This is a genomic window from Desulforhopalus singaporensis, from assembly GCF_900104445.1.
GTDB classification, from domain to species: Bacteria; Desulfobacterota; Desulfobulbia; order Desulfobulbales; family Desulfocapsaceae; genus Desulforhopalus_A; species Desulforhopalus_A singaporensis.
On record NZ_FNJI01000028.1, the window covers coordinates 1 to 57,671 of the forward strand.

40 protein-coding genes (1 of these 40 running past the window's edge) are annotated in these 57,671 nt (G+C 53.6%); 25 read left to right on the forward strand and 15 right to left on the reverse strand.

The features are described from left to right. The 6 genes from BLQ17_RS16555 to nadC form a co-directional block, all read right to left on the reverse strand. Window positions 1-1,040, reverse strand: a 1,040-nt coding sequence (locus BLQ17_RS16555) for a sodium ion-translocating decarboxylase subunit beta (RefSeq protein ID WP_281180528.1), incomplete at its 3' end; no start/stop codon positions are given. 11 nt (window positions 1,041-1,051) lie between these two features. Continuing rightward, complete coding sequence (locus BLQ17_RS16560) at window positions 1,052-1,240, reverse strand: hypothetical protein (protein ID WP_092223109.1); 189 nt, start codon at window positions 1,238-1,240, stop codon at window positions 1,052-1,054. Window positions 1,241-1,297: 57 nt separating this feature from the next. Continuing rightward, window positions 1,298-2,455, reverse strand: coding sequence for an acyl-CoA dehydrogenase family protein (locus tag BLQ17_RS16565; RefSeq protein WP_092224864.1), 1,158 nt, complete (start codon window positions 2,453-2,455; stop codon window positions 1,298-1,300). Between the two features lie 561 nt (window positions 2,456-3,016). After that, window positions 3,017-4,585 carry an L-aspartate oxidase gene (nadB, locus tag BLQ17_RS16570; RefSeq protein ID WP_092224866.1) on the reverse strand — a complete coding sequence of 523 codons (1,569 nt, stop codon included), beginning with the start codon at window positions 4,583-4,585 and terminating at the stop codon, window positions 3,017-3,019. Between the two features lie 64 nt (window positions 4,586-4,649). Continuing rightward, the gene (gene nadA / locus BLQ17_RS16575; RefSeq protein ID WP_092224868.1) at window positions 4,650-5,702 is read right to left on the reverse strand and encodes a quinolinate synthase NadA; all 1,053 of its coding nucleotides are present in this window, start codon (window positions 5,700-5,702) and stop codon (window positions 4,650-4,652) included. Between the two features lie 45 nt (window positions 5,703-5,747). After that, window positions 5,748-6,566 (reverse strand): carboxylating nicotinate-nucleotide diphosphorylase, encoded by an 819-nt coding sequence (gene nadC / locus BLQ17_RS16580; protein ID WP_218121824.1) that lies wholly within the window; start codon window positions 6,564-6,566, stop codon window positions 5,748-5,750. A 365-nt stretch (window positions 6,567-6,931) separates the two neighbouring features. On the opposite strand from nadC, the gene BLQ17_RS16585 reads away from it, so the two are divergent. The 5 genes from BLQ17_RS16585 (at window position 6,932) to BLQ17_RS16605 (ending at window position 14,797) form a co-directional block, all read left to right on the forward strand. Next, window positions 6,932-8,122 carry an anaerobic nitric oxide reductase flavorubredoxin gene (locus BLQ17_RS16585; RefSeq protein ID WP_092224872.1) on the forward strand — a complete coding sequence of 397 codons (1,191 nt, stop codon included), beginning with the start codon at window positions 6,932-6,934 and terminating at the stop codon, window positions 8,120-8,122. 80 nt (window positions 8,123-8,202) lie between these two features. Then, on the forward strand, window positions 8,203-9,714 hold the full coding sequence (locus tag BLQ17_RS16590) for a dihydrolipoyl dehydrogenase family protein (RefSeq protein ID WP_218121825.1): 1,512 nt from the start codon (window positions 8,203-8,205) through the stop codon (window positions 9,712-9,714). Between the two features lie 293 nt (window positions 9,715-10,007). Continuing rightward, window positions 10,008-11,144 carry a TMAO reductase system periplasmic protein TorT gene (torT, locus tag BLQ17_RS16595; protein WP_176761277.1) on the forward strand — a complete coding sequence of 379 codons (1,137 nt, stop codon included), beginning with the start codon at window positions 10,008-10,010 and terminating at the stop codon, window positions 11,142-11,144. A gap of 9 nt (window positions 11,145-11,153) precedes the next feature. Then, complete coding sequence (locus tag BLQ17_RS16600) at window positions 11,154-13,439, forward strand: two-component system sensor histidine kinase NtrB (protein WP_092224876.1); 2,286 nt, start codon at window positions 11,154-11,156, stop codon at window positions 13,437-13,439. After that, on the forward strand, window positions 13,436-14,797 hold the full coding sequence (locus tag BLQ17_RS16605) for a sigma-54-dependent transcriptional regulator (protein WP_092224878.1): 1,362 nt from the start codon (window positions 13,436-13,438) through the stop codon (window positions 14,795-14,797). The genes BLQ17_RS16600 and BLQ17_RS16605 overlap by 4 nt, the downstream gene beginning before the upstream one ends. Window positions 14,798-14,866: 69 nt before the next feature. On the opposite strand, the gene BLQ17_RS16610 is transcribed toward BLQ17_RS16605, so the two are convergent. The 4 genes from BLQ17_RS16610 to ade all read right to left on the reverse strand — a co-directional run bounded on the left by BLQ17_RS16610 (window position 14,867) and on the right by ade (window position 21,840). Continuing rightward, window positions 14,867-15,499, reverse strand: coding sequence for an acetate uptake transporter family protein (locus BLQ17_RS16610; RefSeq protein ID WP_092224880.1), 633 nt, complete (start codon window positions 15,497-15,499; stop codon window positions 14,867-14,869). Between the two features lie 68 nt (window positions 15,500-15,567). Next, window positions 15,568-17,526: a hydantoinase B/oxoprolinase family protein gene (locus tag BLQ17_RS16615; protein ID WP_092224882.1), complete on the reverse strand. Its 1,959-nt coding sequence runs from the start codon at window positions 17,524-17,526 to the stop codon at window positions 15,568-15,570. Between the two features lie 13 nt (window positions 17,527-17,539). After that, window positions 17,540-19,573, reverse strand: coding sequence for a hydantoinase/oxoprolinase family protein (locus BLQ17_RS16620; protein ID WP_092224884.1), 2,034 nt, complete (start codon window positions 19,571-19,573; stop codon window positions 17,540-17,542). 530 nt (window positions 19,574-20,103) lie between these two features. Next, window positions 20,104-21,840, reverse strand: coding sequence for an adenine deaminase (ade, locus tag BLQ17_RS16625; protein WP_092224885.1), 1,737 nt, complete (start codon window positions 21,838-21,840; stop codon window positions 20,104-20,106). Between the two features lie 276 nt (window positions 21,841-22,116). Between ade and BLQ17_RS16630 the strand changes: the two genes are divergently transcribed. Further along, window positions 22,117-23,415: a radical SAM/SPASM family putative metalloenzyme maturase gene (locus tag BLQ17_RS16630; protein WP_092224887.1), complete on the forward strand. Its 1,299-nt coding sequence runs from the start codon at window positions 22,117-22,119 to the stop codon at window positions 23,413-23,415. Between the two features lie 39 nt (window positions 23,416-23,454). Here the strand turns inward: BLQ17_RS16630 and BLQ17_RS16635 are convergent, their stop codons facing one another. The 3 genes from BLQ17_RS16635 to BLQ17_RS16645 form a co-directional block, all read right to left on the reverse strand. Further along, complete coding sequence (locus tag BLQ17_RS16635) at window positions 23,455-25,119, reverse strand: BCCT family transporter (protein WP_092224889.1); 1,665 nt, start codon at window positions 25,117-25,119, stop codon at window positions 23,455-23,457. A gap of 405 nt (window positions 25,120-25,524) precedes the next feature. Next, window positions 25,525-27,045: a sigma-54 interaction domain-containing protein gene (locus BLQ17_RS16640; protein ID WP_092224891.1), complete on the reverse strand. Its 1,521-nt coding sequence runs from the start codon at window positions 27,043-27,045 to the stop codon at window positions 25,525-25,527. A gap of 99 nt (window positions 27,046-27,144) precedes the next feature. Continuing rightward, on the reverse strand, window positions 27,145-27,795 hold the full coding sequence (locus tag BLQ17_RS16645; protein ID WP_092224893.1) for a GntR family transcriptional regulator: 651 nt from the start codon (window positions 27,793-27,795) through the stop codon (window positions 27,145-27,147). Between the two features lie 149 nt (window positions 27,796-27,944). Between BLQ17_RS16645 and BLQ17_RS16650 the strand changes: the two genes are divergently transcribed. Continuing rightward, window positions 27,945-29,501: a sigma-54 interaction domain-containing protein gene (locus BLQ17_RS16650; protein ID WP_092224895.1), complete on the forward strand. Its 1,557-nt coding sequence runs from the start codon at window positions 27,945-27,947 to the stop codon at window positions 29,499-29,501. 44 nt (window positions 29,502-29,545) lie between these two features. Here the strand turns inward: BLQ17_RS16650 and proB are convergent, their stop codons facing one another. Then, window positions 29,546-30,676 carry a glutamate 5-kinase gene (gene proB / locus BLQ17_RS16655; RefSeq protein WP_092224939.1) on the reverse strand — a complete coding sequence of 377 codons (1,131 nt, stop codon included), beginning with the start codon at window positions 30,674-30,676 and terminating at the stop codon, window positions 29,546-29,548. 446 nt (window positions 30,677-31,122) lie between these two features. Between proB and BLQ17_RS16660 the strand changes: the two genes are divergently transcribed. The 18 genes from BLQ17_RS16660 to BLQ17_RS16745 all read left to right on the forward strand — a co-directional run bounded on the left by BLQ17_RS16660 (window position 31,123) and on the right by BLQ17_RS16745 (window position 57,496). Further along, complete coding sequence (locus tag BLQ17_RS16660; protein WP_176761278.1) at window positions 31,123-31,743, forward strand: GntR family transcriptional regulator; 621 nt, start codon at window positions 31,123-31,125, stop codon at window positions 31,741-31,743. Between the two features lie 40 nt (window positions 31,744-31,783). Next, window positions 31,784-34,300, forward strand: a complete 2,517-nt coding sequence (locus BLQ17_RS16665; RefSeq protein WP_092224899.1) for a GcvT family protein — start codon at window positions 31,784-31,786, stop codon at window positions 34,298-34,300. 146 nt (window positions 34,301-34,446) lie between these two features. Continuing rightward, entirely contained in the window at window positions 34,447-35,208 is a 762-nt protein-coding gene (locus BLQ17_RS16670; protein WP_092224901.1) for an electron transfer flavoprotein subunit beta/FixA family protein, read from the forward strand. A gap of 2 nt (window positions 35,209-35,210) precedes the next feature. Next, window positions 35,211-36,185, forward strand: coding sequence for an electron transfer flavoprotein subunit alpha/FixB family protein (locus tag BLQ17_RS16675; protein WP_092224903.1), 975 nt, complete (start codon window positions 35,211-35,213; stop codon window positions 36,183-36,185). Between the two features lie 259 nt (window positions 36,186-36,444). Then, the gene (locus BLQ17_RS16680; RefSeq protein WP_143005533.1) at window positions 36,445-38,508 is read left to right on the forward strand and encodes a (Fe-S)-binding protein; all 2,064 of its coding nucleotides are present in this window, start codon (window positions 36,445-36,447) and stop codon (window positions 38,506-38,508) included. Window positions 38,509-38,883: 375 nt separating this feature from the next. Next, window positions 38,884-40,407, forward strand: coding sequence for a sigma-54 interaction domain-containing protein (locus BLQ17_RS16685; protein WP_092224907.1), 1,524 nt, complete (start codon window positions 38,884-38,886; stop codon window positions 40,405-40,407). Window positions 40,408-40,741: 334 nt separating this feature from the next. Then, complete coding sequence (locus BLQ17_RS16690) at window positions 40,742-41,998, forward strand: ABC transporter substrate-binding protein (protein WP_092224909.1); 1,257 nt, start codon at window positions 40,742-40,744, stop codon at window positions 41,996-41,998. 96 nt (window positions 41,999-42,094) lie between these two features. Continuing rightward, a complete protein-coding gene (locus tag BLQ17_RS16695) occupies window positions 42,095-42,838 on the forward strand; it encodes an ABC transporter ATP-binding protein (RefSeq protein ID WP_092224911.1) in 744 nt (247 codons plus the stop codon). 167 nt (window positions 42,839-43,005) lie between these two features. Next, window positions 43,006-43,713 carry an ABC transporter ATP-binding protein gene (locus BLQ17_RS16700; protein WP_092224913.1) on the forward strand — a complete coding sequence of 236 codons (708 nt, stop codon included), beginning with the start codon at window positions 43,006-43,008 and terminating at the stop codon, window positions 43,711-43,713. Between the two features lie 16 nt (window positions 43,714-43,729). Then, complete coding sequence (locus BLQ17_RS16705) at window positions 43,730-44,767, forward strand: branched-chain amino acid ABC transporter permease (RefSeq protein WP_176761279.1); 1,038 nt, start codon at window positions 43,730-43,732, stop codon at window positions 44,765-44,767. A 9-nt stretch (window positions 44,768-44,776) separates the two neighbouring features. Continuing rightward, on the forward strand, window positions 44,777-45,808 hold the full coding sequence (locus BLQ17_RS16710) for a branched-chain amino acid ABC transporter permease (protein WP_092224917.1): 1,032 nt from the start codon (window positions 44,777-44,779) through the stop codon (window positions 45,806-45,808). A gap of 527 nt (window positions 45,809-46,335) precedes the next feature. Further along, window positions 46,336-47,763, forward strand: a complete 1,428-nt coding sequence (locus tag BLQ17_RS16715; protein ID WP_092224919.1) for a trimethylamine methyltransferase family protein — start codon at window positions 46,336-46,338, stop codon at window positions 47,761-47,763. A gap of 89 nt (window positions 47,764-47,852) precedes the next feature. Beyond that, window positions 47,853-49,832: an oxidoreductase gene (locus BLQ17_RS16720; RefSeq protein ID WP_092224921.1), complete on the forward strand. Its 1,980-nt coding sequence runs from the start codon at window positions 47,853-47,855 to the stop codon at window positions 49,830-49,832. Beyond that, window positions 49,826-51,133 (forward strand): glycolate oxidase subunit GlcF, encoded by a 1,308-nt coding sequence (glcF, locus tag BLQ17_RS16725; protein WP_092224923.1) that lies wholly within the window; start codon window positions 49,826-49,828, stop codon window positions 51,131-51,133. The genes BLQ17_RS16720 and glcF overlap by 7 nt, the downstream gene beginning before the upstream one ends. Next, window positions 51,126-53,132: an FAD-dependent oxidoreductase gene (locus tag BLQ17_RS16730; protein ID WP_092224925.1), complete on the forward strand. Its 2,007-nt coding sequence runs from the start codon at window positions 51,126-51,128 to the stop codon at window positions 53,130-53,132. The genes glcF and BLQ17_RS16730 overlap by 8 nt, the downstream gene beginning before the upstream one ends. A 226-nt stretch (window positions 53,133-53,358) precedes the next feature. Further along, window positions 53,359-53,916, forward strand: a complete 558-nt coding sequence (locus tag BLQ17_RS16735) for a manganese efflux pump MntP (RefSeq protein ID WP_092224927.1) — start codon at window positions 53,359-53,361, stop codon at window positions 53,914-53,916. A gap of 356 nt (window positions 53,917-54,272) precedes the next feature. Next, window positions 54,273-55,883, forward strand: coding sequence for a SulP family inorganic anion transporter (locus tag BLQ17_RS16740; RefSeq protein WP_092224929.1), 1,611 nt, complete (start codon window positions 54,273-54,275; stop codon window positions 55,881-55,883). A gap of 125 nt (window positions 55,884-56,008) precedes the next feature. Then, a complete protein-coding gene (locus BLQ17_RS16745) occupies window positions 56,009-57,496 on the forward strand; it encodes an MFS transporter (protein ID WP_245695206.1) in 1,488 nt (495 codons plus the stop codon). Between the two features lie 12 nt (window positions 57,497-57,508). Here BLQ17_RS16745 and BLQ17_RS16750 read toward each other — a convergent pair whose 3' ends face one another. Next, on the reverse strand, window positions 57,509-57,671 hold the end of the coding sequence (locus BLQ17_RS16750) for a trypsin-like peptidase domain-containing protein (protein ID WP_143005534.1). Its footprint extends 2,966 nt past the window's final position; only the last 163 of its 3,129 coding nucleotides appear in the window; its start codon lies off the right edge, out of view; it ends in the stop codon at window positions 57,509-57,511.

Sequence of the window (57,671 nt, forward strand, 5' to 3'; positions counted from 1 at the left end):
ATCAGCAGATAATTACGGCGGTTGGCCTCAGACCCTACCTTGTGCACGCAACGGGCCGCCATGGGAACGGCCGAAACGCCGGCTGCGCCTATCAGCGGATTTATCTTTTCCCGCAAAAACAGATTCATGATTTTGGCCATGACCAGCCCCGCCGCCGTACTGACGATAAAGGCAAACAGTCCCAGGAAGAATATGAACAGGACCTTGGGGTTTAAAAACGCCGCCGCATTCATGGTCGCTCCAACGGACAATCCAAGGAAGATGGTTACGATATTCATCAGCTCGTTTGACGACGCCTTGGTGAGACGTTCAACCACTCCCGATTCCTTGAAAAGATTGCCCAGCATGAGCATCGAGATCAGCGGTGCGGCTGACGGCACCACCAGCATGATGGTCATGGCGGTGGTCAGCGGAAAACAGATCCGCTGCAGCTTGCTCACCGGACGCAGCCTGCTCATGGTAATCTTGCGTTCCTTGTCCGTGGTCAGCATTTTCATCATCGGCGGCTGGATAATCGGCACCAGCGCCATGTATGCATAAGCGGACACCGCGGTGGCTCCCAGCAGATGGGGTGCCAGCTTGGATGTCAGGTAGATGGTGGTCGGCCCGTCGGCGCCTCCGATGATGGCGATTGATCCAGCCTCGGGGAGATCAAAGCCAAACAGAATCGCGACGAAAAAAGTTACATACAGCCCCGCCTGGGCTCCGGCACCCAGAAGAAGAGTCTTCGGGTTGGCGATCAGGGGACCGAAATCGATCATCGCTCCCAGCCCCAGGAACACCAGCGGCGGAATAATGTCAAGTTCGATCCCGTAACGATAGAAAAACCAGATCAGCCCATGTTCAGGCTCCATCAGGTACGTCAGGGGCAGGTTGACAACCAGGATGCCAAACGCAATCGGCAACAGCAACAGTGGTTCATACTGCTTTTTTATGGCAAGATAGAGCAGCACGAAAGCGATAAACCACATCACCACATTGCCGCCTGTCAGGCTTATTGCACCGCTGGAGAAAACGAGGTCATTCAATATCTGGTACACGACTCCCCCTTTCACCCTTTGGCAGGTGCAGATTGATTTTCAGGCTTTGGCTCTGCCGGTCCCGCTGCCCTGCGACGCTCGATTACATCGATCACCCAGGTCGACGCCTGGGTCAGAAGCTGCACAATGAGCATCACCACAAAAACCCCTACGATACCGCTGCCGAATACTTCCAGAACTTTTGACCAGTCGGTTGCCATCTTTCCCCCCTCAGATGGTTTTGCCGTAGCTTTTGACGGCTTGATCCTTTATTTCTCTTACCTGTTCGGCACATCGCCCAGGGAGATCCCGGCGACGATTGTCTTCTGGATGTTGCTCGTACCCTCGACCACCCGCAGGGAATGCGCGTCGCGGAGAAAACGCTCGGCCGGATACTCCGTTGAATAGCCGTAGCTGCCGAAGATCTTCATGGTCTCCGACGCGGCATGTACCGCCGCTTCCGACGCGAAAAGCTTGGCCATGGAAGTCTGGTGCTGATTGGGCAGCCCCTGGTCCTTGAGCCATGCCGCCCGGTAAACCAGCAGCCTCGCCGCTTCATGTTCCGCTACCATATCGGCGATCTGTCCCTGGACAAGCTGATACGATCCTATCTTTTTGCCGAACTGGGTCCGCTCGTTGGCGTAGTCGATCGCCGCGGCGATGGCTCCCCCGGCGATCCCCAGGGCGCCCGCCGAACAGCTGATACGGGTGTTATTGAGCTGGAACATGCACACCTGGAAACCTTGTCCCACTTCTCCGAGAACCGAGTCCTTGGGAATGACGGCATGGTCAAACGAGATCTCGCCGGTTGGCGCGCAGTGCAGCCCGAGCTTCGTTTCAATCGGCGCGGTGACGATCCCCTCGTTGTCCTTGAGGTTGACGATGAAACAGGTCATGCCCTTATATTTCTTCGCTTTATCGGTATAGGCGTAGACCAGGCCGTAATCGCCGATATGGGCGTTGGAGATCCACATTTTCTGGCCGGTAAGCTCCCAGTGGTCGCCGCAGTCGACGGCGACGGTTCCCATCCCTGCCACGTCGGAACCGGAATTGGGCTCGGTGATGGCAAAAAAACCGTAGGAATCGGCGTTGACCCAGTCCGGGATAAACCGCTTTTTCTGCTCCTCGGTTCCAAACTTGTTAACCGTTACCGCCGGACCGATGTTCTGCATGTTAAAAGGCAGCCGCCAGGAACCGCTCACCTTGGCAATCTGCTCGGCGCAAATTACCGATTCGAGAAAACCGAAGCCGTTGCCGCCGTACTCTTCAGGGATGGCGCAGCCGAAAAAACCCAGTTCAGCCATCTTCTTGACGATTTCAGGGCGAAACTTGTGCTCCGCCTCATCCTCCTTGAGGGTGGGAAGAATTTCCTTTTCCGCAAAGTCCTTGGCCATTTCCTGCATCATCCGCTGTTCATCTGTCAATCCGAACTGCATCTCTGCCTCCATGATAAGAAAAATTAGATATCGATATATTGCCGCTTAACAGTCTTGCTCTTCTGCAGTCAGCAGGCTCTCAACGTTGTAGCAAACTCTATCGCCCCATAGGTTTCGACCGAGATCTATGCAGCGAAACATTCTGTTTCCGAATTACCGCATACCTTACCATATGTCAACATTATTCGACTATCAAATTCCATTTTCAACAAGTTTAATCAATTTTTTCTTATTTAGCGGCATTAATGTTCCGCATTGCGGAACTGTAGTGATCAGGATTATGGGACACCTGCGTCGCAGAAAGGTACCAAAACGGAATTTTGCGCGGCGGGTACCCCACCCCCACGGATACGGAAGCCAGGCTTCTGATGGGGCAGAAACAGGACCGGGCACTGTTCATACCCGGAGCAGGTCACCATATCGGTGCCAATGAGCGATGAACCGGCGACCGGACAAGCTTATAATTTGCGCAGACAAGAAAAAAAATGAGCCCCGCAGCTGAAGACTGCGGGGCTCATACTAGGACTTCCGGGAAGGCGGGCTATTGATTCCTGGCTCTGGTCATCGGCCGGTCATGAAATGACAGCCTTTAGAGTTTTTGTTGCGGGCAGCAGCCCTGGCGATGATGGTGGCGTTGACCACGCCGTTTCTCAACTCGATAATCTGCCTGTTCAGTTTGGCTTCCCGATAAAATTTTAAGATGCGGTGGGCATGATAATTAAGATCGGACCTGGCACGGTCAAGACCTTTTCGGGTACGGCTGATCCCGGCGTAATTCCACATGGTCAACTGGATCATCTTCCAGTCCTGTTGAAAGAGCAGCGGGTCGAACTCCTCGGAGTATTCCGGATCATGCCAGTCGGGAATCCGGGCGAATCGCTTAAGCGATATTTTTTCACCCTCGGACCGGATATGGTCTGCTGCCTGCTTGGCCCAGGTGAGCCCTTCGAGCAGTGACGTGGAAGCCAACCGGTTGGCCCCGTGCACTCCGGTACAGCTTGTTTCGCCGATGGCGTACAGGTTGGCGATGGACGATCGACCGAACCGGTCAACCTTGATTCCGCCGCAAAAATAGTGGGCAGCAGGAACCACAGGGATCGGCTCCCTGGTGATATCGATGCCCCCCTTGAGGCAGGTTTGGTATATCCTTGAAAAACGTTGTTCCAGCGGTTCCCGTCCCTTGTAGTGGGAAGCGATATCAAGGAACATGAAATCCTTGCCGCTCTTGGCCATCTCCTCGTAGATCGCCCTGGCCACGACATCCCTTGGCGCCAGATCTGCAAGATCTGAATATGACTTCATAAACGGCCGGCCGCCGTGATCTATGAGTATGGCACCCTCGCCCCGCAGCGATTCGGAAATAAGGAATCTTTTAATGTCCCGGTGATAAAGGGCGGTGGGATGAAACTGGACATATTCGCCATTTATGATATCCGCGCCGGCACGATAGGCCATGCTCATACCGTCCCCGGTGGCTAACAGAGGATTGGTGGTATGCTGGTAAATATTTCCGAGTCCGCCGGTGGCAAGAATCACGTTATGGGCCAGAAAAGTCTCCACCACCTCCTTTTCGTTGTTCAACACATAAAGTCCCATGACTTCAGACGGTGCATAAAGCTCCTGGGTATCTTCTGAGTGGTGATTGTTGGTGATCAGGTCGATCGCGGTACGACTGGGCAGAATCGGCAATCCGATCTTCCGCGCATACTCAATCAACCCTTTCTGGATATGCTCTCCGGTATGATCGGAATAGTGAATAATTCGTCGTGTGGAATGGGCGGCTTCCTCAGTGTAGTCCAACTCGCCGCCACTGCTTCGGCTGAAATCCATACCCAGCCTGTCGATGAGAAAATCGAAGACCAGCTTCGGTCCTTTTTCGACAATCAGCCGTACCGCTTCACTGCTGTTAACGTCACACCCCGCATGGATAATATCTTTTTCAAGCAGCTCGGGAGAATCACTTTTTTTCCAGGCAATAATCCCCCCCTGGGCGTAATTGGTGGCGGTTTCCTGGATTCTGCTCTCTTTGGTGATCACGACTACATTCAAACCGTACTCCTTGAGCAGAATCCCTGCTGACAGTCCTGCTACCCCGGAGCCGACAATAACTACATCGTAAAAATGCCTCATCGTCCTGTTCTCATCATAGTTTTAAAGTGAATTGCTCCAGCTGCTCAACAGAATTGGCAACAGCTCAACCCGCCTGTTCGACAATTGCAATCATCCTCTCCATCGCCTTTTTGGCATCCCGGCGATGGGACTCTGGAACCGTCACCTGGTTGTGCAGCTCCCCCTCGCCCCTGAAGTGTTTGCCAACCGCCCTGATCGTTGTGGCGAGACTGTCGAGATTGGTCACATTCATATCGGTGCAGAGAGATTTTTTCAGGGCGACAACGGTCTTGTCGCTACACTCGGAGGCGATCCTGGAAACAAAATTATGTTCCGTTCCAATCCCCCATACGGTTCCTGCAGGAGCGTTTTTCACCCTGTTATATATCATTGAGGTAGAACCGGCAAAATCAGCTTCGGCGACCACCTGTTCGGTGCATTCGGGATGTACGATAATCTGGATATCGCTGTATTGGCGGCGAAGAGCCAGGATGTCGTCCACGCTAAAACTCTTGTGTACGTGGCAGTACCCGTCCCAAATATAAAGCCTGGCGTCTTCACTTCCCCCCGGCTGCACCGTTCCGTCCCGGTTTATCAGCACCAGCTCGTCTCTTGTGAGGCCAAGCTCGTTTGCCACGTTGACCCCAAGGTTATAGTCGGGGGAGAAGAAAACCGATTTGCCGGCGTCGAGATAGTGTCTGACGATCTTGACCGCATTGGAGCTGGTGCATACAGCTCCGTTACGGGCTCCGCAAAACGCTTTCATCGATGCGCTGGAGTTCATGTAGATAACCGGAATGATTTCCCGCGGACACAGAGAACTCATTGCCGCATAGGCTTTTTCCGCCTCGTTGTTGTCTATCATGTCGGCCATGGGACACCCAGCCCCCGGGTCAGGAGTGACCACCAGCTGATGTTTGCCCGCAACCACCGCCGCCCCCTCCGCCATGAAATGAACCCCGCAAAACAGAATATATTGCGCATCGGTTTTACTGCAGTCCACAGCCAACTTATAGGAATCACCAAGGAAATCGGCAAGCGCCACGATCTCGTCCCGCTGATAATGGTGTGCAGGTATGACGATGTTGTCTCCAAGTTCCTCTTTTATACTTCTGATCTCTTGCACCAAATCATTCATTTGCAAACTCCCGATAATATGCTCTCTTTTTTTCTTGCCCGGCCATCAGCTATTTTTCCGAAACGAAAAATCGAAGGCCGGCACACTGTGGGTCAAGGCGCCGACAGAGATGTAATCCACGCCGGTCTGCGCCACTTCGGGTATTCTCTCTATGGTCATATTTCCTGAGGCTTCGGTTTTGGCACGCCCCCCGATTGCAGCTACAGCCTGCCGCATCTCGCCCAGGTCCATATTGTCAAGCATGATGACGTCGACACCGTTCGCCAGAGCTTCTTTCACTTCTACAAGATTTCTGGTTTCAACCTCTATTTTAAACCTGTTTCCCCACCGCTTTCTCACCTTCTCGACGGCTCTGCCGATTCCTCCGGCACCGTCGATGTGGTTATCCTTGATCATGACCATATCATACAGCCCCATACGGTGATTGGTCCCTCCCCCGCATTTCACCGCATATTTTTGCAGCAGGCGCAACCCGGCCAGAGTTTTCCGGGTGTCCAGAATCCTTGTGCTGCCGCCGCTTGCCGCGGCATCGACATAACGGCGGGTCAGCGTTGCAATACCGCTCAGGTGAGCAATAAAGTTGAGCGCAACCCGCTCGGCTGTCAGCAACGAACGGATGGGGCCGGTCACCTCGGCGACCCTGTCACCAGAACAAAGACGATCGCCATCCTTGAAGTTGAAATTCACCCGGCAATTAACGTCGATATAGTGAAAAGAGCCGGCAAAAAGCTTGGTACCGCACAAGACCCCGTCCTGTTTCGCCACCAGAAAGTAGTGATCCTGCTCCGCTTCGAAAATGGCATCGCTGGTGACATCTCCTGCATCCTGAAGATCTTCACCAAAAGCCACCCTGATCAAGTCCATTGTCTTTTCTAAAATCGCATCCATCGCATCGTAAAGTGATTAATTTATCTTCAACCTGCACAAACGGAAGACGACTATACCAGACTTCTGTCGAATAGTCCCAGATGATAATCTACTTTTCTGCTGTAATTTCTATCTCCCCATCCAATTACACTGTTTTTTTCAGGCAACGTTTGAAGAAAAAAAGGAAGACACCGTGGCTCCGCACGGTTGCTGGTGCCGATATAAAACCGGCAACAAAATACCGGACAAGCATTGCTTATATGGTGAAACCTACTAATAATTACATAACATTCCGCCGAACTTATCCGGTGTTGGCAGCACCATTTCTCATCATCTGCAGTCAAGCATAAGGAGAGGAAGCTATGAGTTTTATCGTAAAAAACAATATCAAGTGGGTCGGGAAAATTGACTGGGAACTGCGAAAGTTCCATGGCGACGAATATTCAACCCACAGGGGCTCCTCCTACAATTCCTACCTGATCGAAGAAGAAAAAACCGCACTTATCGACACCGTATGGGGGCCATTCGCCCGGGAGTATGTAGAAAACCTGCAACAACAAATCGATCTGGAAAAAATTGATTACGTAATCGTCAATCACGGCGAAAACGATCACAGCGGCGCCCTTCCGCTCCTCATGGAGCAGATCCCCGAGGTACCGATCTACTGCACAAAAAACGGGGTAAAGATCCTCAAAGGGCTGTACCATAAGGATTGGAATTTTCAGATAGTAAAAACCGGCGACACCCTGAGTCTTGGAAAAAAGGAACTCACCTTCGTTGAAGCGCCGATGCTGCACTGGCCCGACTCGATGTTCACCTATCTCTCAGGCGACAATGTGCTGTTTAGCAACGATGCATTCGGCCAGCATTACGCCTCGGAGTTCATGTTCAACGACAGGGTCGACCAGGATGAACTCTATAGCGAGTGCATCAAATATTACGCCAACATACTCACACCGTTCAGCCCCCTGGTCACACGCAAGATCAAGGAAGTGCTCGGTTTCAAGTTGCCACTGGAGATTATCTGCACCAGTCACGGCATTATCTGGCGGGACGACCCGGCGCAGATAGTGGAAAAATATCTCGAGTGGGCGCAGGACTACCAGGAAAACCAGATCACCATCCTCTATGACACGATGTGGGACAGCACCCGGCTTATGGCGGAACAGATCAGTGCCGGCATCAGGGCCAGGGACGACCAGGTGAGAGTAAAACTTTTCAACCTGGCCAAGAGTGACAAGAACGACGTTATCACGGAGATCTTCAGGTCCAAGGCCATCCTGGTCGGATCGTCGACCATCAACAACACCATACTTGTCTCCGTCGCCGCACTGCTTGAAGAGATCAGGGGGTTGAAATTCAAAAACAAGAAAGCAGGAGCTTTCGGCAGCTACGGCTGGAGCGGAGAGGCGGTAAAAATCATCACAGCACGGCTTGGCGAATCAGGTTTTGACGTTGTCAATGAAGGACTGCGCATCACCTGGGCGCCGGACGATAACAGCAGACAACTTTGCCACCAATATGGAGAAAACTTCGCCGACGATGTACAATAGACCTACCGTGTTTGATCATTGTCGGCGGCCAGGACTCATCAACCAGGGGCGGCCGGCAGTAAACCAGAAGGAGATCGACTGTGGCTCAAGATCCGCCGGATATTTTCGATTTATGCGTACTGGGATGCGGCCCCGCAGGGTTTGCCGGGGCAATGCGGGCTCTGGATTTCGGCAAACATGTCTGCATCATCGAGGCGGCTGAAATCGGAGGTACCGGCATCATGTGGGGCGCCCTCGCCTCCAAGACCATGTGGGAAATAGCCAAGGACTATGCGATCGCCAACAAGCAGGACCGGGGGTATCGGGTTCACGGGATCTCGGTAGACTACTGCGAGGTGCGCAGGACCGTACTCCAGGCGGCAAAAGAAAAGCAGTACCAGATGCTTTCACAAATCGAAAGCTATTCCCCAAACAGGTGGGACGGCCCCGGGTCACTGACGCTGAAGACCGGGTGGGGAAAATTTCTATCGAAAAACGAAGTTGAAATAACCTGCCCGGACGAAACCAGAGAAAGGGTAAAATCGCGTTACTTTCTTGTTTCCACAGGATCAAGACCGCGAAAAATCGACAATATTCTTCTTGATCAGGAACGGATATTCGACTCCGACGGAATCCTCAACCTTCAATGTTTTCCTGAACGACTGGTGATCATCGGCGCCGGGGTCATCGGTTGCGAGTACGCAACCATCTTTTCAAATTTCGGCCAGACCAAGGTCTATCTTGTGGACCACGCCAAGAGGGTTATCCCCTATGAAGATGAAGACGTTTCGGACTTCGTCAAGAAAAACCTTGCCCGCAGCGGCGTCAAAATTATCCATTCGGCAAAGCTGCGCAATATTCTCCCCCAGGCCGGCTACCTCCAGGCGACACTCGACTTCAGGGAGGGACATTCCGAAATAATCGAAGCTGACGCCGCATTCATCTCCATAGGCCGCAGGTTCGACCCCTCGGGGCTGGGTCTTGAAAATCTGGGGATAGATACGACCGGAACCAACATCTTGAAAACCGACGAAAACTGCTGCATAAAAGATAATATCTACGCGGCAGGAGACATCACCCACAACCCCGCTCTGGTCAACATCGCCGAGATGGAGGGACGATACGCGGTAAAGCATATGTTCGGCAGAACCAGGTGGCCTCTTTCCTACCGGAACATGTCGACCGTCATGTTTTTCTATCCGGCCGTTGCCGCGGTAGGTCTCAGTGAAAAGATGTGCCGCCAGAAAAAAATCCCGTTCAAGGTCGCCTACTACTCCAACGCCATGTGCAATCGCGCCATCGCGATGCGGGCGACCCAAGGCTTCGTCAAGATTGTCGTCACCGACGATGAACAGCAGCGTATACTCGGTATGCGGGCGGCCGGTCCCCAGGTATCAAGCACCATAATGTCCATTGCCCATTTCATGGACCAGGGACAGGGTGTGCTTGACGTCCTGAAAAGCATTTATCCGCATCCTACCATCGTCGAGGGCATCGAAGAGTGTTTACGGATGCTGGTAAAAAAATCGATATTCAAGCCATACCCGTTCCCGGATCTTCTCAAAGTCAAGAGCTGGCACCCAGAAACCGGCTATGTTGACGAGAAAAAATAGCACAGGCCAGGGCCAACTCATTTTCAACACCGTGAATCGGCGGCGTGGTCCTGTCCGCCCCGTGTCAGAACATTTCAGGAAAATTTTTGCGCCGGCCCGCCTGTTTTGTCATGGGGCGGCGGATCTCCTATGAAGAGCGCCAACAAAACCGGTGAAATAAACACCGTCCGCTTAAAAAAGTGGAAACAAGAAAAGAAGTACGATAGGGTTAGCGGGTATCACTTCCCCGTTTTTTTTAGCGATCATGCCGCACCTGAACCTTTTTGGGTCACAACCAGCCTGAGGACGAATCGTTGCAGAAAAAACCCATCGCCATTACAACGATCTTTTTACTTATCCTCTGGTCCTGTCTGCATACCGGAAGAGCATCCGGCAACACAAGAATCAGAAGTTACTACGGCACCTACGATGCCGCCGCCAGGACAGAGAGCTCTTTTTCGGCAGGCCTGCAAGGCCCCGTCACCGAAGAATGGCAGCCCTGGCACCCGGCAAAAAACTACCATGTCGGGGTGCTGTTCCCCCACATAAAAGACTCCTATTTCAGTACCGCAAACTACGGCATCGTTTCCCATGCCCGCAAACTTGGAATCAAAATCACCCTGTATACCGCAGGAGGCTACAACAATCTCGGAAACCAGAGGACACAGTTGCGCCATCTCGCGAACACCGATAAAGTTGACGGGATTCTGCTCACTTCAGTAGATTTCACCAGGATGGACCCCTACGTGGAGGAAGTCACCCAGGCTGGTATCCCGGTCGTGGCGCTCATAAACGACATTCATGCCCCGGCAATCAGCGCAAAGATTTTTGCTCCATTTTACGATATCGGCTACAAACTGGCTGAATATGTGCTCAACGATTCTACCTCGGACGTCGTAAAGGTAGCCATTTTTCCCGGGCCGGAAAATTCCGAATGGGCAACCGGTACCTATCAGGGATTTGCGGCAGCCATCTCCGCGCTTACGCCCCCTGGGCGAAAAATAGTATTGCAGGAACCGCTTTACGGCGACACCAGGCCCGATGTTCAGCGGTTGCGGCTGGACACGTTGAACGCTGAGGAAAACCGCGACATCGACTATATCATCGGCAACGCGGTGGCAGCGGTGGAAGCGGTAAAATACCTCAAGGAAAATCCCGACATACATCCGGGGGCCAAAATCCTTTCCACCTATATCACCCTGACGGTTTACGATCAGATCCAGAAAGGATTCATCAAAGCGGCCCCGTCCGACCAGACCATATCCCAGTGCAGAATCGCCCTCGATATGATGGTCAGGATCCTGGAAGGACAGCAGCCGGGAAAAGACCTGCCGTTTCTCGCATTCCCGGAAATCCCTCTGATAACCCGGGACAATATTGACCGATTCAGCTTCCAATCGCTTTTCGGCGAGAAAGAGTTCACCCCCGTCGTCAAAGAATTCAACTTTTAATACCAGGAAATGGAAAACAGTCATCACCCGGCACGAAACAACGCTCCAGTAGTTGATCTTTCACCGGATAAGAGCAGGAAAAACCGTTCGATTGCCAGAAGGCTCACCTTAGGGCTCATGCTCACCGTGGCAATGGTATCTTTTATCGTCGTTGCGGTGATCTACATGTATGAGGTCAAAAAAGCCAAAACGGACCTTGAGACCAGGGCGGACAACATCCTTTCGTACCAGATACGGGCACTTGAAATTCCGCTGTGGAATATTGATTACGACTATATCAAGATGATAGGCAAAACCATCTCGCAGAATGAGCCGATTGCCCACATTATCATCAAGGACCATTTCGGCCGTGTCGCCTACTCCATGGAAAAAAAAGACCTGGAGAGGTCGGTATACCGGTCCGGAACCATATATCACAACGGCGCCTACGTCGGAGAGGTGGCCCTGTCGCTCTCCATTCGGTTCTACCAGAAAGACAATGAAAAACTCCTGTTCTCCTTTATCCTGATTATTTTTATCATCCTGATAACAATAGTTATCTTCTCTGGGCTGTTCATCCACCTGATTCTCAAGCGGCCGCTCAGCAGCCTCAATCAGATCGTGCAGGCCTACGCCCAGGAAAAATACGACTACACCCTGCCCGACTACCGACCTTACGTGGAATTCCAGGCTTTCAGTTCGGTACTGGAGCAGATGGGGACACGAATCAACGAACAGCTCAAGAAGCTGCAATCGGCGGAAGAGAAATATCGAAATATTTTTGAAAACGCCATTGAAGGTATTTTCCAATCCACGCACCAGGGGCGGTTCATCAGCATCAACCCGGCCATGGCCCATATGATGGGATACGACTCCCCGGAGGAAGTTCTCGCCTCCTACTACAACATCAGGACCGATTTTTATGTAAAACCCGAAGATCGCATCCTGCTCACCGGCCTGCTTGAAAAGAATGATCGCGTCTTTGAGTTTGAGACCAAGGTTCACCGCAAAGACGGCAACCAGATCACCGTAGCTATTTCCGCCAGAAACGTTCGCGACAGCGAAGGGACGCCACTTTATTACGAAGGATTCATGAGGGACATTACCGAGGAGAAAAGACTACAGAAACAGGCCGAACACCGGCTGCAGCAGGTTCTCCACGCGGACAAGCTGGCCTCCTTAGGTGAAGTGGTCGCCGGGGTCGCCCACGAAATCAACAACCCCAACAGCTTCATCACCTGCAACGTCCCCCTGCTTGAGGAGACGTGGCAGATCCTGAAACCTCTTCTTGACCATGACGCGAGACAAAACCCTGAAAAACTCCATTCCGGAATGACCCTCACCGAACTCTGCCTGGATATGGAAGAGATAATCGGGGCGATCAGGAGCGGCTCAGAACGAATCAATAAAATCGTCGTCAACCTGAAGGACTTCGTCCGTATCGACACCCGCCGAGAACCGGAGCCTGTCAACCTCAACCTGGTCATTGAAAAAACATTTGCCATCATCGGCACCCAGGTGAGAAAATCGGTCAACAGCTCGAGGATCGATGTCGCCGACAACCTGCCCATGGTCATGGGCTATTTCCAGAAATTTGAACAGATAGTGACCAACCTGGTGCTCAACGCGATAAACGCCATCGATGACAAGGACAAGGGACGGATAGTTGTCAGGACCGGGTATGACAGCGAGCACAGGAGGGTGGTGCTCCAGGTTGAAGACAACGGCTGCGGCATGGAACCCAAGGTGGTGGACCGCATTTTCGAGCCGTTTTTCACCACCAGGCGAAACGAGGGAGGGACGGGGCTGGGGTTGTCGGTATCCTACAACCTTGCCAAGGAGAACAACGGCATCGTCGGAGTCCTCTCCAAGCCGGGAACGGGAACCTGTTTCACCCTGTTTTTTAGCGAAGAATCAACATCCGGTCTGCAAAAAGAAGAGCTGCGCCCTACCCTGCTGTACGCCGGCAACAATGACCGGATACTGAAATCTCTCAAGGCGAACCTGAAGGAGTCTGCGGACATGGCGCTGGCGGTGCTGGGTGACGCCGACGATATTTTTGCGATTATAAAAAAGCGGCCGGAAATAGATATTATATTCTTGTCTTTTACAAGACTTGAGCCCGAGCAGTGGCAGCTGATATGGCGAATCACCAATACCTTTCCTCTGCTCACCCTGATCGTCTATTCCCGGTATCCGGAGGCAATAGAGCTCAAGCCCCCCGACATGCCGGCCCCCGAATACCTGCTATTTGAACCTTTTCGCTTTAAAACGATTGAAAACATAATTGACAACGCTACCAGGCTAAAACTATGAAAATATTAATCGTCGACGACGAACCGCTGGTACTTTCCTCCATCAAGCTCCTGCTCAGGCGACGGGGGCTGCCCAAGGTGACAATCTGCGATAACGGTATCGAGGCGGTCGAGAAGATTAAAAACAACGATTTCGACATAGTCCTGCTCGATTATCTCATGCCCGAACTCGACGGACTCCAGGTTCTGGAGAAGGTAAAACCGTTCTGTCCCAATACCGAATTTATCATTTTAACGGCTGTTGACGATGTCGCCACAGCGGTAAAAGCCATCAGACTGGGATCCTTCGACTACCTGGTAAAGCCCATCGACAATGAACGGCTGCTGTTGACCATGGAAAGGGCTTACGAACATCTCGGGTTGCTCGCAGGGCTTGCCGGTTCCGGCGGAACCGGCAAGCCCTGCGAGGTCCCGGAACCGTTCTCAGAGATCATCTCCCAGGACCCGAGAATGCTGGAACTACTCACCTTTGCACGAATCATGGGCAACAGCGGCAACCCCGTGCTTATTACCGGCGAGTCGGGAACCGGCAAAGAACTTTTGGCAAGAGGACTCCACAAGGTCGGCCCGGGAAGCGGAGGACCGTTTATCGCAGTCAATGTATCCGCCATTCCCGAATCCCTTTTTGAGAGCCAGTTTTTCGGCCATGCACGGGGAACATTTACCGGAGCGGAGCGGGATCACAAGGGTTTTTTTGAACAGGCAGACGGCGGAACCCTGTTTCTTGATGAGATCGGCGAACTTCCAATGAGGCTGCAGAGCAAGCTTCTTCGGGTTCTTGAAGACAAAATGGTAATCCCCGTTGGCGCCACCCAGCCGATACCTGTAAGGCTGCAGATCGTCTCGGCAACCAATATCGATATGCAGACCGCACTGCAGGAAGGCAGCTTTCGGCTGGACCTGCTGTGCAGGCTTAAATCCGCCCATGTCCATCTCCCTCCCCTGAGGGAAAGAACCGGAGATATTCCGCTACTGGCCGAACACTTCCTGCGGCGTGCGTGCGAAAAACACCACAAGACCATTAACGGCTTCAGTCCCGAAGCCATGGACCAGTTGTATCAGAAGGATTATCCCGGCAATATCCGCTCGCTGGCGCAGGAAATCGAAAACGCAGTGATTCTCTGTGACTCCGACTACATCCTGGGGCAGAATCCCGGGTGGCATCAGGAAGAGGCTTCCCCCTCCTCCCCCCCGATGCTCTGCAGCCTCAAGGAGATCCGCAACAAACATGTCATCGACGTCCTCAACCACACCGGCGGCGATCGCAAACAGGCGGCAAGAATCCTCGGGGTGACGCTCAGACATGTGCAGCGTATCTTGTCCCAGATAAAAGCCGACCAGCACCTCGAGGAGAAGTAAGGTACCGGTCGGCTCGGGAAGAACTGAATTTTTTTGAGCAACCCCGGTATATACAGGGTTGCGCTTTTGTTACGACGCCACCTCTTCAACAGAAAGCCGGCGTTGCAGATAGGAGCCGAGCGGACGGCCCATCGGGAATTTCATCCCGGCACCGTCGAAGATCCCCCCCACCGTCATTATGATGCCGAAAACACCGGCGACAAAAAACGACCAGCCACTGACGGGTATGAACTCGGTATATCCCCAGTAGATAAGGGCCAGGGTCGCCAGTCCGATATCAGCGGCCAGCACCGACAAGGAAGCTGCCGCGGGAGAGTATTTGATGAATACCGGCGTGGTCAGGATCAGCACCATGGCCAGCACCGCCCACTCGAACCCAAGGATTCTCGGGTCCAGCTGCCACTGGTAGATCGGCGCGAAATAGCTGATCAGGTAACACTCTGCCGAACAAAACGCAAAAAAGGCCCCGAAATAGATCCAGGTGACACCGCCCGCCACATTGCTCAGCCTCAACTGACTTATTCCAGCCGTCAGGTAGGGGATGGTGCATGCCAGGGAAATCGCGGCCATAAAAAGCAATGCCCTGTCGTTTACCATCCCGCAAAGAGATGGCCAGGCAATCAGCGTGGCCATCGAATAGGCCATCCAGCCCGCCGGACCCGCGTCTGCGACTTTCACATTTACATTTATATTGTCATCCATTTTCCGTTCCTTTACCTTATGGTGGCAAAACGTCCCCCAAAAACAGATTCCGGGGGACGTCCTGTCGGTTATTCCCAGAACGCTATCGTCTTCTGTTCCAGCATTTCCCTGAACTGCCGGGTAGTCTCGACCAGAACCTCCCCGGTACCCCAGTCCATTATAACGCCGTGGCGGCGAATCACATCGAGGAGATCGATCTCCCCTAGGGCAAGACTCTTCTTCACCTCCATGGGATCCTTTCTCATCCAACCAATGCGATTGGCGCGGATGTAGGCGCGTTCTTTTTCCGTCGCCAGGTAATCGACATCATAGTCGAGCAAGTCTTCATCGTTAACCCGGATCACCACCCCGTAATCCTTCATCGCCCTTTTCACCGAAACGTAGCCGTCAATGACATCCTCGAGCACCTCCTCGACAGAACGCTCCAGGGGATCGCCAAGACCTCCACCGCCGGCGGAAGGCCTGATGAAAGTGTCACCTTTCTTGACCGGGACACCTGAAAATATCGCCCCGAGAAACTCCTCGTTTTCGGTGTTCTTGTTTTTCCAGAGTCCCTGAGGAATAGAGGGCAATCCTCCCCAGATGCCGAAAGGTATGGACCTGGACCGGTCGCAGCAATAGGACATAACCGACTGTTCACAGTCCATGACGGTGCCGCCCTTGACCACACCGCATCCGCCCCGATGCTTACCCGGACCGGCAGAATCGGTCATGATCGCGTGCTCGCTTGTCAGCACCGGGCTGAGCCGCTCCTGACCTTCGCAGGGCTGGATGCTCAGTCCCAGTCCGAATACCGCCGCGGTCGCGTTGCAGCCATCTTTATGGGAGCGCGCTCCGTGTCCTCCCGCCATCCAGTCATACCACATGAAAAAAGTGTCGGAACTGGCGCGCCGGTCCCAGCCGCCGATAAGCAGGTATTCAAGGTTGAAAGCACATCCCATGGCCCGCTCCGGCATCATTTTCGACCACAGATCGATAACCGCCGCCTGCACCTTTTCATACACTCCGGAGCAGAAGCCGGTCACCGCAACCGGCCAGGGGGCATTGACCACTGAATTCTCGGGCATTTTTATATCAAACGCCTTGAAAAATCCGGCATTAAGAGGGATATCGGGAAAGAAGGCCTTGGTTCCTGCAATAAGTGCAGAAAGTGTTGCCGGGTAGGCCGAATTGAGAAAACAGCCGATATAGTTGTGCGAGCCCTCAAGATCATAGGCGACTCTCTCGCCCTTGATTGTCATCTTTACCTTGATGGGGATGAGAGCTTCTGGCTGCTCCGGATCCTGATCGATAAAATCAACGGTGTCCCAGGTGCCGTCTTCAAGCTCGGATATCCGCGCCTTAGTTATACGCTCTACATAATCCTGACACTCACGGGCGGCCTCTAGGACGGTATCCTTGCCATACTTGCTCACCAGCCGTAAAAATTCGCGCTGACCGACCATGGTAGCCTCCGCCTGGGCCCGCAGGTCGCCGAGACGATCCTCTGCTCCCCGCATGTTGGCCACCAGACAGTTTGCGACATCTCCGAGATACCTCCCCTTGTCCCATATCCTGGTCGGTGTAATCCGTGTCCCTTCGCCGTAGTGGTTCTTGGCCGATATGTCAAAAGATCCGGGAACGGTTCCGCCGACATCGGCCCAGTGGCCGTTGGTGAGGGTAAACGCTACGATTTCACCTTCCCAGAAAACCGGTCTGACGATCCTGACGTCGCAGAAATGGGTGCCGCCGACATAGGGGTCGTTGAAGATGAAGACATCACCTTCATGGATATCGTCGCCAAAGGTGTCGATAATAGCCTTGGCGGTAAGATGCAGGGTTCCCACGTGCACAGCTATGTCCTGGCTGCCCTGCATTATCGTATCACCGTTCACATCGCAGAGCGCCGAGCTGAAGTCTCGGCAATAGATGACAAAGGAATAGCAGGTCCTGAGGATCTGTTCGGACATCTGGTCCACCAGATTGCCAAACGCATTCTTTAAGACTTCAAAAGTTACCGGGTCCAGTCTCGATTCTACTTGTGCCATTATATACGCCTCCTTACCCTGTGATGTCCATGATGATATTAAGATACTCGTCGACAACAGCCTTGACGCCGGTCGGGACAACCGTGGTCGTATCGAGCTGCTCGATAATGGCAGGACCTGTCAAGTGGGCCCCTGCGACAAGTTTTTCCCTGTTGTAGACGGGGGTATCGACGAAGCCTCCGGCTTTTCCGAAATAGACCCTGCGGGTCTGCTCGGGGGTGGGGGTGCTGTTGGTGGTGATCTCATATCTGGCAAAACTCGGTTTGGGCACCTTGCCGATGGCGGTGATCCGCAATCCGTATATTTCAACCACCTGATCCGGGTTGGACCAGGAGAACTGTCTTTCATGTTCGTTATGGAAGATCTGCAGGGCCTGGTCAAGACTCTCGATCGGTTTTGGAATATTGACATTGAGGTTTCGCCACTGGCCAACGTAGCGAAGGTCCATATTCCTCACCAGTTCGATGTTTTCCCTGGACATTCCCTCTTTCTCGAGCATCTGGTAGGCTTCCTGTTCCAGCTCTGCAAAAACCTGCTCAATATCGGCAAGATCGGCATCGGTGGAATTTACCAGGTAGGTACGGGTGAGATCATGGCGCACGTCCACCTGCAGACATCCAAGGGCGGCGTGGACACCTGGATAACGGGGCACGATCACTTTCGGGATCTCGAGTTCCCGGGCGACATAGGCGGCGTGCAGAGGTCCGGCACCGCCAAAGGCAACCAGGGCAAAATCGCGGGGGTCGTATCCCTTGGTTACGGAAATAAGCCGAAGCGCATCACACATGTTTGCGTTGGCCAGCTCCAGCACAGCTGACGCGGCATCAATGGTGGTCATGTCAAAGGCGTCGGCAATCTTTTTCACCGCCTTCTCAGACGCCTCCTTGTTGAGCTGCATCCGGCCGTCAAGGAGGGTGGTGTTGAGCCTGCCGAGAACCAGGTTGGCATCGGTGTTGGTCGGCTTTTCCCCTCCGGCCTGATAACACGCGGGTCCGGGTACGGCGCCGGCACTTTCCGGCCCGTTTCTCAGCGAGCCGCCCTGGTCGATCCAGGCGACACTGCCCCCACCGGCCCCGATGGTGATAACCTCGATGCTGGGATAACGGATCGGATAGCCAAACTCCACCTCCCACTCCTTGCTCATACGCAGCTCACCTTCATAGGTCAACGAGACATCGCAGCTGGTCCCCCCCATATCCAGCCCCATGGCATTTTGAAAACCGCACATCTTCGCGGTCTGGTCCATGGCTATGGCGCCCGCGGCAATACCCGAACTGGCAACCCGCGAAGCATACTGGGCAACTGTCTCTGCCTTCATTACCCCGCCCCCGGAGTGGAGAACCAGGACATCGCCCCTGTACCCCATGCCTTCAAGACGCGAGGTCAGGTCGTTGAGATAATCCCCCACCACCGGCCCCAGCACCGCATTGGTAAGACAGGTGGAGAAACGCTCGTGTTCGAAGATTTCAGGCAACAGTTCATTGGATGTACATACGTATGCTCCCGGGATCTCTTCCTGCAAGATCTCCTTCATGCGCTGTTCGTTCACACCGCTCATATAGGCGTTCATGAAACAGACGGCTATGGCCTTCATTCCGCGTTTTTTCAGGATTTTTGCAACGCGTCTCGCTTCCTCATCGTTCAACGGGGTGACCATGGTACCGGCATAATCGACCCGTTCCTCAACTTCAAGCCTGTGGCGTCTTTTCACATACGGAGGAGCTACGTCTTTATAATGATCCCAGAGATCTTGCTTGGTCGAACGCCTTATCTCGACCACATCACGGAATCCTTTGGTACAGACCATGCCCGTCGGCGGTAATTCCCGGGTAATAAGAGCATTGGTGCCAACCGTTGTTCCGTGGGAGAACAGGTCTACATCCGGCATATGCACCCCCGCCGCCTCCATTCCGTTGGCTATCGCCCTGGATGGATTGTCCGGGGTAGAAGGAACCTTCTGTACCTGCACCTCACCGGTTTCTCCATTAAAGACGAAGATGTCGGTAAAAGTTCCACCCGTATCAACCGCTGTTCTGAATTTAGCCACTTTGCGTCCTCCTTTGAATTGATGGTTAACTCGCGTTAAATGGACACTGCTGACACTACTGGTCTGTTATATAGCAATGGCTGTTCCGGATGTGGAGTTTGCACAAAAATTTTATCAACAACCTGTTATCATGACATTTTTACATAACTCTTGCGCCAACCAAAAAGATCGGCCCAGATGACCTAAATGTCGCAAGGATTATAAGACAACGCAAAAAAACCAGTAAATTATGGACCTACGTGGTTGTTTTTTTTCAAATACGTCAGGAAAGACATGGCCGGACGACCAAACGACATAAATGTCATGACATCGACACGAGAGAATCGGCAGGAATGAGCAAAGATGACTTTTTAAAACAGGGTGACGGCCTGCACCAGAACTTTAAGTTCTGCCACTTCTACCGAACAAATTGAACCTGCGGCAACCGGGACGCCGGCCGGAGCAGACAACTTCTGGCAAAAGCCCCGGAACCGTTACAGCTGAAGCGTCATTCCCAGGGCTTATAGCGCGAGAAAAGAATAAAAGCAATACTATGCGCCGACCGGCACCTCGATAAAACTGAAGGTTGCAAAATCAAACAGACCTGAGTCGCTGATTTTTATCTGCGGAATAACAACCAGCGACAGAAACGAAAGCGCCAGCACCGGGTTGAACCTGCACTCGGGGGCGAGCTTTTCAAGCGCCTCATGCACCCTCTTGAGATCGTTTACAACCTCCTCGCCCTTCCTGGACGTTATAAGCCCCGATATTTCCAGTTTAAGCGAGGCCAGCACCTCTCCATCGTCGACCACCACAATCCCGCCTGCCATCTCGGCAAGGGCCGAAACGGCGGTCACCATGTCCGTTTCGCGCGCCCCCACCACAATAAGGTTATGGGAATCATGGGCAATGGTTGTGGCAATCGCCCCTTTTTTCAGGCGTAGCCCTTTGACAATGCCGGTTGCCATATGGCCGAGATTATTATGCCTTTCAATAACACAGACCTTGAGCTGATCGCGGTCGGTACTTATTCTGAACCGGCCGTCTTGCTGCTCTACTTCCTCGACCAGATGATTGGAAACGATGGTACCCGGAACTATCTCGATGATATTGGCCCGCGAGCAGCCTTTCATATCGATTTGCAGATCGTCTTCACCGACCTCGGGTAGTGTAACCGAGGTGAGCAGCTCTTTCGGAACCTGGTGGACATCCGGCTCGACACGTTTGAGAACCCGGCCTTTTTCAGCCACCAACGACCCGTTTTTATACACCTGGTCGATAACCAACCCTTCGAGGTCGGATACAATTGAGAAATCCGCTTTGTATCCCGGCGCAATCCCACCAATATTTCTTAAATTATAACATCTTGCCGTGTTGAGCGATGCCATCTGGATAGCCGTTGCCGGTTTTATCCCGTTGGCAATTGCCAGCCGGACGTTGCAATCGACCCCACCGTCCCGTACCAGCTCATCGAGATGCTTGTCATCGGTTGCAAAACAGAGCATCGGCGCATTGCCCGTGTTTATTGCCGGGACCATTTTCACCAGGTCCTTGCACACCGTTCCCTCCCTCACCAGGGTATAGATTCCCCGGCGAACACGGTCGATCAGCCCCTGACCGCTGTCGCATTCATGGTCGGTCCGGATGTTGGCCGTAGCGTAAGCGTTGAGCTGGTCAAGGGTAAATCCGGCCATATGCCCATCTATGGTGCGTCCAGCTTTTAAGGCATCGGCGATTTTTTCAAGCATCTCCGGATCAGCCTGGACAACGGCGGGAAGATTCATCACTTCGGCGAGGCCGGTCACCTCTTTATAGCCATATAACGGGTGCAGGTCCCTGGCATTGAGAACGCAGCCGGAATGCTCGAAAGCTGTCGCCGGAACGCAGGATGGCAGCATAATATAGAAATCCATTGCCACCCTGCGGCTGTTTTCTATAATAAATTCGATCCCGGCGACACCGCTGACATTGGCTATTTCATGGGGGTCGGCGATGACGGCGGTAACCCCGTGGGGCAGACAAGTGTTGCCGTATTCAACGGGGGTGACCAAGGCAGACTCGATATGGGCGTGGCCGTCGATAAATCCCGGAACAATGTATTTGCCACCTCCGTCCACCTCGGTCCTGCCCAGCCCCTGGTAATCGCCTATGCCGACGAATAGACCATCATGTACGGCGACGTCGGCGGTAAAGATATCCTGGGAGAAAACGTCGACAACGTTTATCCCCACAAATACCAGATCGGACTCAAGCTGTTTGGTCGCTGCAAAAATTCTCTCTTTTAGCATGTGGTTTGCCTCCTTTATATTGCCTATTGTACCTTTCAGACCGATCAATATCAAACACCCGGCCCGTGATCGGATTACCGCGACACCATACGGGAGACATGGGGCAATATCAACTGCCACAGTGATAATGGGTGCTATTGCTGAAAAAATATGGAATTATCCTCTGCAGGCAGTATACCCGTATCAGCGTCAGTTACCGGCCGCCGGGCCGTGACAGTAGACATCGGCAGACCGCCGTATAACAACGGATTCCCCCCAAGCTGAACTTTCATAAAAATGACCGTTTCCACCCATCCGCGAAAAATCTACGTGGAACTCACGACCCGCTGCAACCTGCAGTGCGCCATGTGCGTAAAGCACGCACCAGGCAGCTTTATTGCTGAAAAAGATATGGAGTTGTCGGTGTTTAAAAGACTTGCGCCCGCCCTTTCCAGGGCAGACAGCCTGATCTTAAATGGAATCGGCGAACCGCTACTGCACCATGATCTTGCCAGGATGATCCGGCTGGCCCGTAAAGGGATGGCGACCGGAGCAACGATCGGATTCCAGAGCAACGGCATCCTGCTTGACGCCGCTCTGGCTCGCGAGCTTACAGATGCGGGACTCGACACCATCTGCTTTTCCCTGGACAGCCTGGAAAGAGGTGGCTCTTGCGATTTTGTCCCTCAATCAGGGGGGCACTCTTTTACCGGAGTAAAACGGGCGCTGAAAAACCTGGATCGGGCGAAAGGACGTTGTCGAAGACCTCTGTCGATAGGTCTTGAGACAATACTGACCCGAGAAAATATAGAGGATTTGCCCGAACTCGTAAAGTGGGCCGGGGGTTACGGCGTCAATTACATAATCACCACCCATCTGATCCCATACGACAAGGCGACTGAAGAGAGCACCCTGTTCAACCCCAACTCCCGCACCGGGGTCGATCTTTACAGGAAGTACAGCGTATTATCCAGGGCAAGGGGAATCGACTTCACCAAGGCCGTCGCCCACTACCGGAAATATGTCGGCACCAGGTCAGACAGCCAATCGTTACAGCTCATCCGGGACATGACGACTGAAGCCAGAAGAAGAGATATCAGGCTGAATCTTGACAGCCTGTCTGAATGTCACGCGGGGCAGGAAAAAGATATTGCAGCCATTATGGCCGCAGCGAAAACTGTTGCAGCAACTCAAGGGATAGATATCGTGGTGCCACCCTTTCAATCCCTTGACGACAGATCCTGTCCCTTTTTGACCTCCGGGGCAACCTTTATTGCGCCAAGCGGCGATGTCATGCCGTGCCATTTTTTATGGCACACCTACTCGTGCCGGGTATTGAACGAGGATATTCACGTACAGAAGAGGGTATACGGCAATATACTGAAGCAGCCGCTGGAATCGGTCTGGCAGGAGCCCGATTATGTTGCATTCCGAAAAGAGGCCGGACAATACCAATATTCGTCCTGCTGGAACTGTTCCCAGGGTCCCTGCGGGACCCTGGTCAACGATGATCACAACTACGCCAATGACTGCTACGGCAGCAATGTTCCCTGCGGCCACTGTCACTGGAGCCTGGGCGGCGTCCACTGTCTGTAGGGGCGGCAGCTTTCAGCTTATTTTCTGCGCCCGCCAATATTATTTAATTTCTCCTGCCGGATTCCCCACGCCGTCTACTTCTCTGTTCTTCTCACGCAGGGCGTCCCGCACCAGGGCCTTGACAAGTGCTATCCCCATAAGGACGATGATTGCCGAAAACGGCAGGGCACCAACCAGCATCGCCGACTTGATGGCGTCCAGTCCGCCGGCAACGAGCAGCACGCCAATAACCGCGGTCAGAGCGCCCCCCCAGAAGATTATATGCGCCACCGCCTTTTTCCCGGCGTCGCCTCCAGACAGGATGGTGTTCAGGATAAGAACACCCGAGTCGGCGGAGGTGACAAGGTAAGTCAACAGGAGGATGGCCACCAGGCCGGTAAGCATCTTGAACACGCCGGAACCCACCATCAGCTTCAGGGCTGCGTAGAGCTGCCCCTCCTGCCCCGTTGCCAGGATAGAGCCGCCAGCGACTCCACTCAGCTCCAGGTTGATTGCGGTGCCGCCGACAAAAGTGAACCATATAAAACACATGAGAGAAGGTAAGACCATGGTGCCCATGATATATTCGCGTATGGTCCTGCCCCTGGATATTCTGGCAAAAAACAGCCCGACAAAAGGCGCAAACGCTATCCACCACGCCCAATAGAAAACCGTCCACCAGACCGACTGCCATTTGTACAGCGTCGCGGCAGGTTCGACATCGGAGGTTGGCCAATAGGTAAGCGCCTGGACAGGAAAGTTAATTATGTAGTCCCATATCCCAAGAAACAGGGATTTCAAGGCGACTCCGGGGGCGCCGAAAATCAGGAAGAACAGCAGCAGACCAAATGAAAGCACCATGTTAATGTTTGACAGCCACTTGATGCCCCTGTCAACACCGGAGGCGGCCGACAGTATCGATGCCCCCATGACCAACACCAGAGAAATCATCATCGCCGCCAGAGACGGAGAGCCTTCTGCGTTGACCATCCAGCTTGCACCAACCATGGAGTGCATTCCCGAAGCAAACATGGAGATACCGTAACCGATTGTAACAGCAATACCCAAAATGGTTGCAATAACAGCTGCTATATCGGCCAAATCCCCCAGGACCCCTTCCAGCCGCCTGCCAAACAGAGGAGCCAGGCCGGACCTGATAGTCAGGGGAAGACCACGATTATAGGAAAAAAAGGCGAGGGCAAGCCCGACCAGGCCGTAACATCCCCATGCGGTAAGCCCCCAGTGGAAAAATGCCCATTTGTAAACAGATCGCATAGTCTCGGCGGACTTGGGGGCCACCGCCCCGACAATGGTGTCGGGGTTACTGGCAAAGTGGTAGATCGGTTCCGCCGTTGAAAACACCAGCATGCCGATCCCGATACCCGCACCGAACATCATCGAAAACCAGGAAAAACTACTGAATTCCGGTTCCACATCCGGACCGCCGAGCCGCACCTTCCCGGTTGCCGGAAATAGCGCAAGGGCGAGGCATAGAAATACGATAAAAGCCATTGCGTAGATATACCAGGGACCGAAAGCCTCAAAAGACCAGCCGCGGATTTTCAGCAGCAGCGCGCCGGCCTGATCAGAAAAGACCGCTGCCCACAACACAAGCAGGATAATTATCGCCTTGGAACCGATCGTTGCGCCCTTGTTGAACCCTTGATAAAAACCTTCTTCGCCAACTTTTATCTCGAGATCAGTTAGTGGTGGTTTGATAGTCATACATTTCTCCTTAGAGCAAATTTACAACCTCCGCAGAAACAGACTCTTTTCCTGCGGCGATCCTGGTATTCAATGAACTTTCCTGTGAACCGGTCTTTCCCGAACATCTCTATAAAAAACACCCCGCGGCTCTGGGTTTGCCGGTTTTCCTTCCCATCCCTTGGCGTGACACCCCCTTTTTCTTCTGCACATTACTGGCGAATTACTAAAACGCCACTTTGATATCTCACAGATATATCATATGCAATATGCACACCATATAATGCAAAATCACCACACATACAATTATACTAACAATCCGGATAGTTACGAAAACAACCAGAGCAGAAAAAGACGGGACGGATAAAAAGACAAATTTTTTTGGTGGAAAACAGCAGCAAAAACAAAATTTTTTAACAAATTATTTTATCTCTGCTGCTTGTTTTGCTGGATAAAATCGGCCCGCTGGAGATTGAGCTTCTTCATTTTGTACTGCAGCGCCTGGGGTGATGAAAGATCAAGTATTTTTACCGCCCGCGCAATATTCCCATGGGACAGGGTCAGGGCGCGATGGATGATTACTTTCTCGGCATCGCGGTGCAGCTCGTCAAGCTTTGCAAGCGACAGCTGGTTGGCGGCCATATCGGTCCAGGCTCTGCCTTTTGCCAACCCATCTGGTCCCTGGGGCTGGCCTTCGACGGCTGTATCAAGCCCCCCGGGGGCGCCGTCCATGTTTCCGGACAAGCGGACCAGGTGATGGGGAAGGTGGTTTTTTTCTATCACTTTATCCCTGCCGACAAGATTCATGGCACCTTCGATGACGTGCTCGAGTTCCCTGACATTGCCCGGCCAGTGATATTTGCCGAAAAACTCCTGGACTTCGGCAGAAACTCCGGACACGTTTTTTCGCAACCGGGTGTTGAATTTTTCAACAAAATGGTACACCAGCCTCAAAAAGTCTTGATTTCTTTCCCTCAGCGGCGGCAGCTGTATAAAAACAACTCCCAGCCGGTAATAGAGGTCTCGGCGTAATCTGCCGTTTTGTATTTCTTCATGGGGATCTTTGTTGACCGAGCTGATAATTTTCAAATCGAGCTCTACTTCCCTGTGGGCGCCAATGCGCCGTACTTTTTTTTCCTGCAGAACCCGAAGCAATTTACTCTGCAGTGAAAGTGGCATGGAGTTGAGCTCATCGAGAAAAAGCGTTCCGCCGTTGGCCTGTTCAAAGAGGCCAGCTTTCTCGATGGCACCGGTAAACGCCCCCTTGGAGGTACCGAACAGGATTCCTTCAAGGAGGTTTTCAGGGATGGCAGAACAGTTGATCGGAACAAACGGGTTATTTCTTACCGAGCTGAAATTATGAATCGACTGGGCGAACAGTTCTTTTCCGGTACCGGTTTCGCCAACGATCAAAACCGATGAAGGGGACTCGGCCGCCATCTGGGCAATCCGGACGCTTTCCGACAAATCGGTACCTGCCCCGATTATATCGGCAAAGGAAAACCTGGTGCCGTTTTTCCTTGCCCTGCTGTCGATCCCTTTAGGCAGCGCTGTGGAAAAAATTTCCTGGGTCATCTGGTACTCTTTGGTAAAGCAGATGGCACCAACCAGTTCACCTCCGTCAAAGACAGGATACACATTGTTGATCGCATTGATCGCACGTCCCAGGTGGGTTCTGTAAAACATGGGTTTATTGAGAATCGGCCGTTTCTGCTGCAGACATATCATGGACAGGCTCTGCTCTTCGGTCAGATCGTAGAGTTCATACACGTACCTGCCCAGGGCATAGTCCTTGTCGATGTCATCGATCTTGCCCATCAGATCGTTGTAAAAAACAATCACGCCGAAACGGTCGGTAATGAGCACCCCTTCATGGAATCCGGCAAAAATCGTTGAATAATCAAATCGTTCAAAATCACCGCTGTCGTAGAACTTCGTGCCTTCCATAGATCCGGTCCCCCCCTCCTGCTTTACCCCTGGCCGCCTGAAGTACAATCGATTACAGCTTCTGCCTTTACCCAAAAGTGAACAGCAATCCAGCGGCTGCTACATGATATCAGGAGAATATTCAAAAATGTTGCGAACCCGGTTGAGATCGGCGAAAATCACCTGTTTTCGATAATTTTCTGCCTTGTCTAAATTTTTATCCCTAAATGTTTCAACAGAGCGACTCATATATTCGATTTCGTCTTCAACCAGCAGATCAAAATCCATTTTGTCGAAAATGAAATGCCATAATCGCTGGGTCTGGAAGTAGAGTAGATCGGATATGTTTCTCAATGAATCGTTGTTCACGACCTCATGCATAACCTCCCGGAAGTTCATATCCACCTCAAGAAGCGTGCGGCGGCTCCTGGTCTTCATGATGGTTTCACACCTCTGCTGCACCGCCTCCAGTTTCGACAGGTAGAAATCGTTTATCCTGGCAGCGGTCAATCTGCCGAGCAACCCCTCGAGCGGTGCACGGGTCTGAAACACCTCTCTTAGCTGGTTGAATTCGACCTCTGCTACCATTATCCCCGCACGTGGAATAATCGACACCAGTTTTTCCCATTCCAGCCGCAGCAACACTTCCCTGACAGGAGTCCTGGAGACACCAAACTCCGCGGCCATCTGTTTTTCATTCAGAGGCTGTCCCGGCTCATAGTCGAAGAAGAGAATGCGCTGTTTAATGGTCTGGTAAATTGAAAAATTCATGAAGGTTTTATATAAAGAGGTTTTAGAGTTCGTGGCGAGACGTCTGATATGTATTATATTAATGATATATCAACGATGCAAGACTGAACTGTGAATAATTACCGAATTCGGACCTGATTGTTCTCATGAGCAAACAAGAGGAAGTAAAAATGATCCCACCCCTACTGCAGGACCTGTTCCCGGACATCGACCCGGCTTCGACACCATTCCTTTCTTTTCTTGAACAGTTTCATGAAGGAGTCGTGATCGCAGACTGCCAGGGAAAGATACTGTACGTAAACGATGCCCAGTCACACATCGACGACCTCCCGGCCGACAAACTGATCGGCAGATTCGTAACCGACATATACCGGGTCGACAACGACGACACTCCAGTTATCAAGTGCGTGCAGACCGACCGGGCCGTTCTTAATTTTACCTGCTACTACCGCACCCGCCTCGGCAAGATAGTCAACTCCATCCACAACGTCTACCCGCTGCGATCAAAGGACAAGATGATCGGTGTGATCTGTTTTGTAAGGGACTACTCCACCGCCCGCAACTCTTTTGAGGAAATTTACCAGCCAGACGCGCCCAAAAAGATCAGGACCTTCGACACTCCCGCGCCACTCCACCGGGACAAAAATCTCGACAACGGTACCCGGTTCACGTTCAAGGACCTCATCGGCAACTCTGCGGAGCTGGTAAAGGCGGTCTCCGCCGCCCGGATCGCCTCCGACTCACCTTCATCGGTGATGCTCAACGGCGAAACCGGCACCGGCAAGGAGCTTTTGGCCCAGTCCATCCACAACAACAGTCCCAGGAAAAGCCGGCAGTTTGTCGCCATCAACTGTGCAGCAATCCCCGAACATCTCCTGGAAGGCATACTGTTCGGCACCTCCAAGGGCGCATTCACCGGCGCCCTGGACAAACCCGGAATTTTTGAACAAGCCGACGGAGGAACCCTGTTTCTCGACGAGATCAACTCCATGCCCCTGGGACTGCAGGCCAAGCTGCTGAGGGTTATCCAGGAACGGAAGATCCGGCGCATCGGCTCCCTGAGGGAAATCGACATGAACATCAGGATAATAAGTTCAGTGAACGAGGACCCCCACCTGGCGGTCAGCCGGGGAGCCCTGCGCAAAGATCTGCTCTACCGCATCGGAGTCCTGATAATCCGCATTCCGCCCTTGAGGGAGCGGATGGAGGACCTGGAAAAGCTGATCCGCCATTTTCTCTATAAATACAACCTGGTGCTGAACAAGAACATCAATGCCATCTCCGCCGATGTAATGGACCTTTTTCATAATTACCAGTGGCCGGGCAACGTCCGCGAACTCGAACATGTCATTGAAGGGGCGGTCAATCTGGCAAGAGACAAAACCGTGATAGAGATCCGTCACCTGCCCACCATTATCTGGCAGGCCGATGACGACCTTAAGAGGTCGTCGAAGACATCTTTTCCGCCGGCGAAAACAGTCGGCAACACCACCGCTTCCGGCGAACCCCTCAATGTCATCTTCCCCTCGGATAGTGCGCAGGAGGATGTCCAGGTATCATCCCTTGTAAAAATTCAGGCGCAAAACGAAATCAGGACAATAAAAAAGGCGCTTACCCTCTTTCAGGGAAACGTATCGAGGGCGGCCAAAAAACTTGACCTGTCGCCGCAGCTGCTCCACTACAAGATGAAGAAGTACAATATCGCAAGAAAGGACTTTATTCCGTAACAGCGGATGCGAGGTGGTCGGCGGTAACCCGGACCCAGCCCAGGTTACTGCCAGAAATCCTTTAATACCAGATTGTTGCGATGGATTATTTCATCGTAGTGTTTGCCGCCGAGACAGGCCTTTATCTGAAAAGTCTTCAACCCCTTTATCAGGTCGATATCTGACGAACTGTAATTGACCAGCCCAACGCCGATCACTTCATTTTCAACGGTCCGGAAATCTACGGCGGCACCCTGCTCGAATTTGCCCTTGACCGCCACAACTCCGATGGGCAACAGACTTTTCCCGTTTGTCTTGACGGCACGAACCGCCCCCTCGTCAATCACCACGCTCCCCTTGGGGGCGAGGGTGTGGGCGATCCAGCATTTTCTGCTGGCCATCTTGACCTCCTTCGGCACGAAGTATGTTCCGACATCCTCTCCCTGAAAAAGCCGTACCAGAATATCGTCCCTGTTTCCCCTGGCCACGATCATCGGGATTCCAGCAGAAGTAACTTTCTGCGCCGCCTGGACCTTACTGAGCATTCCGCCGGTGCCGAGAGTACCTGGGATACCGCTTGCCAGTTCTTCGGTTTCTTTCTGGATCTGCTCGATCTTGGGGAGCAGCCTGGCATCGTCAAACTGACGGGGATCCTTATCGTACAAGCCGTCAATATCGGTCAGGATGAACAGGAAATCTGCATCCATCAGCAGAGCGATCATGGCCGCCAGGTTGTCATTGTCCCCCAGTTTGATTTCTTCAACCGTGATGGTGTCGTTTTCGTTGACTATGGGGATGATTTTCCAGTCGATAAGAGTATGCAGCGTATTTCTCGCGTTAAGATAACGCTGCCGGTTGTTCAGGTCATCCCCGGTCAGCAGGATCTGGGCTATTTTCCTGCCATAGGCCGCGAAACTTTTTTCATAGGCGTTCATGACCCCGCTCTGGCCTATGGCCGAAATAGCCTGACGCTTGGGGATCTCTTCCGGCCTGCGTTTGAGCATCATTTTCCGCATTCCGGCAGCCATGGCACCAGACGACACCAGAATCACCTCGATTCCCTGGTTCATCAGGAAATCGATCTGGCGCGAAATCGCATCGATAACCTTCAGGTCGAGCCCGTTCTTTGCGGTTATCACATTACTGCCCAGTTTGACCACTATCCTTTTGGCGTTTTTCAAGCGTTGTTTTGGCATAAAAAGCCTCGTAAAAAATATCCAGAACGTCACTGCACCACAGCAGCCGTCATTTTTTCTTTATTTCCAGCCAGGTTGTTGTTTTCGGCAGCCCCCAGGCTCCAACCAACCAGCCCGATTTCCCCGCCTCTGCATCACCACGCACATTATTAAGGCAACCCGCAACAATTGCAATCATCTTTTCAAATGACGACCGGAGTGCGACATTTATTTCCGCATTTATCCACCATCATTTCAACCCGGCCCCACCGGTCCGGTTTTTTTTACCTAAAAGGGTGTGTCGTTTTTTCCAACACTTTCAAACAGTTCAGCCGGACGGCTGATACATCAGACTTTTTTGCATGTTTTTTAGCTTGACTACACATGTATATCAAATGTATATTGGTCACATATCAACGCAACACCGGTATACAACAACCAATCCATCATCTTTTAACAAAAAAAATATGAGCACACCGAACGTCTACCGGGATCTGAAAAAGCAGATCATCTTGCTGGACTATAAACCCGGAGCGGTAATCCGCGAAAAAGAAGTGATGGAGAAATTCGGCGTCAGCCGCACCCCGGTCAGGGAAGCACTGATGCGGCTGGAGATGGATGGATTGGTCCGCATCATTCCAAATGTAGGAACTTTTGCAGAGGACGTGAGTTTCCAGCAGCTCAAGGACGTGCTCGAGACTTACGACTATCTCGTCAGATTGTCGGGAACGCTTGCAGCCGAACGCATTACCGAAAAAGAACTCGACGAGATCCGCAAGCGTATATCCGCAATGAAGCAGAGTCAGGACGCCAAGGTGCTGATGCGGCTGGACGGGGAGATTCACCAGATAATCAACGATTCCACCAAGAATAAGGTGCTGATAAAGATCCTGAGCGGACTCTACGACCAGTCAATGAGAATCTGGGTATTCGCCGGAGCAGAGGGCGAATACTGGAAAAATCTTGAAAACCAGTTCGTAAATATCGTGAACGCGCTGGAACAGCGTGACGGGGAAATGACCGCTCGACTTCTGGAAGAACACACGAACGATTTCGTGGAACATATAAGAAGTCAGCTGGCATTCTAAATTCAACAGCTAACCATCAAATCAAACAGAGAGGCCTGTAATGAGTCAGTTTCCGAAGCAAGCGAAAGTAGTCATCATAGGTGCCGGTATCGTCGGCAATTGCGTAGCGGGTCACCTAGCGGAAAGAGGCTGGAAAAACATGGTGTTGATTGACAAGGGTCCACTGCCTAATCCCGGCGGATCCACCGGTCACGCATCCAACTTCATCTTTCCAGTGGATAACGGCAAGCCGTTGACCCAGCTTACCATGGACAGTAAGCGCCAATATGGGGAGCTTGGTGTTGAACGTATCTGTGGCGGAATAGAGGTGGCCAGGACAGAGGCGAGCGTTGCTGACACGAAACGCAGGATAGCTTCTTCCAAATGCTGGGGAATAGACTCACAGCTGCTTGACGTCGACGGCTGCGTCGAACTCTTTCCGTGGCTCAACAGAGACAAAATCAAAGGTGGTTTCTATACGCCTTCGGTAAGTGTTGTCGACTCCCTGCGTGCAGGCACGATTATGCGTGAAAAAGCACAGGATATGGGAGCCCTCTCTGTGTTTGCGAACACCGAGGTCCTGGACGTTGATGTTGAAGATGGAAAAATTAAAGGGGTCAAGACCGACCGCGGGGATATTGAAGCTGAGTATGTAATCATCTGCTGTGGTGTCTGGAGCCCTCGCATCGGCGAAATGGCCGGCGTGCAAATTCCACTGGCACCGGTTGTTCACCAGATGATTGATGCCGGCCCAATTCCGCAGCTGGCCCATGTCAAAGGAGAGATCGGATATCCCATTATCAGGGATATGAGCGTAAAGATGTATGAGCGCCAGACCTCTGGCACCATGGAAGTTGGTTCCTATGCCCACCGCTCGATTTTAATCGACCCCGATGATATCCCGTCAAACGAGCAGGCCAAACTCTCGCCCACCGAGCTGCCTTTCACCAGCGAAGATTTTGAGCCACAGCTCGAAGACGCGCTGGAACTGATGCCGGAGCTTCTCGACAACGATAAGGTTGAAATCCAGTACGCCATCAATGGGCTTATCTCCCTCACTCCGGACGGCGAGCCGTTGATCGGTGAAACACCTGAGGTCAAGAACCTCTGGGTTGCAGCGGCAATCTGGATTAAAGAAGGACCGGGTGCAGCTCGAATGCTGGCCGAATGGATGACCGATGGGGCCCCTGAACTGGATCCCAACCATGTGGATATCGCCAGGTTTTACCCATACGCCGGGACCAAGAAATTCGTATGGGATCGCGCCACCGAAGGATTTCCGAAACTTTACGATATCGTTCATCCCCACGAGCAATATCTCGATTCCCGAAATATCCGCCTGAGTCCTTTTCATTCAAGGACCAAGGAACTGGGCGCCGTATACTTCGAAACCGCCGGCTGGGAACGCCCCCAATGGTACGAAAGCAACAAAACTCTCCTCGAGGAATATGCGGACAGGCTCGTTGAGCGAACCAACGAGTGGGACTCACGCTGGTGGTCACCAATCATTGACGCGGAAAATATCGCCCTCCGCGAAAGGGTCGCCATGACCGACTTGAGCGCCTTTACCATTTTTGACATCGTTGGACCAGGCGCCCTGGACGTCGTACAGAAGGTGGCTGTCTCGCAGATGGACAACAAGGTTGGCAAGGCGTGCTACACTCTTTTATTGAACCACAAGGGTGGAATCCGCAGCGACCTTATCATAGCAAGAACCGGCAAGGACTCCTTCCGTGTCATCACCGGCGGCGGCCATGGCAGTGTAGACAAGAAATGGTTCAGCGATCACCTCCCTGAAGATGGAACCGTCCAGCTGCACGACCAGACTTCAGCTCTGGGCACCGTGGGCGTCTGGGGGCCGTCAGCCAGGGACCTGCTCGAATCTGTCACCGACGACGACATCTCCAATGAAGATTTTCCCTATGCCACCGTCAAGAAGTTTCGCATTAAGGATATCCCGGTGTGGGCACTGAGAATGTCCTATGTCGGTGAATATGGATGGGAACTTTATACAAATGCCGAGCATGGTCCTAAACTGTGGGACATTCTCTGGGAAGCCGGGCAGAAATACCGTGTTGTTCCTGTAGGCATCGGGGTTTACGGAACAAACGCCCGTCTGGAAAAAAGCTTCCGTCTCTTCGGCAACGAACTGGACACCGAGTACAACCCGGTCGAAGCCGGAATGGCGCTGCCAAGGGTCAAGGCACAGGACTTCATTGGTAAAGAGGCGTACCTCAAGGCACGCGATGAGGATCCCACAACTCTTCTGTGCACCCTCACCGTCGATGACCACACCGACTCCAAGGGAGAGAAGCGCTATATGGTAGGGAACTTCCCGGTGCTGACCGAGGACGGTGAATCCATCGTAGACGCAAAAGGCCGGCCGGCTTATGTCGCTAGTTGCGGCTATGGTGCTGTTGTCGGAAAATATATCCTCATGGCATACCTGCCGCCCGAGTACGCCAAGGCCGGAAATAAACTCAAGGTAGAATACTTCTGCGAGCATTTCCCCGTGACAGTTGACATCGTTGGCGCCGCGCCGCTCTATGACCCGAAGCACGAGCGTCTGAAAGGCTGAAAATGGCAAGAGAAAACCCATGACAAAGAATGAATGGGTTTTTCATGCCGCTCAACACCCCGGAAGGTTTCTGCCGTAAGGGACCTTCCGGGTCAGGATTAACGACCCCCACTAAGCTCACCAAGTCAGGGGAATGGAGGAATGTCATGAATATTCTTGTCTGTGTAAAACGGGTACCGGATATTGGCGCCCGGATCGATCTCACCGAAGACCGGCAGGCGATTACAACCAAGAACCTGGGGTTCTGTATCAGTCCCCATGAAGAGTGTGCAGTCGAAGAAGCCATCCAGCTGGTGGAAAAGCATGGCGGCCAGGCAACTGTACTCACCCTTGGCCCCGCAGACGCGGAAGAACAGCTGCGCGATTGCCTGGCAAGGGGAATAGACCGCGGAATCCTGATAGAAACGGATCAGCCCGAATGGGACTCCAGGGAAACCGCCACCGCACTTGCGGAAGTAATCCGCAGCGAAGCTGACAAAGAACCATTTGACCTGATACTTTTCGGCAACGAATCGGCCGACAGCACCGGATGCCAGGTCGGCATAAGGGTAGCGCACCATTTGAACCTCCCCTGTGTTGCCAGTGTCAAGAAGCTGCAGATCGGAGACGGCGACGCCACTGCCTCGCGCGAGGTAGACACCGGCTGGGAAGTATTCAGCCTGCCGATGCCGGCGCTTATTACGGTCAAGGAAGGAATCAACCTGCCGCGTTACCCGAGTCTTCGCGGTACCATGAAAGCCAAAAAGAAGCCTGTAGATCGCCTGTCTGCCGACAAAATCGGCGCCAGCCTTAAAATGCAGCAACTGGTCCATCCGCCCGAGCAGAAAAAAGAAGTCGACATGCTCGGCGAAGGTTCGGCTGCAGCGTCCAGGATCGTCGAGGTATTCAAAGCTCTGGAGGTAATATAGCCATGATTCTTGGAGTAATCGAATATGAACAAAGCACGATGACCGAACTGTCACTGCAGATGGTTACCTTCGGCCGTGATCTTGCCGAAAAAAGCGGCGACGAGTTTGTCGGTCTGATTATCGGCGCAAGCGATAATGCACCACTGATAGGAGAACTTGGCAGATACGGTGTGGCAAAGGTAATAACCGCCGCCCACGAAAACCTGAAGGACTACGCCCCGGTGGCCTGGGCCAACACCATCTCGCAGGTTATCGACCAGACCCAGGCAAAAATGGTCATGGCGCCCGGATCGGACCAGGGCAACGAGGTAATGGCACATCTTGCGGCCAGGTCGGATCTGCCGATGGCAACCAACTGCGCCGCGGTATCTGCTGATGATCTTTCCCGGATAACCCGCCTGCGATGGGGCAGCAGCCTAATGGAGGAGGCGATACTCACAGGAGACTGCAAACTCATCACGATAGCGCCTTTTGTCGTTGAAGCTGCGGAAGGTGCATCTCATGCCGAACCTGCCGAAGAGAGTTTTGAACCGACACTCTCCGACCAGGATATCCAGGTCAGGCTCATTCGCAAAGAACCGGACGAGACGGAAGGGATAACCCTGAAAAACGCGTCGGTAGTCGTCGGCGGCGGCCGCGGAGTTGGAAGTCCCGAGGCATACTCCGTGCTGGAAGAGCTTGCCAAACTGCTTGGTGGCGCTGTCGGCTGCTCGCGGGTAGCCACCAACAACGGTTGGCGACCCCACTCCGACCAGGTAGGACTGACCGGAACCAGGATTTCTCCCGAGCTTTATATCGCCTGCGGCATCAGCGGGGCAATCCAGCATCTGGTCGGCTGCAAGGGCGCCGGAAAAATCATGGTGATCAACAAGGATCCGGAGGCCGCATTCTTCGGCAAAGCCGACTACGGCGTTATCGGTGACCTTCACGAGGTACTCCCGGCGATCATTGAAGAACTCAAGGCCCAGGGAGTGTAACCCAGCCGCCAGAAGGGCCTTCAGGAATTCCCTGGGGCCCTTTTTCACTGACGGCAGACGAATAGGAGACACCAAGGCTGGTGGCAACAAAAGGACCGAAGGGGTAAACGGAGAAGCGGGGTTCGAGCCAGGTTTAATCACTGAAAGTGAGACCTCAGGATTTTAAAAGACTCTGTAAGGTTAAACAAATTGATCGACGGCGTATGGGGCCGTGATATCGGAACAGGGCAATATCAACCAGGTAAAAGAGGCATACTCCATGGCTACACGTGAGATTTTATGGAACATTTCAGGGATTGGCGAAGCAGTGTTGTATACCCTGGCAGCAATCACTCTGGGGGTGGTCTGCTGGGGGATTTACAAACAGATCCGCAGAGTGCTCAAGGGACAACCCGTCACCTTCCCCGCACCGCTAAGAGCCGGTCGCCTGGGGAAAGCGATAGTCACGGTTCTGTCCAACCGCACAGTGCTCAATCGCCACAAACTCGGCGGATCCATGCACCTGCTCATAATGTGGGGCTTTATCGTACTGATTATCGGCACGACCATCGTGGCCATAGAGTACGACCTGTTCCACAAAATCATTGGGATGGAGCATTTCATGCTGCAGGGCTGGTTCTACCTGGCCTTTGAGCTTGTTACCGATATCTTCGGCATCCTCCTCGTTGCCGGGCTGCTGGTCGCCCTTGCCAGGCGATACCTGCTCAGCAGGCCGCAGCTCAAACACCAGAGGGTCGACTGGGTTCTGCCGGTGCTGCTGCTGGTCATCGCCGTCACCGGTTTTATGGTCGAGGGGTTGCGGCTTGCGGCAAACGCGTCCGAACTCGGCTATGCTCCTGGCTGGTCCCCCGGCGGGGCATTGCTGGCCGGATTAGTGGGCGGCCTTGACCCGGCTGGCCTGAAGAGCGCCCACGTCGCGATATGGTGGCTCCACGTACTGCTCGCCTTTGGCGCCATAGCCCTGCTTCCCTTCGTTCCCAAGGCCATGCACCTGGTTGCCGCCGGGGTCAATATCTACTTCGAAGACCTGCGCCCCAAGGGCCGCCTGGCCAAACTCGACGTGGAAGGAGCTTTTGAGCGTGATGAAAATCTGGGGTACGAAACCCTGGCGGATCTGACGCAAAAAGACCTGCTCGATGTTGTGTCCTGTACCGAATGCGGCAGATGCGAGATGAACTGTCCGGCGAACATCTCGGGCAAGAATCTGTCACCGCGGGAAATCGTCCTCGGCCTGCGCAGGCAACTCAACACGGAAATTCCCGTCACCGGCACCCCCGGAGAAAGCCGTAGAATTCTCGACGCGGAAATTTCTCCCGAGTCGGTACAGTTCTGCACCACCTGTATGGCATGCGTCGAAAGCTGCCCGGCACTCATCGATCCCTTGAGCAAAATACTTGAGCTGCGTAGAAACGAAACCATGATCCACGACCGTTTCCCGGATACCTACGGCGACGTACTCATGGGAATGGAAAAACGCGGAAACCCGTGGAACGAGCATCCAACCTCCAGAATGGACTGGGCCAAAGGTTTTGAGGTGCCGATCATGGCCGAAGTGGCGGAAGCCGGCAAAGGGGTTGATTACCTGTTCTGGGTAGGCTGTTCAGCGGCATACGATCCAAGAAACACCAAGATTGCCCAAAGCATGGTCAAGATTTTACAAACGGCCGGGATCAACTTCGCCGTACTCGGCGAGGAGGAACGCTGTACCGGCGATGCAGCCCGAAGAATGGGCCAGGAGTATCTGTTCAGCGTACAGGCGGAAATGAACGTGGAGATGCTGGCCGAATACAAATTCGACCACATTCTTACCATCTGCCCCCATTGCTACAACTCATTCAGCAAGGACTACCCGGATTTCGGCGGAGAATATTCCGTTGTCCATCATACCGAGCTGATCAGTGATCTCATAAAAGAGCAGCGGCTGTCACTCACCAAAGCCATCGATGCCATGGCTACCTTCCATGACTCCTGTTACCTTGGCAGACACAACCGGATTTTCGATGCGCCACGGGACATTTTAGCCCAGATTCCTGGCCTTAAGACAGTTGAAATGGAAAGAAACAGGGAGATGGGCATGTGCTGCGGCGGCGGCGGAGGGCTCAGCTGGTTCGAGGAGGAGACCGATCAACGGGTCAACGACCGCCGCGTGGAACAGGCCGCCAATGCTGTGGAAACGGCAAGCAGCGCTGAAACCCCGAGCATGATCGTGACATCCTGCCCGTTCTGTCTCACCATGATGGAAGACGGTCTGGCGGCAAGGGAGACCACGATGATAGACAAGGACATCGCCGAACTGGTGGCGGAGGCCATCAGCAGCGACTGAGGCTAAGAGGGCCCCCGGATCCTTGCAAGAACGAAGGCGGGGAGCCTGACGGGCCAGAAGGCTACAAACCTTCTGGCCAAAGATCCAGGCAGCAAAGTGGCGCCGATGTCGATCGCAGCCCTACCCTTTTGATCCGAAAGGGGTGCGGGCCAGCCCCCTGTCCCCTGGAGACCCCCCTCCGGAACTTATCGGCCGATGGTCCAAGAGTCCGGCCATTACATCAAAACTCAACCCTGTCGAGAGAGCCCGCAAACGAAAAAAATCCTTATCCACAGCTCTTTGCCCAGACCAGACACTGCTTTCTGCTCCCCAGGCCCCCGGTAGTCAGAAACCGGATAGTGCCGATGAGACAACCACGATGGCGAGAGGTAACAGATGATCCCACAACAAACCGACCCTCAATTTCCAGCGCAAATACTGGATATAGGGTATGAAGATTTCCTGCCGCTGTTCAATGGTTTCAGCGAGGGTATCCTCATTGCCGACCACAGCGGCATCATCATCTACTACAACCCGGCGATGGCCCTGATCGACGAGCTCGCCCCCGCCGAGGTTGTGGGGAAAAAAGTCGTCGACATATATGACCTTGAAGCCGAAAACAGCATGATCATGCAGTGTCTTGCAAGCCAGTCGCCCATTATCGACCGATCGATGCTTTACCGCACCGTTCGGGGCAAGGTAGCCAATACCATCCACACCGTTTTCCCCCTTTTCAGGCAGAAGAGACTGCAGGGCGCCATCTGTATGGTACGGGAATACAACATCCTGAAAGAGACGATCTCATCAGTTTCAATACCCAGGCACAAACAGATGAGAGCCAACGAAACCCGTTTCGACTTCGCTTCGATCATCGGCGGCAACAGCGACTTTATCAAGGCGGTCACCTGCGCCAAAATGGCTGCCAACACCCCTTCCCCGGTTATGCTATATGGAGAGACCGGAACCGGAAAGGAGCTTTTCGCCCAGGCCATCCATAACAGGAGCAAGCGCAAGGACAAACACTACACCGCCATTAACTGTGCGGCCATTCCTGAAAATCTCCTGGAAGGGTTGCTTTTCGGGACCGTCCGCGGCGCTTTCACCGGGTCTTGCGAAAGGATGGGACTTTTTGAGCGGTCAAACGGCGGCACTCTTTTTCTCGATGAACTCAACTCCATGCCCATCAGTCTTCAGGCCAAGATTTTACGGGTCATCCAGGAACAGAAGGTACGCCGGCTCGGATCCCTTGAAGAAGCCAGAATTGATGTAAAAATCATCAGCAGCATTAATCAGGACCCGCGCAAAGCAATCACTGCCAAAAGACTGCGTCCCGATCTCTTCTACCGCCTCGGGGTGGTGCTTATTTCCATCCCGCCGCTGAGAAAACGCAAAGACGACATCAGTCTGCTGGTGCATCATTTTCTCGAGAAACACAGCATAGCACTCAACCGCAAGGTGACTGATGTTTCCACCAACCTGTCCAGCCTGCTGTCCGGCTATGACTGGCCAGGTAATGTTCGCGAACTCGAACACGTCATTGAGGGAGCGATAAATCTTGTCGGTTCCAGTCCAACCCTGACGCAGCGGCACCTGCAATCCCATGTCACCGCTTTCTTGCAGCAGGACGGAACTTCATCTGGATCTTCACCGGAACTGAAGGCGGCGGCCAGCAGCTATCCTTTAAAAAATCTGGAAAAACATTTTTCCAGGCTGCGGTCCCATGATAAGGTTCTAGGAAGAAACAACCGCAAAGGATTGCCGGACCTCCAGGCCGATCATGAAAAAATCGTCCTGACCGAAGCCCTTGCAGCGTACCAGGGACATGTCACCAAGGCGGCAAAAGCCATCGGGATTTCCCGACAGCTCTTTAACTACAAGATGAAAAAGCACAACATCTGCAGGAATGACTTTGTGCTGTAAAAATAACTTGCTACCCCTGGCGCAGCAGACGAAATCACCCGACAATTAATTTTCGAAAAAGAAAACCCGCTTTCTTTTTCGAAAATTAATTGTCGCCGGCGGACGCTGATCTGAACAGCAGAATCTACCTGAAAAATTCATTGCAGGATAACAAGTCAGGATACTGCCTGCAATAACGGTCAATTATACCAGGCACTTCACGGAGACAAGGCTAGCGGCACTCCAGGCACACATTTTGCAATAAAAGATTACAGCAACAGGGAAAAAGAGGCTTTCCCTGGTTATTGAACCTGCATCAGAACGTCACAAACACCAACCCCCAACGGAGGAGACTATGATCAGAAACAAGTTTTTCCTAAGTGTTGCATCAACCTGTATTGCCCTGGCGATGCTTGCCGGCCCCGCAGCTGCTGAAAAAACATTGAAGGTTGGCATCATCGGTCCCTTTACCGGTCCTTCGGCAAAAAGCGGCGCCGAGTTCAAAGGGGCGGTGACCATGGCTTTTGAGCAGGCTGGCAACAAGGTGGGAGACTACACACTCGAGCCGGTATGGGTGGACAGCCAGAGCGACCCGGCGAAAGTGGTAAGCGCCTATGCCGAAGCGTGTGAGAGAATCGGCATCCAGGCCGGAGTCCTCAACTGGCACAGCTCCACCGCCGTTGCCGCCATGGATGTTGCAGCCCAGTACCAGGTACCGCACATGTTCGGGTTCGGTGCCACCGAGGTGGTAAACCAGAAATGGCAGGCGGACCCGGAAAAATACAGTTTCTGGGGCGGCAAAGGCTGGCCGATTCCGGGCAAACTGATGGCCGGTTACGCCGAAACCATCGACAACGCAATTGCCAGCGGCAAGTTCAAGCCCGCCAAGAAAGTGATCGCCATCGCCTGTGAAGACACGGACTGGGGACACAGTGCTGGCGATTCCGTTGCCGCCGAATTTGAAAAAAGAGGATGGGAGATAGCCGGCAAGGATTATTTCCCCATCACCCAGACAGATTTTTACCCGATGCTCGGCAAATACAAGAAAAAAGACGTCGCCGTCATCTTCAGCACCAGCACCGCCGCACCGGTCACCACCGCTTTTATCAAGCAGATCCGTGAAGTTGGCATGAAGTCTTTGATCATCATCGACGGCCTTGGCTGGTCGGGAGAATGGTATAAAATGGCCGGCGCAGCGTCAGACGGCGTTCTCGACATGATTCCTCAGCTGACCACCCAGGCGGCGAAAGATTGGGCGGTGGAGTTTGAAAAGCGTTTCGACATGAAGCCGAGCCCCTCGGCAGGTGGGCTTTCCTACGACGGCTCAAGGTTTTTTGTCAAGATCCTCAAGCGTACCCTGGAAAAATACGGCGAGCTTGACAAAACGACCATCCACAAGGTGATGGTTGAGGAAGTGAACACCGGCAAGCTGACCTACAGCAAAGCTGACGGCGCCATCATCATGAACGAATACCGCTACAACGGTGACACCATGCCGGACCCGGTCGTTGCACGAGACGGCTACTTTTTCCCGGTTATTCAGTACAAAACCGGCAAAGGCTCCATCGTATATCCTGAAGACTGGGCCGAGGCCGAGTTTATGGCCCCGTAACTTAGCGAAACAATAACGGCGTCAATTTCTACCGGGGCACGAACAACATGCCCCGGTTACAACAGAACTCCGCAAACAGGGAACAGGTAATACTCAATGATTGTACTGGAAACCAAGGAGTTAACGAAAAGGTTCGGCGGCCTGACCGCAGTCAATGCCGTTTCGATGCATATCAACGAAGGGGACATCGTCGGCCTGATCGGCCCCAACGGAGCCGGAAAAACCACGCTGGTCAATGCCATTGCCGGGCTGAACCCGCCCACCTCGGGAGAGGTTATCACCTTCGGGCAAAAGACCACCGGACTCACCCCGGAAAAGATGTGCCGCAAGGGACTGTCGCGCACCTTTCAAATTCCTATACCATTTCCGAAGATGACCGTGCTGCAGAACGTGATGACCGCAGCCATTTTCGGCAACAGGCCGGGCGTCATCAAGGACCATGCGGCCCACAGCCGCAAGATGCTCGAATTTGTCGACTTCCCTATCCACGAAGACACGGTCAGCGAACAGCTCAACACCGTGCAGCTGAAGCGGCTGGATCTGGCCAGGGCGCTTGCCAGCAATCCCAAGCTGCTATTTCTCGATGAGCTGGCGTCGGGACTGAGCGAAGGCGAACTCAAAGACATGATGGAGCTGATTCTCAAAATCAGGGATCACGGGGTTACCATCCTGATGATCGAGCACATCATGCAGCTTATCATGAACCTTTGCAACAGGCTCGTATGCATCCAGTTCGGCACCAAGATCGCTGAGGGAACCACTGAAGAGGTGGCCAACGACCCCAAGGTGACCAAAGCGTATCTGGGCGGATCGGGCAACACAGAGGCAGCCGCCGCCTGACCACAGGTGCGCTTTTTACCCGGACCGTTGTCAGGCCCCCGGAAATCGAAACTGATCGTGAGCCAGCCCTGCCCGGATAAGCCGGGGAAAAATTCACGACCGGCGGGATGACACTACTCCAATCGGCTGCAACAACGGTGAGCACTTATCAAAGGGAGACAGACGCAATGCTACTGGAAGTAAAAAAACTCAATGCCGGCTACGGTTACCTGCAGATTCTGCGTGACGTGTCCCTGAACGTGGACACCGGGGAATACGTATGCCTGGTTGGTCCCAACGGTGCCGGCAAAAGCACTACGCTGAAGACCATTGCCGGCCTGCTATCACCCACCAGCGGGGAAATCCTGTTCGACGGTGAACCCATAGGCGGCCTGCCGGGCAACAAAGTAACCCGTAAGGGTATTTCTCTGGTATCGGAAGACATGAACCTCTTTGTCAACATGTCGGTGGAAGAAAATCTGGCAATGGGCGCCTATATCATCAGAGACAAAAAAGCCAAGAAGAAACAGCTCGAGTTTGTCTACGACCTGTTCCCACGTCTTGCCGAAAGAAGCGGTCAACTGGCCGGCACCATGAGCGGCGGCGAACGTAAAATGCTTGCAATCGGTCGTGGGCTCATGGCTAATCCGCAACTGCTGCTCGTTGACGAACCCTCTTTCGGGCTGGCACCACAGCTTACCGAAAATGTGTTCCAGTCCCTGGACGTCCTGGTGAAAAAGGGGCTCACCATTATGCTTGTCGAGCAAAATGTGACCAAGACCCTGGAAGTCACCGACCGTGGGTATGTCCTGGAAAACGGCAGTATAGAGTTATCGGGCAAAAGTAGCGACCTGGCTGATAACCCTCATGTTCGCAAGGTCTTTTTGGGCGTATAACTGGAGAGGAAATTTTATGTTTCAAATGATACAGAAAAGTTTTTGGGAACAGGTCCGGAAGTTCAATTCCCTTGCGGGCATATCAATCATCATCACCATTGTCGTCGCTCTGGCCGCCACCATCGACAGGGGCGGCTATTTGCTGGTCAACACCATTGTCACCGGAGGCATGCTTGCCCTGGTTTCCATGGGGCTTGCCCTCACCCTCGGGGTGCTCAACATTCCCATGTTCGCCCACGGCGAATTCTTCATGATCGGTACTCTTGTGGGCTACTATGTCTTCAATGCTATCAGCGCATATGTTGGCAGCCACCCGGAAAGTTCCCTTGTTTTCTGGGGGCCGATGCTCACGATTGTCGCCGCCATGATCATTGGCGCTGTTGCCGGCGTAATAACGGAACTGCTGATTTTCAGACAACTCAGGAAAAGAAGCCGGGAAAACTGGGTAATGAATGCATTTTTACTGACCGTCGGACTCTCGGTGGTTCTCGTCAACGGTCACCAGCTGTTCTTCGGTGCCGACTTCAAGGGGATCGTCGGCTACTACAGCGGCCCTTCCCTTGCCATAATGGATGTTTACATCTCCAGGGACCGGGTCTTTGCCCTGATAGTTGCCGCCGTGGTAGTCGCTCTGTTCTGGTTTTTCATGACCTATACCCGTACCGGACGCGCCATCCGCGCCGTATCCCAGGACGAAACCGGAGCACTCATCGTGGGCATAGGCCTCAACGGCATCCTGATGCTGACCATGTCGCTTTCCTGTGCGCTTGCCGCCATTGCCGGGGCCGGCCTGCTTTTCATGTACCCGTCCTATCCGTCCATCGGGCTTGAGCCACTCTACATGGCCTGGTTCGTGGTGATTCTCGCCGGCCTTGGCAACGTGCTCGGCGCGGTGATGTGTTCTTTCATGGTGGCGCTTTTGAAGGTGCTGACGATCGAGTATATCGGCTCCGGCTGGGACTTTGTGGTACCTTCAATCCTGATAATTCTCATTTTGATCTTTAAACCAAGTGGCATATTCGGCTCCGAAGTGCGCGGTGTTCTCGACAAGTAAGGGGGGATCATGAACAACTCTACGCAGACATTAAATCCATTTGACAAGTTGCTTGACCTCACATGTTTCACCCCGCTGGGGTTGCTGTCACTGCTGGTCCTTGCCATCCTCCCCATGGTTCCACCATTTAACCAGGAGTATCTGATCCGGTGGCTGATCAGCGCAGCTTTTATTGCGTCCATGGCGATCGCTTTCGACTTCACCGCCGGGTTGATCAACATCGTCAACTTCGGTTACTGCGCCATTATGGGGCTTGGCGCCTACACCTCGGCAATCCTGGTTGAACGTCTCGGGTTGTCGCCATGGCTGGGAATGCTAGCGGGAGGGCTGGCAGCTGCCGGAATGGGCCTTATGATCGGTATGATTACCCTGCGCCTTCGCGGCATATTCGCCGCCTGCCTTGCCTGGTTCTTCGGGTTGGCGCTTATGGGGCTTGCCACCAAACTGGTTTGGCTTACCAGAGGACCGATGGGCATGAGAGTCGACCGTCTCTTCGACACGCCGTCAAACGTGCCTTTTTACTACCTGCTGCTGGCGATGATGGTCATTATTTACATAACATGTAAATGGGTAACCCGGACCCACATGGGGGTAGCCTTCATGGCCATCGGGCAAAACATGGAGGCTGCACGAACATCGGGGATAGACCCGGTTTTCTACCGCGTGAGCAACTTCGTTCTCTCCTGCGCGATCGGAGGGGTGCTCGGCGGCTTCTATGCACACTACTACGGTATCCTGACCCCCGACATCATGCACACTTCGAAAACGGTTGAAGTGCTCGCCGTAGCGTATATTGGCGGCAGGGGAAGCCTGTGGGGCGGCGCCGCCATTGCTTTTCCGTTTATATTTGCGATGGAGCTGATCCGTTCGTCGCTGTCGGATCTGCCAGGCATCAACCTGGTGCTGTACGGTCTGCTCCTGATCATGGTAATGATCTACTATCCGGGCGGTTTTGCCCAATTTTTCAACACCTATTTCCGGCAGACGGGAAACAAAATGGCATCCTACCTGTTCAACGGCGTGGCCGCCGACACCAAATAACGAGCTGGTGAACCGTACCCTGAAGGGGGCAAAAGCAGTTGCCCCCTTCAGGGTTTTATGATGTTCAAAAGGTGATAATTATCCGGTGATTTTTGACAACAAATGGACAGTCGCCTTTTTTTTTATTGCCAGGAACCAGAGATCTCCGGCGCACCCCAGAGGGTTTTTCCTATGGACCCGCCCCCCAGGCTGTTGCTGCCGCCACCCTTAAAAAGCAAAAATTATTTTGTGTTTTTAAAAAATATTTTCCAGTAAAAAAATTTTTTTACCGTTGCTGTCGTCGTCCCGCCACAGAAACACGAAGCTGTTTCTTTTTTATTATATTTTCAGCACATTACCAGAACTTCTTTTTCCCGGACAATGGCACGCCCGTTGCATATTCAGGAGCAGTGCACAGGCGTTTTACCCAGGATGATCAGGAGTTGAGACCAACTGGTAGTTATCCATTCTCTTCTCGCAAAGAAAACGTCTGCTCCGACCGTCCGTGCCACTCAACCTGTAATTTCAACCAATACCAGGAAAAACCGATGTATGATCGAATGCAGACTTTAACCACCGGGGCGCTTGAAAAAATCCACGACGCATCGCTTGAGATTCTTCAGAATACCGGCGTCGCATTTCAGGAACAACTCGCCCTGGAAACCTTCAGGAAAAACGGTTTCAAGGTTGACGGCGCGACCGTTTTTTTCTCCGAATCGCAAATAGAGAAATGTCTTGCAAGCGCCCCATCGCGGTTCACGCTTCACGCAAGAAATCCGGTAAACAATGTGGAAATCGGCGATGACGATTTCGTCTTTGTTCCCGCTTACGGGGCACCTTTCATCGCTCTACCCGATGGCTCCCAGCGGCCCGGCACCCTGTCGGACTATGAGGATTTCTGTAAACTCGTGCAGAGCTCCAAGTATGTGGACATGAACGGTTATCTCATGGTCGAGCCCTCCGACACCCCAGCCGCAACAGCGGGGCTCGATATGGTCTTGGCCAATCTGCTGCTTTGCGACAAACCCTTTATGGGGTGCCAGACAAACCGCGCTATTGCCAATGATCTCACGGAAATGCTCGCCATCGCCTTCTGCCGGGGCAACAAAGAGCAACTGGTCGAAAAACCATGTTCGGTCTCCCTGATCAACTCCTTGTCTCCACTGCAATATTCAGAAGAGATGGCGGGAGCCCTCATGGAACTTGCAGCTTTCGGTCAACCGGCGGTAATCGCCAACATGGTGATCGGCGGAACGTCTGGCCCGGTCCGACTGCCCGGAATAATGACCCTGATAAATGCCGAAGTGCTTGCAGGCATCGCACTGGCGCAGCTGGTCAATCCGGGCACCCCGGTGATCTATGGCTCAACCTCCACCGTGACCAACTTTAAAACAGGGGCCGCGCTGGTGGGTGTTACCGAGCAGGCTCAACTGGTATCTCTTACCGCGCAGATGGCACGCTTTTACAAGTTGCCCTGCCGCAGCGGCGGCGGGCTGTGCGATGCTTATGTACCTGACGCCCAGGCAAGCTACGAAAGCGCAATGCACCTGATCACCGCAGTCAGAAACGGGGTAAACTTCATCCTCCACAGCTGCGGACAGATGGCGGGGCATTTGTCGGTAAGCTTTGAAAAATTCCTCCTTGATGAAGAGTTCTGCGGCATGCTCCGCAAACTTGTTGCGCCCGTTGAGATAAACGAGGAAAATCTTGACACCCAGACCATAGCCGAGATCGGCATAGGCGGTCAGTATCTCTCCCACCCGAAAACGTTCAAGCTGTGCCGGTCGGAATATCACCAGCAGGAGTTGTTTAGTCACGACATCCATGACACATGGAAGGCCAAAGGCTCACACCGGATCGATGAAACCGCCCGGGATAAGGTAAAACAGAGACTTGAACAATATCGCAGACCGGAGATCGATCCGCAGATTGAGAAAAAGCTTACCGAATACGTAAAACAGCGCAAGAGTGCTTGACGATACGGCTACTGTTTAACAGACCGCGGAAAATCGGCGTTGTCGGTTTTCCCGCAAAACCATGATGTATCAATCGAGGTATCGACAATATGACTAGTCCGGATCTCACTGCGCCGCTTTCAAGCGGCAACCTGCAGTTACCCAACCGCCTCTGCTTTTCGGGCCATGTGACCAATCTCTCCGACGGCCCCTTTCTCAGCGATCGCCACCTCGCTTATTTCCGGCAGCGACTGTCAGGAAACATTGGGATGCTGGTGAACGACCCGCTTCCCGTCCATCCTTCAAGCGACACCCTCAGGACCAAGTTGACCCTGAACGCTGAGACCACACAAAGTTTCACGGCTCTCACCAAGGCGTGCCAGAGCCACAATGTCAAGGCTGTCCAGCAGCTTTATCATGCAGGGGCTCACGGGTTTGCCAAGACATCGTTTCACCCGTCCTGGTCGCCGGGAGGCGCTCCTTCTCTTCACGATCAGGATACCAGCCACAAGATGTCCGGAGAGGAGATCGACATTCTCATCGAGAGCTTTGTCACCCATGCGCTTAACGCTCAAGAAGCAGGCTTTGACGGAATCGAGATCGTCGCCGGGGCCAATATGCTGTTTGAGCAGTTCTGGTCGCCTCTGACCAACCCCCGCGATGACCGTTGGGGAGGAACCTTTGAAAAGCGTATGACTTTTTCCACAGAGGTGGTGGAGAGAATCAGGAAAACCGTCGGAGAAAAATTTATTATCGGCCTGGTCATGACTTCCTGTGACGGTTACCCCACCAGTCTGTCCGATGAAGAGCTCGAGGCCATAGTATCCTACCATGACGCGCTGGGATGCATCGATTATTTCAGTTTTTCCATCGACGACGATTTGCCGGAAAACCTCGACCGGCAGCTTGACCGTATCGCCCGGTATCGTAACCGTATAGCCAACGGCTGTCTGCGCGTTGCCGGAAACGTCACCACCCCAGAAAGAGCCGAACATATCCTGCACCGTGGAGGTGCAGACTTTGTCGGCATGACCCGTGCGCTGATTGCCGACCCCTCGCTCATGGAAAAATATCGCAGCGGCGACCGCCAATCGATCCGCCCCTGCGTCGGCTGCAACCAGGGGTGTATCGGACGCAGGGCCCGCGATTACACGGTCGCCTGCCTCGCCAACCCTTCCGCCGGCCGCGAACTCCGATTTCCTGAAACGGTGCCGCAGGCAAAAGCCCCCCTGAAGATACTGGTTGCCGGAGGCGGTCTTGCCGGGATGGAGGCCGCTCGCAGTGCGGCCGAAGCAGGCCACCATGTGATCCTGGCGGAACGGGGAGAAGAACTCGGCGGGCAATGGCGGCTGGCTGGGTTGCTGCCGAAAAGATCAGCGTACCAGAAGCTGCTTGACTGGTACCGATACCAGTTTCAGCTGCTCGGTATAGTTCCGCTAACAGGAACGGAAATAAACCGCGACAAACTGCAGGCAAGCGATTTCGATCACCTGATCATCGCCACCGGCGCCGGACCGACCAAAACAGGATTCCAGCGCCCCCTGCCGAACAGATCGGTGCTGCCCGGGGTCCATTCGGAAAATGTATACCCGGTGGAGGATGTCTTAAGCGGAATTACGCCCCTTGACAAGACAACCAACGCGCGGGTGCTGGTCCTGGACGACATAGGGTTTCGCCAGGGAATCGGCACCGCCCTGTTTCTTGCAAACCTCGGTCATGAGGTGACTTTTATCACCCGCCACGCGATTCCGTCACCGGAGACCCTGTCGCTCAAAGACCACGAATGGCTGCCGGCAAAACTCACAAATCTCGGCGTAACCCTCTTGACCGAGACCCTGCTTTTAAGCTGGAACAACGGCGTGGCCGAGTATGGAGACAGCGCCTCCTCGGCTCCTCACAGCAGCCGGTTTGACTTTCTGGTTCTGGCGACCACCAACAGTGCCAACCAGGAACTGGAAAACCAGGTGGCAGAAACACCCCTCTCCTACTCGCTGGCGGGAGACTGCCAGGGAGCGAGAAAGGGCCACATGGCAATTTACGAAGGGCGCAAAGCAATCATGGCAATACATTGTGGAGATGACAAATGCTGACCAAGTTGCAGGCAGAAAATTTCCGGCCTGAAGAAAACGCTGAAACAATAGAATCATTACGCCACTGCACCACCTGTGGGATGTGCACGTCAACCTGCCCCACCTATCTGCTCAGCAACGACGAGCACGACAGTCCGCGGGGCAGAAACAAGATAATGCGGCAAATCCTCGAATCAGGCCAGGCGCCGACCGAAAAACAGGTGTATTACCTTGAGCGATGCCTTTCCTGTTTTTCATGCACCACCACCTGCCCATCCGGCGTAGGGTATAAAAACCTGATGGATTGGGTGAGACACCGCATCGACCAGCAATACCAGAGACCCTGGCAAGAGCGGCTGCAGCGGGAGGCGGTGCTGAAGATGATTCCCAGCCCCTCGCTTTTTTCCGCCGGCCTCAAGGCTGCGCGCCTGATCAAGCCGGTGAAGGGTATTCTGCCGCAAACACTCCGGCCAATGCTCGACCTCGTCCCCGACAGCCCGACCAAGCTCACCGCCGGGATCAGATACCAGGTGTTTGCCGCAGCAGGTACAAGAAAATACAGGGTTTCCATGCTGGCGGGATGTGCACAGCAGGTATTGAGCCCGTCAATAAACGACGCCACCATCAGGCTGCTCAACCGCCACCACTGCGAGGTAGTCATCGCCCACAAGAGCGAATGCTGCGGCGCACTATACGACCATCTGGGAAAAGAGGAAAAAGCGCGGGCGCAGGCAAGGCTCAACGTCGCCGCCTGGTACAAGGAGATGGAGCAGGGCGGGCTCGACGCCATCATTATCAACGCGTCAGGATGCGGCACCACCGTCAAGGACTACGGCCACATCCTGCGCAACGACCAGAACTGGCGGGAAAAAGCTGCTAAAGTAGCCGCTATTGCCAAGGATATTACTGAATTTTTAGCGGAGGTCGACCTCAAGGTGCAACCCGTTCCACCGCTGCGAGTCGCTTACCATTCCGCCTGTTCGATGCAACATGGACAGCAGGTGACCCGAGAACCAAAAGAGCTGTTGGCCAAAGCCGGTTTCACCGTGCTCAATGTTCCCGAAGGGTACCTCTGCTGCGGGTCCGCAGGCACCTACAATATTTTTCAGGCGGAAACGGCAAACAAGCTTAAAAAGCGCAAGGTCCGCCGCATACGAGAAATCGATCCGGACGTGGTCGCCGGCGGTAATATAGGCTGCATCGTCCAGCTTCTGGAAGCCTTGGAAATTCCGATGGTCCACACCGTAGAACTGCTGGACTGGGCCACCGGCGGTCCGCGGCCCGAAGTCCTTTCAACCCTGGGGAGTATAAACCGTGAATAACGACTTCAGACATTTACTGCAGCCGCTCAAGCTGCGGCATAAGACACTAAAGCATAGAATAACCATCGGTGCCCACACAACCAACCACTCCGAACAGGGTTTGCCGACCAAGCGCCATCTCGGATATTACGAGGAGCGGGCCAAAGGCGGCGCCGCCATGATCGTGGTCGAACCGGTGCCCGTTCATGCCACCGGAATCCTCACCAGGGGCAATTTTCGCCACGAAGACGATTCAATCATATCTGCGTTTCGTAAGCTTACCGACAGTTGCCACACCCACGGCACCGTCATGATCCACCAACTCTACCATGTCGGCGGTCACGGCGACGTGGCCAACTCATGGTCACCCAACTGGTCTCCGGGGGGATTCCCCTCCTACCACGATGGGGACGGGTCGAAAGCGGTGAGCGAAAAGGAGATTGAAATCCTGATCGACAGTTACGTGCAGGCCGCACGCAGAGCCTTTGAGGCCGGGTTTGACGGCATCGAGCTGTTCGGAGGCTACAACGCGCTGATCGAACAGTTCTGGTCGCCTCTCAACAATACCCGACAGGATCGGTGGGGAGGCAGTTTCGAGAACAGGATGCGATTTTCCGAACAGATCATGCTCCGCATTCGGGAGACTATCGGCGACGACTTCATAATCGGCCTGCTGGTAAGCGGCGACGACCTTATGCCCGAAGGACTCGACAATAAGGCGATCTGCAAAATTGTCAGCTACCATGACCAGCGCCGGCTGATGGACTATGTTACCGTAGGTACCGGCGGATATTTTGATTTTTCCCTGCTGATCCCCAGTTTTCTTCACGGAGATATGCAGGGGCCGCCGCTTGCGCAGACAATCAAGCAGCACGTCACCCATGCCCTGGTGCAGGCGGAAAGCCGCATAAAAACGCCGATTCGCGGGGAGCAGGTTATCGCCAGCGGCCAGGCCGACATGGTGAGCCTGGTTCGCGCCCAGATAGCCGACCCGCACCTGGCCAGAAAAACCGTGGAAGACCGAATAGACGAGATTCGTCCCTGCATTTCATGCAACCAGCACTGCTGGGGCAGGCGCCATCATGATTTCTGGATCTCCTGCCTGGTAAACCCATCGGTCGGCCGGGAGTTTGAAGGCGAGGGCGAAGTTATCCCAATAGCCGAGAATTCCAAGAAAATCCTGGTCGTCGGCGGCGGCCCCGCCGGGCTTGAAGCGGCCCGCGTGGCTGCGGAAAGGGGGCATCGGGTAACACTGGTCGAGAAGGAACAACGGATCGGAGGACAGTTCCGCCTGGCCGGATCACAGCCGATGCGGGGCGAGATCGGTCACGTCATTTACTGGTACTATCTCCGGCAGCTGGAACGGCTCAAGGTCGACCTTCGGCTCGGGGTTGAATTCGACGTGGACGACATCCTCGCTTTCGGTGCCGATGAAATTGTCGTTGCCACCGGATCCAGGCCGGCCATGGACGGCTTCCAGCGGGCCATGCCCGAACTGAAACGTCTGCCCGGAAGCGAACTGCAAAACGTCTATTCAATCAACCAGATTCTCACCGGCGCTGAAGAACTGGAAAAACAAGGCCGCAACCTCAGGATACTGCTCCTTGACGACCTCCGGGGATGGTGGCCCGCAAGCGGTACGGCTCTCTATCTTGGCCAGCGCGGCCACCGCGTGACGGTTGTATGTTCCGAGCCGGTGGTGGGACAGGAACTTGTGGCCTGCTATACCGACGGCCTGCTGCGTAAAGAATACAGAAAGCTCGGTATTGAATCCAGGACCTCCACCCTGCTGCTGAAATGGGAGAAGGACTGCGCAACCCTGGGTTCAACCGACCGCAGTCGCCAGTGGCAGGAAAACTTCGACGCGCTGGTTTTGGCAACGGCAAATAAGGCCGAAGACAATCTGGCAAACGGTCTGCGAGCGTCCCGGGCGGTTTTCCACAGCGCAGGAGACTGCGTCGCGCCAAGACGGCTGAGCATGGCTATCTATGAGGGACGACAGATCGGTCTGAAACTCTAATAAGAAAATTTTCCCAAAAAGCCGCCGACTGTCCCGCAAAACGAAAAGGTCGGCGGCCCTCTCCTGTTACAGCAATTTTCCAGTTTAAGGACGCCACCTTACCGCTGGCATTTTTCGCAACTTGTGGTATATGGCTGTACAACATCGACGGCTTTAATGGTGTACAGCCATTCATCGCCCATTTTTTCGTTTTTTCGTTTTCCAAAAATATCAAACATTTTTCACAATGGATTTTTTCACCCTTGTCGGAATCGCCGTAGCCCTCGCCATGGACGCTTTCGCCGTGGCCTTGGGGGCAGGCACCCTTTTAAACCCGGTAACGGGAAGACAACTGTTTCGTCTCGGTTTCCATTTCGGCCTGTTTCAGGGAATCATGCCCGTTATAGGCTGGCTTGCCGGAATCGGTTTGAAAAAATTTGTCACGGTATACGCTCCGTGGATTGCTTTTTCGCTTCTGATCCTGATTGGCGGGAAAATGATATATGAGGCACTGACCGACCTTGCAGAAGATGGTGAGCGCCGGGATCCTACCCGGGGGTTCACCATGGTTCTGCTCTCCGTTGCCACATCAATCGACGCCCTGGCGGTCGGCTTTTCCTTGTCGATGCTCGGAGTGGATATATGGACGCCTGCGCTCGTTATCGGCGTGATCACCGCGTCACTTACCGTTATCGGCATGCTCACCGGCCGTAAAATAGGCTCCATGTGGGGAGAAAGGGTGGAGGTGGCAGGCGGACTCGTATTGATCACCATTGGGGTAAAAATCCTTTTGCAGTCCCTGTAACAGGTGTTTTCAATTACCCTGCAAGGTGCTCGTCACCTCTCTGTCACCTCCAGACCCGACAACGATTCCACACCGCCCGGGTTTTCCAGTATCTCAGGCGTGTTAGTCAACAAATGGCCAGGAAATGGTTGTAAAATCGCCCTTCCTGATAAAAATCAATTGAAAAATTACGACGACGGTAGTAGTGTGCTCGCCTCTGATCAGGCAAAAAGAAAATGAGTACCTCTTTTCTTCACTCCTCCATAGACCTCCAGCTGTCTATCCATTGAGTTTTCTTTTCTCGTAGTTGTTTTTTCGTGGCGTATTTTTACATCTAACCGCCCGTAACATGGGCACTTCAAAGACGAGTTACGGATATGAAAGAAAATTATTCTCTCAATAGCCTCAGGGGAGACATTTTCGGCGGACTGACCGCCGGGATAGTGGCTCTTCCTCTGGCACTGGCATTTGGCGTCGCAAGCGGATTCGGTGCCGTTGCAGGACTGTACGGAGCAATAGCTCTTGGTTTTTTCGCTGCACTGCTTGGCGGAACTCCCACGCAGATTTCCGGGCCGACCGGTCCTATGACGGTAATTGTTGCAGCCGCAATCGCAACATTTCCGGACAACCCCTCCGCCATTCTCGCCATCGTATTTTTCGCGGGGTTACTGCAGATACTTTTCGGCTATTTCAAGGCTGGCACCTTTGTACGGTACATCCCCTACCCGGTAATTTCCGGCTTTATGAGCGGCATAGGGGTCATTATCATCCTGATACAGTTACACCCGCTGCTGGGCGCGGCTGGCGTCAGTTCACCGCTTGCGGCTCTGCAGAATCTCCCGCAGGCGCTGGCACATGTAAACATCAGCAGCCTGATGCTTTCCATTGTCACCATGGCCATCGTCTTTCTTACCCCGTCGAGGATTTCAAAAACCATCCCCTCGCCCCTGCTGGCGCTGCTTGCCGGGACCGCCCTGTCGATCATGTTCCATATGCCGGTGGCAGTGATAGGTGAAATTCCAACGGGAATACCCCACCTGAATTTGCCGCTTTTTCCCATCGCCCTGTTGCCGAAAATTCTTTCACTGGCGCTGGCGTTGGCCGTTTTAGGTATGATCGACTCGCTGCTGACCTCCGTGGTGGCAGACTCCATGACGAAAACCCAGCACAATTCAAACCGTGAACTGATCGGCCAGGGGGTCGGAAATATGGCGGCGTCCCTGTTCGGCGGTCTGCCAGGTGCCGGGGCGACTATGCGAACAGTGGTAAATATCAAGGCCGGGGGGACAACGCGGCTATCAGGTATCGTTCACTCGCTGTTTCTGATGACAATCCTGCTGGGCCTTGGACACTACGCAGCCTTGATACCGCTGCCGGTACTGGCCGGAATATTGATGAAGGTCGGCATAGATATCCTCGACTACCGGTTGCTCCGCATGGTACGGCGCGTCCCCCGGCTTGATCTCGCCGTCATGGTAGCCGTGTTCGGCATCACCGTTTTTGTCGATCTCATCGTCGCCGTCGGTGTCGGCGTGACCCTGGCATCGCTGCTGATCACCTACCGCATCACCAAACAGTCGCAGATTAACATTGAAGGCGTGCCAAGCGGGGAGTGGCACCGGGACCTGGAAAAAAGCCTCCAGGACGAAACGGGATACGGCATAAGAACCCTCTCCGTTTCCGGACCGTTCTTTTTCGGCACCACCGTAAAGATGCAGGAACACATCAGCAAACTGATAGGCACCAAGGTGGTCATCATCAACTGCCAGGACGTGCCGTTCATGGATCTGTCGGGCTATTACGCCCTGAGTGAGATGATCGACAGGCTCATCAATGAGCACATTAAGCCGATAGTAGTTGTCCTTGAGGAAAACGGGATGCGCCAGCAGATGATAAAGATGGGGTATGGAAACCTGCTCGGCCTGGACGGACTCCATACCGATTACAACAGTGCCCTGCACCTGGCCTGGGAATATCTGGAAGGATAAACGCAGGATATGTGTTTTTTCGCAAACACAGATCCTGCGCACAGACCTGACGCGCATGCTCGCGGATGAAAAGTGAAAAATCGCCAAATCACTGGCAATAGGGTACGTTACACAGTACTATCCTGGTGTATGACCTTGTCGATTCGATCTACAGGACTTTTTACATTCAAAAACTCGTCCACTTCCTCGCCATGCAACATATGCAGCAGACTACCGGTTCTTCCCTGGAACGTTCCGCCCTTATCGTGGCCACCCTCACTTCGTTTTTGGGTCCCTTCACGATTTCCTCGGTAAACGTTGCACTGCCGGCTATCCAGAGCGATCTGCAGATGAACGCCGTGCAACTGAGCTGGATAGCCACCGCCTACCTCCTGGCGGTGGCTATCGGACTTGTGCCGGCGGGGAAAATAGCCGACATCCATGGCCGCAAGAAAGTTTTTGCCACCGGCCTGGCTGTCTATACCGCCGGTTCCTTCATGGCTGTTTTCACCACTTCCGCACCCTTGTTCATAACCCTGAGAATAGTCCAGGGACTCGGGGCGGCAATGTTCGTCACCACCGGGATGGCGATTTTAACCTCTATTTTTCCCGCCAACCGCCGTGGCCGGGTGATCGGCATCTATGTCGCCGCCGTCTACATCGGTCTATCCGTTGGTCCCCTTGCCGGCGGCTTTTTTACCCAGCATTTCGGCTGGAGATCCATCTTCGTTATTCTGCTGCCGCTTGGTATTCTGTCGCTACTGCTGACCCTGAGCAAACTCAGGGGTGAATGGCGCGGCGAACCAGGACAACACCTCGACCTTGTCGGCTGTCTACTCTACGCTTCCACCATTCTGGCCCTGGTCTACGGCGCGACATTGGTCCCCTCGCCCGCCGGCCTGTCACTGTCGGCCTGCGGTATCGTCCTCTTGTACATCTTCGTAAAGCATCAGCTACGTGTTCGTTTTCCCGTTTTCGACGTCAAGCTCTTTGCCCAAAACAAGACTTTCGCCTTCTCAAGCCTGGCCGCCTTGCTCCACTATTCTGCCACATTTGCCGTGACCTTCCTGATGAGCCTCTACCTCCAGTACATCAAGGAGATGTCTCCGCAGACCGCAGGCAGCGTGCTGATGGCCCAGCCGATCATGATGGCAATATTGTCACCCCTGGCGGGGCGGATCGCCGATCGGCTGGAACCGCGCCTGCTTGCCACGGCGGGAATGATTGTTACCGTTGTCAGCGTGGCGATGTTTATCGGTCTTTCCCCTGCCACCAGCCTTTACGCGATTATCGCCAACCTGATCCTGCTGGGCACAGGTTTTGCTTTTTTCAGTTCCCCGAACATGAGTGCCATAATGGGAGCCGTGGAAAAAAGACATTACGGCCTTGCCTCCGGAACGGTGGCGACAATGCGGCTGCTGGGCCAGATGTTGAGCATGGCCGTAGCCACTGTGGTCCTGGCTGTTCTGATCGGCAGAGAAGCTATTACCCCCGACAACTACAACCTTTTTCTCCAGTCCGTTCATACCGTATTTACCATCTCCGCCCTGTTTTGCCTTTCAGGTGTCTACTTCTCATGGTTCAGGGGCGCAGTCCTGCACCAACCGTGGGAAAACGGCGACAATGGCAGGTAAACGAAGGATGATTCACTGGCGCTGCTGTTCCGGAACCGGTATTCTGAGGGTTTTTATACGCTCGCGGGCAAAATTGTATTCGAACCAGTCATCGAGAAAGGATTCCAGCGCTTCCTTATAATGGTTGATCGCCTTGTCCCTCTCACCGCCGCCCTCCTCCCAGAACCCCAGGTAG

Bases quoted from the DNA above. Each gene is read 5' to 3' on its own strand.
- BLQ17_RS16675 (WP_092224903.1), top strand. From the start codon at position 35,211: ATGATTCTTGGAGTAATCGAATATGAACAAAGCACGATGACCGAACTG.
- BLQ17_RS16680 (WP_143005533.1), top strand. From the start codon at position 36,445: ATGGCTACACGTGAGATTTTATGGAACATTTCAGGGATTGGCGAAGCA.
- BLQ17_RS16735 (WP_092224927.1), top strand. From the start codon at position 53,359: ATGGATTTTTTCACCCTTGTCGGAATCGCCGTAGCCCTCGCCATGGAC.
- BLQ17_RS16720 (WP_092224921.1), top strand. From the start codon at position 47,853: ATGACTAGTCCGGATCTCACTGCGCCGCTTTCAAGCGGCAACCTGCAG.
- BLQ17_RS16715 (WP_092224919.1), top strand. From the start codon at position 46,336: ATGTATGATCGAATGCAGACTTTAACCACCGGGGCGCTTGAAAAAATC.
- BLQ17_RS16685 (WP_092224907.1), top strand. From the start codon at position 38,884: ATGATCCCACAACAAACCGACCCTCAATTTCCAGCGCAAATACTGGAT.
- BLQ17_RS16650 (WP_092224895.1), top strand. From the start codon at position 27,945: ATGATCCCACCCCTACTGCAGGACCTGTTCCCGGACATCGACCCGGCT.
- BLQ17_RS16635 (WP_092224889.1), bottom strand. From the start codon at position 25,119: ATGACTATCAAACCACCACTAACTGATCTCGAGATAAAAGTTGGCGAA.
- ade (WP_092224885.1), bottom strand. From the start codon at position 21,840: ATGCTAAAAGAGAGAATTTTTGCAGCGACCAAACAGCTTGAGTCCGAT.
- BLQ17_RS16640 (WP_092224891.1), bottom strand. From the start codon at position 27,045: ATGGAAGGCACGAAGTTCTACGACAGCGGTGATTTTGAACGATTTGAT.
- nadB (WP_092224866.1), bottom strand. From the start codon at position 4,585: ATGAGGCATTTTTACGATGTAGTTATTGTCGGCTCCGGGGTAGCAGGA.
- BLQ17_RS16695 (WP_092224911.1), top strand. From the start codon at position 42,095: ATGATTGTACTGGAAACCAAGGAGTTAACGAAAAGGTTCGGCGGCCTG.
- BLQ17_RS16670 (WP_092224901.1), top strand. From the start codon at position 34,447: ATGAATATTCTTGTCTGTGTAAAACGGGTACCGGATATTGGCGCCCGG.
- nadA (WP_092224868.1), bottom strand. From the start codon at position 5,702: ATGAATGATTTGGTGCAAGAGATCAGAAGTATAAAAGAGGAACTTGGA.
- BLQ17_RS16705 (WP_176761279.1), top strand. From the start codon at position 43,730: ATGTTTCAAATGATACAGAAAAGTTTTTGGGAACAGGTCCGGAAGTTC.
- BLQ17_RS16665 (WP_092224899.1), top strand. From the start codon at position 31,784: ATGAGTCAGTTTCCGAAGCAAGCGAAAGTAGTCATCATAGGTGCCGGT.
- BLQ17_RS16690 (WP_092224909.1), top strand. From the start codon at position 40,742: ATGATCAGAAACAAGTTTTTCCTAAGTGTTGCATCAACCTGTATTGCC.
- BLQ17_RS16610 (WP_092224880.1), bottom strand. From the start codon at position 15,499: ATGGATGACAATATAAATGTAAATGTGAAAGTCGCAGACGCGGGTCCG.
- BLQ17_RS16585 (WP_092224872.1), top strand. From the start codon at position 6,932: ATGAGTTTTATCGTAAAAAACAATATCAAGTGGGTCGGGAAAATTGAC.
- BLQ17_RS16700 (WP_092224913.1), top strand. From the start codon at position 43,006: ATGCTACTGGAAGTAAAAAAACTCAATGCCGGCTACGGTTACCTGCAG.
- BLQ17_RS16565 (WP_092224864.1), bottom strand. From the start codon at position 2,455: ATGCAGTTCGGATTGACAGATGAACAGCGGATGATGCAGGAAATGGCC.
- BLQ17_RS16710 (WP_092224917.1), top strand. From the start codon at position 44,777: ATGAACAACTCTACGCAGACATTAAATCCATTTGACAAGTTGCTTGAC.
- nadC (WP_218121824.1), bottom strand. From the start codon at position 6,566: ATGGACTTGATCAGGGTGGCTTTTGGTGAAGATCTTCAGGATGCAGGA.
- BLQ17_RS16600 (WP_092224876.1), top strand. From the start codon at position 11,154: ATGGAAAACAGTCATCACCCGGCACGAAACAACGCTCCAGTAGTTGAT.
- BLQ17_RS16615 (WP_092224882.1), bottom strand. From the start codon at position 17,526: ATGGCACAAGTAGAATCGAGACTGGACCCGGTAACTTTTGAAGTCTTA.
- BLQ17_RS16630 (WP_092224887.1), top strand. From the start codon at position 22,117: ATGACCGTTTCCACCCATCCGCGAAAAATCTACGTGGAACTCACGACC.
- BLQ17_RS16605 (WP_092224878.1), top strand. From the start codon at position 13,436: ATGAAAATATTAATCGTCGACGACGAACCGCTGGTACTTTCCTCCATC.
- BLQ17_RS16660 (WP_176761278.1), top strand. From the start codon at position 31,123: ATGAGCACACCGAACGTCTACCGGGATCTGAAAAAGCAGATCATCTTG.
- BLQ17_RS16560 (WP_092223109.1), bottom strand. From the start codon at position 1,240: ATGGCAACCGACTGGTCAAAAGTTCTGGAAGTATTCGGCAGCGGTATC.
- proB (WP_092224939.1), bottom strand. From the start codon at position 30,676: ATGCCAAAACAACGCTTGAAAAACGCCAAAAGGATAGTGGTCAAACTG.
- glcF (WP_092224923.1), top strand. From the start codon at position 49,826: ATGCTGACCAAGTTGCAGGCAGAAAATTTCCGGCCTGAAGAAAACGCT.
- BLQ17_RS16740 (WP_092224929.1), top strand. From the start codon at position 54,273: ATGAAAGAAAATTATTCTCTCAATAGCCTCAGGGGAGACATTTTCGGC.
- BLQ17_RS16645 (WP_092224893.1), bottom strand. From the start codon at position 27,795: ATGAATTTTTCAATTTACCAGACCATTAAACAGCGCATTCTCTTCTTC.